Source organism: Micromonospora sp. NPDC051924, from assembly GCF_055586005.1.
This window is the reverse complement of sequence record NZ_JBVJJA010000003.1, coordinates 114,231-156,208: the sequence shown is the minus strand read 5'-3', so window position 1 is coordinate 156,208 and position 41,978 is coordinate 114,231. Positions and strand designations below refer to the sequence as shown.

At 73.1% G+C, this 41,978-nt stretch carries 32 protein-coding genes and 1 riboswitch (1 of these 33 only partly in view); of the genes, 15 read left to right on the top strand and 17 right to left on the bottom strand.

From position 1 onward, the window contains the following. Positions 1 to 113: 113 nt before the first annotated feature. Both ACZ6S5_RS03250 and ACZ6S5_RS03245 read right to left on the bottom strand, forming a co-directional pair. A complete protein-coding gene (locus ACZ6S5_RS03250) occupies positions 114 to 1,520 on the bottom strand; it encodes an MFS transporter (RefSeq protein ID WP_465997238.1) in 1,407 nt (468 codons plus the stop codon). After that, positions 1,517 to 1,864, bottom strand: a complete 348-nt coding sequence (locus ACZ6S5_RS03245; RefSeq protein WP_465997236.1) for a nuclear transport factor 2 family protein — start codon at positions 1,862 to 1,864, stop codon at positions 1,517 to 1,519. The genes ACZ6S5_RS03250 and ACZ6S5_RS03245 overlap by 4 nt, the downstream gene beginning before the upstream one ends. A 110-nt stretch (positions 1,865 to 1,974) precedes the next feature. Here ACZ6S5_RS03245 and ACZ6S5_RS03240 point away from each other — a divergent pair, with 110 nt between their 5' ends. Next, a complete protein-coding gene (locus ACZ6S5_RS03240; protein ID WP_465997234.1) occupies positions 1,975 to 4,665 on the top strand; it encodes an AAA family ATPase in 2,691 nt (896 codons plus the stop codon). An 89-nt stretch (positions 4,666 to 4,754) separates the two neighbouring features. Here the strand turns inward: ACZ6S5_RS03240 and ACZ6S5_RS03235 are convergent, their stop codons facing one another. The 4 genes from ACZ6S5_RS03235 to ACZ6S5_RS03220 all read right to left on the bottom strand — a co-directional run bounded on the left by ACZ6S5_RS03235 (position 4,755) and on the right by ACZ6S5_RS03220 (position 8,053). After that, entirely contained in the window at positions 4,755 to 5,114 is a 360-nt protein-coding gene (locus ACZ6S5_RS03235) for a hypothetical protein (RefSeq protein WP_465997232.1), read from the bottom strand. A gap of 91 nt (positions 5,115 to 5,205) precedes the next feature. Beyond that, a complete protein-coding gene (locus tag ACZ6S5_RS03230) occupies positions 5,206 to 5,904 on the bottom strand; it encodes an SDR family oxidoreductase (protein WP_465997230.1) in 699 nt (232 codons plus the stop codon). Between the two features lie 35 nt (positions 5,905 to 5,939). Next, positions 5,940 to 6,410 carry a winged helix-turn-helix transcriptional regulator gene (locus ACZ6S5_RS03225; RefSeq protein WP_465997228.1) on the bottom strand — a complete coding sequence of 157 codons (471 nt, stop codon included), beginning with the start codon at positions 6,408 to 6,410 and terminating at the stop codon, positions 5,940 to 5,942. Between the two features lie 74 nt (positions 6,411 to 6,484). Then, a complete protein-coding gene (locus tag ACZ6S5_RS03220) occupies positions 6,485 to 8,053 on the bottom strand; it encodes an LLM class flavin-dependent oxidoreductase (protein ID WP_465997226.1) in 1,569 nt (522 codons plus the stop codon). Positions 8,054 to 8,221: 168 nt separating this feature from the next. Here ACZ6S5_RS03220 and ACZ6S5_RS03215 point away from each other — a divergent pair, with 168 nt between their 5' ends. Further along, a complete protein-coding gene (locus tag ACZ6S5_RS03215; RefSeq protein WP_465997224.1) occupies positions 8,222 to 10,051 on the top strand; it encodes a glycoside hydrolase family 3 protein in 1,830 nt (609 codons plus the stop codon). Between the two features lie 186 nt (positions 10,052 to 10,237). Then, positions 10,238 to 10,410, top strand: a riboswitch (cyclic di-AMP (ydaO/yuaA leader). Between the two features lies 1 nt (position 10,411). Next, positions 10,412 to 11,065 carry a transglycosylase family protein gene (locus ACZ6S5_RS03210; protein ID WP_465997222.1) on the top strand — a complete coding sequence of 218 codons (654 nt, stop codon included), beginning with the start codon at positions 10,412 to 10,414 and terminating at the stop codon, positions 11,063 to 11,065. A 99-nt stretch (positions 11,066 to 11,164) separates the two neighbouring features. On the opposite strand, the gene ACZ6S5_RS03205 is transcribed toward ACZ6S5_RS03210, so the two are convergent. Beyond that, complete coding sequence (locus tag ACZ6S5_RS03205; protein ID WP_465997220.1) at positions 11,165 to 12,601, bottom strand: MFS transporter; 1,437 nt, start codon at positions 12,599 to 12,601, stop codon at positions 11,165 to 11,167. 160 nt (positions 12,602 to 12,761) lie between these two features. On the opposite strand from ACZ6S5_RS03205, the gene ACZ6S5_RS03200 reads away from it, so the two are divergent. From ACZ6S5_RS03200 to ACZ6S5_RS03190, 3 genes are all read left to right on the top strand, one after another. Beyond that, complete coding sequence (locus ACZ6S5_RS03200) at positions 12,762 to 13,652, top strand: helix-turn-helix domain-containing protein (RefSeq protein WP_465997218.1); 891 nt, start codon at positions 12,762 to 12,764, stop codon at positions 13,650 to 13,652. Further along, positions 13,649 to 14,734: a radical SAM protein gene (locus ACZ6S5_RS03195; protein ID WP_465997216.1), complete on the top strand. Its 1,086-nt coding sequence runs from the start codon at positions 13,649 to 13,651 to the stop codon at positions 14,732 to 14,734. The genes ACZ6S5_RS03200 and ACZ6S5_RS03195 overlap by 4 nt, the downstream gene beginning before the upstream one ends. Before the next feature lie 77 nt (positions 14,735 to 14,811). Next, on the top strand, positions 14,812 to 15,273 hold the full coding sequence (locus ACZ6S5_RS03190) for a YbaB/EbfC family nucleoid-associated protein (protein ID WP_465997214.1): 462 nt from the start codon (positions 14,812 to 14,814) through the stop codon (positions 15,271 to 15,273). Positions 15,274 to 15,335: 62 nt separating this feature from the next. Here the strand turns inward: ACZ6S5_RS03190 and ACZ6S5_RS03185 are convergent, their stop codons facing one another. Beyond that, complete coding sequence (locus ACZ6S5_RS03185) at positions 15,336 to 17,372, bottom strand: M4 family metallopeptidase (protein ID WP_465997212.1); 2,037 nt, start codon at positions 17,370 to 17,372, stop codon at positions 15,336 to 15,338. Between the two features lie 556 nt (positions 17,373 to 17,928). Then, positions 17,929 to 18,789: an ATP-grasp domain-containing protein gene (locus ACZ6S5_RS03180; protein WP_465997210.1), complete on the bottom strand. Its 861-nt coding sequence runs from the start codon at positions 18,787 to 18,789 to the stop codon at positions 17,929 to 17,931. A gap of 513 nt (positions 18,790 to 19,302) precedes the next feature. Between ACZ6S5_RS03180 and ACZ6S5_RS03175 the strand changes: the two genes are divergently transcribed. From ACZ6S5_RS03175 to ACZ6S5_RS03160, 4 genes are all read left to right on the top strand, one after another. Then, positions 19,303 to 22,425 (top strand): OmpL47-type beta-barrel domain-containing protein, encoded by a 3,123-nt coding sequence (locus ACZ6S5_RS03175; RefSeq protein ID WP_465997208.1) that lies wholly within the window; start codon positions 19,303 to 19,305, stop codon positions 22,423 to 22,425. Positions 22,426 to 22,445: 20 nt separating this feature from the next. Then, on the top strand, positions 22,446 to 23,411 hold the full coding sequence (locus ACZ6S5_RS03170; RefSeq protein WP_465997206.1) for a sugar phosphate isomerase/epimerase family protein: 966 nt from the start codon (positions 22,446 to 22,448) through the stop codon (positions 23,409 to 23,411). Next, complete coding sequence (locus ACZ6S5_RS03165; RefSeq protein WP_465997204.1) at positions 23,408 to 24,592, top strand: multicopper oxidase domain-containing protein; 1,185 nt, start codon at positions 23,408 to 23,410, stop codon at positions 24,590 to 24,592. Before ACZ6S5_RS03170 ends, ACZ6S5_RS03165 begins: the two co-directional genes overlap by 4 nt. 187 nt (positions 24,593 to 24,779) lie before the next feature. Next, positions 24,780 to 28,835: a ThuA domain-containing protein gene (locus tag ACZ6S5_RS03160; protein WP_465997202.1), complete on the top strand. Its 4,056-nt coding sequence runs from the start codon at positions 24,780 to 24,782 to the stop codon at positions 28,833 to 28,835. A 54-nt stretch (positions 28,836 to 28,889) separates the two neighbouring features. On the opposite strand, the gene ACZ6S5_RS03155 is transcribed toward ACZ6S5_RS03160, so the two are convergent. From ACZ6S5_RS03155 to ACZ6S5_RS03130, 6 genes are all read right to left on the bottom strand, one after another. Next, a complete protein-coding gene (locus ACZ6S5_RS03155; protein WP_465997200.1) occupies positions 28,890 to 29,639 on the bottom strand; it encodes a VIT1/CCC1 transporter family protein in 750 nt (249 codons plus the stop codon). 65 nt (positions 29,640 to 29,704) lie between these two features. After that, positions 29,705 to 30,151: a hypothetical protein gene (locus ACZ6S5_RS03150; RefSeq protein ID WP_465997199.1), complete on the bottom strand. Its 447-nt coding sequence runs from the start codon at positions 30,149 to 30,151 to the stop codon at positions 29,705 to 29,707. Positions 30,152 to 30,153: 2 nt separating this feature from the next. Next, on the bottom strand, positions 30,154 to 31,011 hold the full coding sequence (locus ACZ6S5_RS03145; RefSeq protein WP_465997198.1) for an ABC transporter permease: 858 nt from the start codon (positions 31,009 to 31,011) through the stop codon (positions 30,154 to 30,156). Then, positions 31,008 to 31,964 carry an ABC transporter ATP-binding protein gene (locus ACZ6S5_RS03140; protein ID WP_465997196.1) on the bottom strand — a complete coding sequence of 319 codons (957 nt, stop codon included), beginning with the start codon at positions 31,962 to 31,964 and terminating at the stop codon, positions 31,008 to 31,010. The genes ACZ6S5_RS03145 and ACZ6S5_RS03140 overlap by 4 nt, the downstream gene beginning before the upstream one ends. A 52-nt stretch (positions 31,965 to 32,016) precedes the next feature. Then, a complete protein-coding gene (locus tag ACZ6S5_RS03135; protein ID WP_465997194.1) occupies positions 32,017 to 32,622 on the bottom strand; it encodes a DedA family protein in 606 nt (201 codons plus the stop codon). Further along, entirely contained in the window at positions 32,619 to 33,224 is a 606-nt protein-coding gene (locus tag ACZ6S5_RS03130; protein ID WP_465997192.1) for a phosphatase PAP2 family protein, read from the bottom strand. Before ACZ6S5_RS03130 ends, ACZ6S5_RS03135 begins: the two co-directional genes overlap by 4 nt. Before the next feature lie 115 nt (positions 33,225 to 33,339). Between ACZ6S5_RS03130 and ACZ6S5_RS03125 the strand changes: the two genes are divergently transcribed. Next, on the top strand, positions 33,340 to 34,017 hold the full coding sequence (locus tag ACZ6S5_RS03125; protein WP_465997190.1) for a response regulator transcription factor: 678 nt from the start codon (positions 33,340 to 33,342) through the stop codon (positions 34,015 to 34,017). A gap of 1 nt (position 34,018) precedes the next feature. Beyond that, positions 34,019 to 35,461 carry an ATP-binding protein gene (locus ACZ6S5_RS03120; RefSeq protein ID WP_465997188.1) on the top strand — a complete coding sequence of 481 codons (1,443 nt, stop codon included), beginning with the start codon at positions 34,019 to 34,021 and terminating at the stop codon, positions 35,459 to 35,461. Here the strand turns inward: ACZ6S5_RS03120 and ACZ6S5_RS03115 are convergent, their stop codons facing one another. After that, positions 35,462 to 36,694, bottom strand: coding sequence for an acetyl-CoA hydrolase/transferase family protein (locus tag ACZ6S5_RS03115; RefSeq protein ID WP_465997186.1), 1,233 nt, complete (start codon positions 36,692 to 36,694; stop codon positions 35,462 to 35,464). It abuts the gene before it with no gap. Between the two features lie 281 nt (positions 36,695 to 36,975). Here ACZ6S5_RS03115 and ACZ6S5_RS03110 point away from each other — a divergent pair, with 281 nt between their 5' ends. Further along, on the top strand, positions 36,976 to 38,892 hold the full coding sequence (locus ACZ6S5_RS03110) for a Xaa-Pro dipeptidyl-peptidase (RefSeq protein ID WP_465997184.1): 1,917 nt from the start codon (positions 36,976 to 36,978) through the stop codon (positions 38,890 to 38,892). A 90-nt stretch (positions 38,893 to 38,982) separates the two neighbouring features. Here ACZ6S5_RS03110 and ACZ6S5_RS03105 read toward each other — a convergent pair whose 3' ends face one another. Further along, on the bottom strand, positions 38,983 to 40,215 hold the full coding sequence (locus ACZ6S5_RS03105; RefSeq protein WP_465997182.1) for a PucR family transcriptional regulator: 1,233 nt from the start codon (positions 40,213 to 40,215) through the stop codon (positions 38,983 to 38,985). Between the two features lie 243 nt (positions 40,216 to 40,458). Between ACZ6S5_RS03105 and ACZ6S5_RS03100 the strand changes: the two genes are divergently transcribed. Both ACZ6S5_RS03100 and ACZ6S5_RS03095 read left to right on the top strand, forming a co-directional pair. Next, a complete protein-coding gene (locus ACZ6S5_RS03100) occupies positions 40,459 to 41,349 on the top strand; it encodes a dihydrodipicolinate synthase family protein (RefSeq protein WP_465997180.1) in 891 nt (296 codons plus the stop codon). 237 nt (positions 41,350 to 41,586) lie between these two features. After that, positions 41,587 to 41,978 carry the start of a M6 family metalloprotease domain-containing protein gene (locus ACZ6S5_RS03095; RefSeq protein WP_465997178.1) on the top strand. Its footprint extends 1,666 nt past the window's final position, so only the first 392 of its 2,058 coding nucleotides appear in the window; it begins with the start codon at positions 41,587 to 41,589; the stop codon falls past the right edge of the window.

Below are 41,978 nucleotides of genomic sequence, written 5' to 3'. Positions count from 1 at the left end.
ACCTGCGTGGGCCCCTAGGCCTCCTCCAACCCCCCCCCCCCCCCCCCCCCCCGCGCCCCCCCCCCCCCCCCCCCCCCCCCCCCCCCCCCCCCCCCCCCCCCCCAGGTGGTACGTCAGGCGGTGCGGTCGGGCAGCAACCGGACGAGGACCGCCACCGCAACGCTCAACACCACCAGGACGTCGAGGCTGAGCGCGAACGCGTGCGGGAAGGCGCCGGTGTCGAGCGCGCGGTAGAACACGCTGCCGATCAGGGCCACGCCGACCGCGTTGCCCGCCTGCTGCGCCGTGGAGAGCACCCCGGAGGCGGCCGCCGCGTGCCGTGCTGCCACGCCGGCCATCACGATCGAGGGCAGCGGCGCCACGACGAAGCCCATGCCCGCGCCGGCCACCGCGAGGCCCGGCACCAGCCAGCCGATCGGCTCGTGCGCGGTGAGCGCCAGCAGGCCGTACCCGGCGGCGACCACCAGTGTGCCGACGGTGAGCGTCCGGCGGCCCAGCCGGGCGGCGATCCGGCCGGACAGCATCGACGTGATGAGATACCCGACGCCGAGCGGCACGAAGAGCAGCCCGGACGCGAGCGCCGACAGACCGCGCCCGTCCTGCAGGTACACCGCCAGCACCAGGAAGAACGACGCCATCGTGAGCTGGAAGGCGAGGCTGACCAGCACCCCCACGGTGTACGCGCGGTCGCTGAACAGGCGCGGGTCCACCAGCGGTGCGCCGCCCCGCGCCGCCAGCCGGCGTTGCTGCAGCGCGAACGCGGCGAGCGGCGGCAGGGCCGCCAGGCACCAGCCGGCCGGCTCGGCGGCCACCAGGGGGTACACGATGGCGATCAGGCCGAGCGTGACCAGTACGGTGCCGACCAGATCCAGGCGGGCACCGGTCGCGGAGCGCGACTCGGGCACCAGGCGCCGGCTGGCCGCCACCGCCGCCACGCCGATCGGCACGTTGATCAGGAAGATGCTGCGCCAGCCGAGACCCGCGACGTCCGCGCGGATCAGCAGCCCGCCGATGAGCTGCCCGAACACGGCGCCCAGCCCCACCGCCACGCCGTAGGCGCTGAACGCGCGAGCCCGCCGGCCGCCGGTGTAGACGGTGTTGATGATGGCCAGGACCTGCGGCATCAGCAGCGCGGCGGCGGCACCCTGCACGACCCGGCCGCCGACCAGCACGCCGGCGCTCGGCGCCAACCCGCATGCCGCCGAGGCGAGCGTGAACAGGCCGAGGCCGTACGCGTACAGCCGGCGCCGGCCGTACAGGTCGCCCAGCCGGCCACCGGTGATGAGTCCCGCGGCCAGCGCCAGCCCGAATCCGGCGACCATCCACTGCACGGCCGAGGGCCCGGCCCGTAGGTCCGTCTGGATCGACGGGATCGCCACGTTGACGATGAAGAAGTCCAGCAGCGTGACGAACGTGCCGGTCAGCAGCACCAGCAGTGCGCCCCAGCCGGTCTCGGCCCGCAGCGGCATGCCTGCCGGTGCGGCGATGGTGCTCATGGCTCGCCCTTCCAGGGTTGTCATGCGGGGACCTTGTCGAGAAAGCCGTGAACCGCGGCGATCCTGCCGTCCTCGCTGAGCACGGCGACGTCGAAGCCGACGACGAGAGGCTCGCTGTCGTCCGTGCCGAGCGTCCAGGTGAACCGGGCGATGTCGTGGTGCGCGTCCACCGGGCCGGCGCTGAACCGCAGCCCCGGGAACTGTCCCTGCACGGCGGCGATCGTCGCGTCGATCGCGTCCCGGCCCTCGGCGACCGCCAGCGGGTCGGTGTACCGGCCGTGCTCGGCCCACACCTCGTCGATCAGCGCCCGCCGCCGCGCCGGATCCGTCTCGTTCCAGCTCTCCATGTACCGGTCGATGACCTTCATGACGTTTCTCCATCTCGTGTGAGGTGCCTTGAACGCTATGGAGCCGCGCCGGTCGCGGAATCTGTCACGCATCAGTACATCTGTCGGTGGGCGTCGGTAACGTCTCGGCCATGCTGTACGGGCGGGACGCGGAGCTGGCGGTGGTCGGCGAGCTGCTGGACACCGTGCGGTCCGGCGGCAGCGGCGCGCTGGTGCTGCGCGGTGAGCCGGGCATCGGCAAGACGGCGCTGCTCGCGCACGCCGACACCGCCGGGCTGCGGGTGTTGCGCGGCGTCGGCGTGGAGTCGGAGGCCGAGCTGCCGTTCGCGGGCCTGCACCTGCTGCTGCGCCCGGTGTTGGATCGGCTCGACGCGTTGCCGACGGTGCAGGCCGAGGCGTTGCGCGGTGCGCTGGGCCTGGCCGCGGCCGGCGCGCCCGACCGGTTCCTGGTCGGCCTCGCGGTGCTGTCGCTGCTGTCCGAGGTGGCCGACGACGGCCCGCTGCTGGCGGTCGTGGACGACGCTCAGTGGCTGGACCGGGCGTCTGCCGACGCGCTGCTGTTCGCGGCGCGCCGCCTCGGCGCCGAGCCGGTCGGCCTGCTCCTCGCCGCCCGCACCGACGGCTTTCCGGCGCCCGGTGTGCCGGACCTTCCGCTGCGCGGCCTGGACCCGTCCGCCGCGGCGGCGCTGCTGGCCGAGCGCGCCGCCGACCTGGACGCGGGCACGCGCTACCGGGTGCTCGCCGAGGCGGTCGGCAACCCGCTGGCGCTGATCGAGCTGCCGGCGGCGGGGTCCGCCGGTGGAGCGCTGCCCGATCGGCTGCGCGAGGCGTTCCAGGCCCGGGTGCGGACGCTGCCGGACGGCGTGCGCACCCTGCTGGAGGTGGTCGCCGCCGACGACACCGGCGACCTCGGTGTGCTGCTGCGCGCCGCCGGCAAGCTGGGCGCCGGCAGCGCCGAGCTGGACGCCGCGGTCCGGGCCGGGTTGGTGACCGCGCACGAGACGGTGTCGTTCCGGCATCCACTGGTCCGGGCCGCGGTGTGGCACGGCACACCGCCCGGCCGGCGCATCGCCGTACATGACGCGCTGGCCGCCGCGCTGGACCGCCCCGGCGACGCCGACCGTCGTGCCTGGCACCTGGCGTCGGCGACCACCGGCACCGACGAGGGGGTCGCCGCCGAGCTGGAACGCACCGCGGCGTGGGCCGGTGAGCGCAGCGGGCATGCCGCGGCGGCCGCCGCGTACGAGCGGGCCGCGCAGCTCACCGCCGAGCCCGCCGCCCACCTGCGCCGGCTCACGCTCGCCGCCGAGGCCGCGGCCGAGGCGGGCGACCTGGACCGCTCCGACGCGCTCGCCGCCCTGGCCGAGCGCTCCGGCACGGAGGATCCGCTGCTGGCGGCCCGGCTGACCGCGGTGCGCGCCGCGGCGGACTTCTGGCGCGGCGCGCTGCCGTCGGCGCACGAACGCCTGCTGCACGGTGCCACCCGGGCCGCCACCACCGACCGGCATCTGGCGCTGAGCCTGCTCGTGGAGGCGCTGCACGTCGGGTGGTACGCGGGGGAGCGGGAGCTGTCGGAGTCGGTGGCGCGGTTGCGCTCGGCGCTGCTGCCCGACGACCCGCTGACCCCGCTGGCCCGGCTGTTGATGCACACCGTCACCCCGATCGTCGGCGGGACGGGTGATGGTGACGGGGTCGACTGGGCGGCGTCCGGAGCGATGATCGCGACGGCCCGTGGCGCGGCGAACGAGCCGGGTGCGGCGATCCTCGTCGCGGGGCTCGGGCTGGTCCTCGGGCAGGAGGCGGTCACCGTCGAGTTGGCCGAGGAACAGGTGGAGCTGGCGCGCCGGCAGGGCCGGGTGGGCTGGCTACCGCAGGCGCTCTTCTACCTGGCGTGCGGCTGGCAGTTCGCGGGCTGGCAGGCCGAGGCGGCCGCGGCGGCGCAGGAGGCCCTGGCGATCGCCCGCGACACCGACCAGCGGCAGTGGATTGATCGGCTCGGCGAGCCGCTGGCGTACCTGACCGCGGTGGCCGGGGACGAGGACGGGTGCCGGCGGATCACCGATGAGGCGCTCGCCCGGGTCGCGGGCGCCGACCCGGCGTGGCAGGTGCCGTGGGTGTATGCCGCGCTCGGCCTGCTGGAGCTCGGTCACGGCCGCGCCGAGTCGGCGCTGACGTGGCTGGCGCCGCTGGCCGAGGGCCGGGCCCGGTTCCACGTCTCAGCCACCCGCAGCACACCGGACCTGGTCGAAGCCGCGGTGCGGGCCGGCCGGCCGGACGTGGCGGCCGAGGCGTTCGCCCAGTACCGACGCTGGGCCGCGCACGCCCGGCAGCCGTGGATCGACGCGGTCGTACTGCGCTGCCAGGCGTTGCTCGGCCCGGACAAGGAGGCGGGGGAGCCGTACGTCGCGGCGCTGTCCGCCTACCGCCGGCTCAACCGGCCGTTCGACGAGGCCCGCACGGCGCTGCTGTACGGGGAGTGGTTGCGCCGGGCCCGGCGTCGGGCGGAGGCACGCACCTACCTGTCCGCCGCGCTGGACGGCTTCGAGAAGCTCGGCGCGGCGCCGTGGGCGGCGCGGGCCCGCACCGAGCTGGGTGCCGCCGGTACCCCGGCGCCCCGGCGGTCGACCGGTCCCGCCGCCCGGCTCACCCCCCAGGAGCTGCAGATCGTCACGCTCGCCGCCGCCGGCCTGTCCAACAAGGACATCGCGACGCGGTTGTTCCTGTCCGCTCGCACGGTCGGCTACCACCTGTACAAGGCGTACCCGAAGCTCGGCGTGGTGTCCCGCGCCGAGCTGGCCGATCTGGATCTGAAGAGTCCCTGACCACGAGCCGCGCGACTCTCCCGGTCCTCGCCGACCGGCTCGCCCGTGGCCCTGCCGCGTCGCCGGGTCGGTGCCGCGGCCGGGGCTGCCTAGCCACGGACCAGACGTTGGAGGTGCTCGGCCTCGTGAGCCGACGGCTCGGCCGGCCGGCTGTCGAGCAGCCGCCAGCGGGTCGTCCTGCCGTCCGGGCCGGCCAGTTCGCCGCGCGCCAACGCCCGGTCGATGTCCCGCCGGACGCTCTGCTCCAGGTGCGGCTCGGTGGCGAAGAGGATGCGCAGCCGCACCTCGTCGCCCACCCGTTCGGCGCCGGTGTGGTGCGCCGCTACCGGGCAGGGCGGGTCGTGCTCCCAGTGGCCGCACAGGGCGACGGTAACGGCCGCCCCGGGTGCGCGGTCGTCGGCGTCCGGCGTCGTGCCCAGCACGGCCTGGTGGGCGTACCCCTGTCGCATGCCGACACTGTGCCACCGGGACCCGCCCCGCCGCGCCAGGAAGGGCCCCTCTTGTCGCCAGGCGTTGGGAGAGGGCCCTTCCGGGCGAGTGTCACGGGAGGTTCGGGTAGAGGGCGGCGACCCCCCCGGAAAGGCCGGCCAGGACGTTGCGAGAGGTGTCGTCGGCGACGATCTCGTACCGGTCGGCCTCGATGCCGTCGACCGCGATCCGGGCGATCTCCGCCGGGTCGGACTTCGGCCCGGTCACCCCGGCGGTCATGTCGGTGTCCATGTACCCGACGTGCAGGCCGGCGACCCGGACGCCCCGGTCGGCGAGCTGGGCGCGCAGCGCGTTGGTCATCGACCACTCGGCGGCCTTGGCCGCGCCGTACGCGCCGACCTGGGGGAATGTGATCCAGGACAGGGCGGAGAGGATGTTCAGGACGGTCCCGCCGCCGTTGGCCGCGATCCGGGGCGCGAAGGCCCGCACCACCGACAGGGTGCCGAGGTAGTGGGTCTCCAGCTCCAGCCGGATCTTGGCGAGGTCACCGTCGAGCAGGTCCGCCCCGGTGCTCACCCCGGCGTTGTTGATCAACAGGGTGACGTCACCGGCCAGCTCGGCGGCGGCGCGGACGGATTCCGGGTCGGTGATGTCCAGCCGGACCGGGGTGACCCCGGGCAGGTCGACTGTGTCCGTGTTGCGGGCGCCCGCGTAGACGGTGGCGCCCCGGGCCGACAGCTCGGCGGCCAGGTGCCGGCCGAAGCCGCGGTTGGCCCCGGTGACCAGGGCCGTACGTCCGGCGATCTTCATGTCTCGCTCCTGAGGGTGTGGCAGGGAAGGGTGGATCAGGTGGGAAGCAGGCCCGGGCCGGGCAGCACGTCCACCTCGCCGGGCGGCACGTCGTGCCCGGCTTCGCAGCGCAGCGCCACCTGCACGGGCGCCCCGCAGTCGTGGTGCGCCACCCGGACCGACGGCTCGTCGACGGCGTACGCGTCGCCCCACTGGCGCAGGGCGGCGAGCACCGGCAGCAGGTCCCGGCCCTTCGGGGTGAGCAGGTACTCGTCCCGGGTGCGCTGGCCGGGCTCCCGGTAGGGCCGCCGCTCCAGCAGTCCGTCGGCGACGAGCTGTTTGAGCCGGGCGGCGGCGACCGGCTCGCTGACCCCGGCCCGGCGGGCGAAGTCGTCGAACCGGCGGGTGCCGAACGAGGCCTCGCGCAGCAGGAGCAGCGTGGTCCGGTTGCCGACCACGTCGAGCGCCCGGGCGATCGAGCAGTTGGCGGTCGACCAGGTGTCGCGCTGGGCGAGGAAGTCCGTCATGCCGGTGACGCTACCCGAGCTGACTTAGGGCGAGCAAAGCCAGCTTTCTCACGTCCCGGCCGGGAATAAGCCGCTCAGAGCTGGCCGGTGTAGAAGCCGAACCGGGCCAGGGGCTCGACGATCACCCGCTCCTCCCAGGACAGGTGCGACAGCAGGGTGTCGGTGAGCAGGTCCACCGCCTCCTGGAGCTCGGTGAAGTCGCCCGGCTGCCGGATCAGGTTCACCAGGGCCCGGTCCACGCCCTCGACCACCTCGTGGATCACCACGTGCTCCTCGGCCAGCCGGTCCAGCACCGGCCCCAGCCCGGCGTCCGAGCGGCGCAGGTGCGGGAAGATCGAGTTGTCCTCCAGGCCGTGGTGCTGCGTCACCACCGTGCAGTACGCGGCGCAGTACGCGCCCAGCGTCCAGTTGTTCTGCCGCATGGTCATCTCGTGCAGCGCCGCCCGGGCCGCCCCGGCGGAGACCGCCCCGCGTCTGACCTGTTCGAGCAGGTCACGCAGCTGATGCAGCTCCTGACGCAGGTGGTCGTGCACGTCCACCAGGTGCTGCCCGGCGGCCTGCCCGTGCGGGGTGTAGACGTGCCCGGCCGGCGCGGGCGGGGACGCGGGCCGGGTGGACTCGTCCCAGAGCCGGCGCGCGCTCAGCCGTACCCCCGGATCGGGGGTGGGGGTGACCGCGAGGCCGGTGGACCCGCCGGCCTGGACCGCCGCCCGCTCCTCCTGTACGGCGCGGGCCCGGCTGCCGGGCGTGGTGCGTTCGGCGGCGACCAGCTCGCGCACCGCGGGCGCGATCTCCTGGCCGAACAGCTGGATGGCCCGGGGCTCGTCGCTGCCGAGGATGAAGGTGGAGATCCCGTGGTCCAGGGCCAGCCCGGCCAGCTCCTCCACCCACTGCTCGGGCGGCCCTTTCAGGAAGCCGGTCGCGGAGCGGGTGAACGTGCCGTTGACGTTGAGCAGCCGCCGCACCGCCGCCGGGTCCCGGCCGGCGGCCGCCGCGCCCTCGTCGACCAGCGCGTTGAGGGCCGGCAGCTCCGCCGGTCCCTTCGGCAGGTACGCCAGCGACGGCAGCCAGCCGTCCGCCGCCCGCCCGACCAGCCGCAGCATCCGCGGCTTGTACGCGCCGACCCAGATCCCGACCGGGTGCGCCGGCGCGGGTCCGCGCTTCGCCCCGACCACCCGGTAGTGCTCGCCCTCGACCCGGACCATGCCGCGCCGGCCGGTGTCCCACACCTCGCGGATCACCCGGATCGCCTCGTCCAGGGCGTCCACCGCCTGCCCGGGGCTGAGCCGCCGCCCGCCGACCGCCTCGATCGCCTCCCAGAACGCGCCGGCGCCCAGCCCCAGCTCCACCCGGCCGCCGGTGAGCAGGTCGAGGCTGGCCACGCTGCGGGCGAGGACCACCGGCTGGCGCAGCGGCAGGTTCAGCACGTTGCCGGCCAGTCGGACCCGGCTGGTCGCCGCGGCCACGAACGACATCAGCGTCCAGGTGTCCAGGAACCCCGGCTGGTACGGGTGGTCCTGGAAGGTGACCAGGTCGAGGCCGGCCTGCTCGCAGAGCTTGGCCAGCGCCACCACCTGCTCCGGTCGCCCGGCGGTGGGGGTGAGGAAGCCGCCGAAGAGCAGCTCGTGTCCGTGGTCGGTCATGTCCGTCTTCGCCACCTCGTCCGATCTTGCGCGAACCTCCGCCACGGTAGTCCGCTCCGGCGCCGGCCCGCCCGGCGGTTCCGGAACCTGCAAGGATTGTTCACAGTCGATGCGTGCGGGCGTAGGGTCCGGTCAACGGCCTCAGCGTTCCTCCGGAAGGAGCGACCCGTGATCCGTCACCGCCACCGTCCCCTCCCGCTCGTCCTGCTCCTCGTCGCGTTCACCGCCCTGACCGCGCCCGCCCGGGCCTCCGCCGCCGGCCTGCCCTACCAGGACCCGACGCTGCCCGTCGCCACCCGCGTCGCCGACCTGCTCGCCCGGATGACCCTGGACGAGAAGATCGGCCAGATGACCCAGGCCGAGCGCGGTTCGGTCACCACGAGCGACCTGACCACCTACCGGCTCGGCTCGATCCTCTCCGGCGGCGGTTCGGCGCCCTCGCCGAACACCGCCACCTCCTGGGCCGACATGTACGACGGCTTCCAGCGCGCCGCCGTCGCCACCCCGCTCGGCATCCCGATGATCTACGGGGTGGACGCCGTGCACGGCCACAACAACGTGTACGGGGCGACGATCTTCCCGCACAACATCGGGCTCGGTGCCACCCGCGACGCGGCCCTGGTGCAGCAGATCGGCCAGGCCGTCGCCGAGGAGATCACCGGCACCGGCGTGGACTGGGACTTCGCCCCCTGCCTCTGCGTCGCCCGCAACGACCGGTGGGGGCGCACCTACGAGTCCTTCGGCGAGACCCCCGACCTGCCGTCCAACCTGTCGACCCTCATCACCGGCCTGCAGGGCAGCACCCTCGGCGGCCCCACCTCGGTGCTCGCCACCGCCAAGCACTACGTCGGCGACGGCGGCACCACCGGCGGCGACGACCAGGGGAACACCCAGCTCAGTGAGGCCGACCTGCGGGCCATCCACCTGCCCCCGTTCCAGGCCGCGGTCCAGCGCGGGGTCGGCGCGGTGATGATCTCCTACAGCAGCTGGAACGGCGTGAAACTGCACGGCCACCAGTACCTGATCACCACCGTCCTCAAGGGAGAGCTCGGCTTCTCCGGCTTCGTCGTCTCCGACTGGAACGGCATCGACCAGATCGACGGCAGCGCCGGCTTCACCGCCGCCGAGGTGAGCACCGCGATCAACGCCGGCATCGACATGGTGATGGTGCCCACCGCCTGGAAGAGCTTCATCAGCACCCTGCGCGCCGAGGTGCAGAACGGGCACGTGCCGATGAGCCGGATCGACGATGCCAACCGCCGCATCCTCACGAAGAAGTTCGAACTGGGGCTCTTCGAGCGCCCGTACACCGACCGGAGCTGGACCCCGACGGTGGGCAACGCGGCCCACCGGGGCCTTGCCCGGCAGGCCGTGCGCCAGTCCCAGGTGCTGCTGAAGAACAGCGGCGGCGTCCTGCCGCTGGCCCGGGACAACAACAAGATCTTCGTGGCCGGCAAGAACGCCGACAACATCGGCAACCAGAGCGGCGGTTGGACCATCTCCTGGCAGGGCTCGTCGGGCAACATCACCCCCGGCACCACCATCCTCCAGGGCATCCGCGCCGCCGTCGGGCCGACCACCACGGTCACCTACAACCAGCGCGGCACCGGCATCGACGGGACCTACCGGGCCGCGATCGCGGTGGTCGGCGAGACACCGTACGCCGAGGGGCAGGGCGACCGGACCGGCAGCATGAGCCTGGACCGTGAGGACCTGCGCACTATTTCGACGCTGCGCAACGCCGGCGTGCCGGTGATCGTGGTGCTGGTCTCCGGCCGGCCGATGGACATCTCGGCCGAACTGCCCAGGTGGGACGCGCTGCTGGCCTCCTGGCTGCCCGGCACCGAGGGCGCCGGCGTCGCCGACGTCCTCTTCGGCGGGTACGCACCCACCGGCAAACTGCCGATGACCTGGATGAACTCGGTCAGCCAGCAGCCCATCAACGCCGGCGACGGGCAGGTGCCGCTCTTCCCGCAGGGCTACGGCCTGACGTACTGAAGGGACGCGTACGGGACCGGCGTGGACGGTCACTGTGGGTGATGAGCCCGCGTGTACGCCACGCCGGTTCCGCGCGCAACCCGAGCCGTGACGTCGTCGCTCGGCCGGGTGAAGAACTTCACAAGAAGTGGGCATTCGTCCGAAAGGGTTCCTAACGTCGTATCCGTTCGCGATCGCGGACACCACGGGCCGGTAACGCCTAATCCCGCCACCGGCCCGGCGGTACCTGGACCTCACGGCGGGAGCGGGGGACCCACACGTTCCTCGGTGCTCGACACCTCGGGGTGAAGCCGCCATCGGCGGCCGGGCTCCTCGGCCCGAACCCGACAGCTCACCTCGTCGGCGTGGAGGAAACCCAACATGGCAAGTGAACACGTCGCTCGTCACCGACGGACCACGCAGCGTCGCCTCGCCGTCGGGGCGCTCGTCGTCGGCGCCGCCACCGGCGCCGCCGCCATCCTCGGCCCGGCCGCACCGGCCAGCGCCTCCAGCGTCAACTGGGACGCCATCGCCCAGTGCGAGTCCGGCGGCAACTGGCACATCAACACCGGCAACGGCTACTACGGCGGCCTCCAGTTCTCCAAGAGCACCTGGAACGGCTACGGCGGTCAGACGTACGCCGCCCGCGCCGACCTGGCCAGCCGCAGCGAGCAGATCGCCATCGCCGAGAAGGTCCTCGACGGGCAGGGCATCGGCGCCTGGCCGGTGTGCGGCAAGAAGGGCGGCTCGTCCAAGCACTACTCGTCCAAGTCGGACGGTGGGTCGAAGAAGTCGACCAGGAAGGCCACCAAGGACCGGTCCTTCCGGGGTGACCGGCCGGCCACCCGCAAGCACCGCTCCACCACCCCGAGCACCGGCGGCACCTACGTCGTCAAGCCCGGTGACACCCTGTCCGAGATCGCCGACGCGCACCACCTCGTCGGCGGCTGGCAGGCGCTGTACGAGCGCAACAAGCGCGTGGTCGGTGCCGACCCGGGGCTGATCTTCCCGGGCCAGAAGCTGCGCCTGCGCTGAGGCACCACGGAATCCGGCCTCCCGGCGGATCCGCGCGGAACGCCCGACCGGGCAACCGGTCGGGCGTTCCGCGTCTCGCGCACTGACCCGGTGCCTCGCTCAGCCCGTCTCCGCCAGGCCCGACGCGGGCCCGGGCAGCAGGAACGCGGCGAGCCCGGCGCCGAGCAGACACCCGCCGGCGTTCGCGGCGATGGCGGCGGTGACGCCGTGGAGCACCGCCCCGCCGTCGGTGCCCAGGCCGTGCACCACCGCGGCCAGCACCGCGGACATCACCGGGATACCGACGGTGATGCCCACCTGCTGGCTGAGCGTGGCGATGCCGGTCGCCAGCCCCTGCTCGCCGTCGGGCAGGCCGGATGTCGCCGTCACCATGAAGCCGACGATCACCACCAGGTTGGCGACCCCACCGACGAACGTGGCGACGAGCAGCAGCAGCATCCACCCCCGGTCCGCACCGAGCAGGAGCAGCGGCGCGGTCGCGGCGGCCTGAGCCAGGAAACCGGCCACGATCGTTCGCCGGCCCCCCCAGGCGGCCACCAGCCGTGGCCCCAGCACGCCGCCGAGCACGGTGCCGATGCCGAGGACGGCGAAGGAACCGCCGGCGACCAGCGGCGGAAGCCCGAGCACTCGCTGCAGATAGAGGGTGAGCAGGAACACCAGGGACGTCTCGGTGGCGAAGGCGAGCAGCCCGAGGAGGTTGCCCCAGCGTACGGTCGGGCGGCGCAGCACCGCGGCGGGTACCAGCGGCGCGGCGGCCCGCCGCTCCACCGCCCCGAACGCGACCAGCAGCACGGCCCCCACGGCGAGCGCCGCCAAGGCTCGTCGGTCGGTCCACCCGTGTTCACCGGCGGCCGTCAGCCCGTACACGAACGCCAGCAACCCACCGGTGACGGTGAACGAGCCGGGCAGGTCGAGCCGGGGCCGCCGGGGTGGCCGGCTCTCGGCCACCACCAGCGGGGCCACGGCCAGCACCGCGGCCGCCACCACCGCGTTGACGAAGAACGCCCACCGCCAGCTCAGCAGGTCGGTCAGCAGGCCGCCGAGGATCGCCCCGGTGGTGAAGCCGGCGGCCATCAGCGCCCCGTTGAGGCCGAGCGCCCGGTCCCGGGCCGGACCTTCCGGGAACGTGGTGGTCAGCAGTGACAACGCGGCCGGGGTGACCGCTGCGGTGGCCAGGCCCTGGGCGACCCGCGCCGCGATCAGCACGCCGGGACCGGTGGCAAGACCGCCGACCAGCGACGAGAGGCCGAGCACCGCGATCCCGGCGAGGAACAGCCGGCGCCGGCCGAACAGGTCCGCGACCCGCCCGAACAGCAGCGTGAAACCGGCCGCGCAGAGCGCGAACGACGTGCCGATCCACTGCAGCGTGTCCAGCCCGAACCCGACCTCCCGGCCGATCACCGGAAGCGCGACGGTCAGGATGGAGAAGTCCACGGCGAGGGTGAAGCTCGCGGTGAGCAGCACGGCCAGCGCGAGCCCGGCACGCCGGGTCGGCGCCGGGCGCGGCGTGACGGCGGGGGAATCCAGACGGGTCATCGAGGTCCTTTCTTGCGGTCGACGGGACGTCCACGGGACGACCCGGGACCACCGTCGGTCCGGCCGGCGTGGCCGGCCAGCACCCTGCCCTGCCTGGTCTGCGGCTGCCTGTCACCGGCAGGGACAGGCAACGGGGTGCCGGACCGGGCAGGATGGGGCGATGACCGCACCGCACCGCCCGGGCGCCGGGGACCTCGGCGAATTCCTGCGCAGCCGGCGCGCCCGGCTCACCCCTGAAGACGTCGGCGTCGTCTCGTACGGCGCCCGACGGGTCCCCGGGTTGCGGCGGGAGGAGCTGGCCCAACTGGCCGGCGTCAGCGTCACCTACTACACGCGGCTGGAGCAGGGGCAGAGTGCCAACGCGTCGGACGCGGTCATCGAGGCGCTGGCCCGGGCCCTGCGGCTCACCGACGACGAGCTCGCCCACCTGCACGACCTGGCCCGGCCCCGGCCCGGCCGGCGGCGCCGGTCGGCGCGTCCCGACACCGCCGGCCGGGGCGTGCGGCAGTTGATCGCGGCGATGACCGAGGTGCCGGCGCTGGTGCTCGGCCGGCGTACCGAAGTGCTGGCCTGGAACCCTCTGGCGCATCGGCTCCTCGCCGGTCACCTCGACCTCGACGCCCCGGACCGGCCCGTGGACCGGCCCAACCTGACCCGGATGCTCTTTCTCGACTCGCACACCCGCGACCTGCACGTGCGGTGGGACGACGAGGCCGTCCGGGCGGTCGCCGGGCTGCGGCTGGTGGCCGGCCGGCACGCCGACGACCGGGAACTCGCCGAGCTGATCGGCGAGCTGTCGATGAAGAGCGCCGCCTTCGCCGCCCTGTGGTCCCGCCATCCGGTGCACACCTGCGTCTCCGGCGCCAAGCGGCTCCGGCACCCCGTGGTGGGAGAGTTCGACCTCGACTTCGAGATGCTGCACCTGCCCGGGGACGCCGGGCACCGGCTGATGACCTACCCGGCGGCGGCCGGTTCCCCGGCCGAGGCCGCACTCCGCCTGCTCCAGGCGGATCTCCGCGCCGAGCCGTTCCGCGTACGCCAGCGGGCGTGACCCGGGGTCGGACCCGGTTCCGGTTCGACCCCGTCGGCGGCAGCAGCCAGGTTTGGGCCCTCGGTACCGGGGCAACCCCGGGCATGCCGGTCGCCGTCGACGATCCGCCACTGCCGACGCGCCTCCAACTGGAGGTGACCGCCGCGTGCAACCTGCGCTGCCTGATGTGCCTGGTCCGCTACCGGCCGCCGGTCAACAAGCTGGCCGGCGCGATGCGCCCGGAGCTGTTCCACCGGGTGGTGGACGACACGCCCGGGCTGCGCGACCTCACCCTCCAGGGGCTCGGCGAGCCGCTGCTGTCGCCGTACCTCATGGAGATGATCGCGGCCGCGGTGGCGCGGGACATCGTGGTCGGGTTCAACACCAACGCCACCCTGCTGACCCGGCGGCGGGCCGAGGAGCTGGTGGCCAGCGGGGTGGGCTGGATGCACGTCTCGCTGGACGGCGCCCGGGCCGAGGCGTACGAGCGGGTGCGCGACGGCGCCGACTTCGACACGGTGCTGGCGAACCTGGCCGGCCTGGTGGCGGCGAAGCGGGCGGTGGGCAGCGACACCCCGTGGATCCGGGTCGTCTTCGTCGCCATGCGGGACACCGTCGACGAGCTGCCCGAGCTGGTCCGGCTGCTCGGCCGGGTCGGCGTCGACGAGCTGCACGTGCAGAACTTGTCGCACAGCTTCTCCGACGCCGACCCGGCCGGCCGGTACGCGGAGATCCGCGAGTTCACCGCCGACCAGGCGCTCTGGACCGGCGTGGACACGGAACGGGCCACCGAGGCCTTCACGCGGGCCGCGGCCGAGGCCGGCCGGCTCGGCGTACGCCTGCGCCTGCCCCGCACCGCCACGCCGCCCGACGGGCCCGGTTGCTCCTGGCCCTGGGACGCGGCCTACATCACCAGCACCGGCGTGGTGCAGCCCTGCTGCATGGTGATGGGCGACGACCGGGTGCGGCTCGGCACGGTGGGGGAGCGGTCCTTCCCGGAGATCTGGTACGGCGAGGAGTACCGGGCGTTCCGGCGGCGACTGGCCGGCGACACGCCGCCGGAGGTGTGTCAGGGCTGCTCCCTGTACCGGCGGACGTTCTGACGCGTGCGCGCACCGGTGCCGTCGGAGGCGGTTGCTATCGTCACGGTGCTCCGGAAAGACGTGAAGAAAGCGCGGCTATGACCAACGACCCGTTCTCCGCGGCCGCGAGCCTCGACGAGCTGCTCACCCAGACCCAGCAGGCGCTGACGTCCATGCGGGCCCGCGCCGCCGAGGACACCGACGCCGATCCCGGGCGGCTGCTGCGCGCCGAGGGGGCGGCGGCCGGCGGCCGGGTGCGGGCGGTGGCGGTCCAGGGTGGCCGCATTGAGTCCCTGACCGTCGACCCGGCCCTGGCCATGGCGGGGTGGGACAGCGTCCGCGGATCGGTCGTCGAGGCGGTCAACGCCGCCCTCGCCGAGCTCGACACGCAGGTCAGCTCCTCGGCCCGCGCCGACGTCGACGCCCTCGCCGCGCGCCTCGGCGGCCTTCAGGAGCAGTCGGTGCGCCAGATGGAGATGTTCAGCCAGGCGATGGAGGGCGTGGTCGCCCGGCTCAACCGGGCCGGGGACGGCGCTGCTCGGGTCGACCGCTCCGCATGAGGCGCTGACACGACGAAGCGGCCGGCCGTCGGGAGGACGACGACCGGCCGCTCCGGTGTTGATCAGCTCAGGTTGACCGCGGTGTCGTCGATGACGAACGAGGTCTGCAGGGAGCTGTCCTCAACCCCGCTGAACGAGATGGAGGCGGTGGTGCCGGCCAGCGACGAGACGTCGAAGGACTTCTGGACGTAGCCGGAGGCCGCGTTCACGTTGGAGTAGGTGGCCAGGGTGGTGCTGCCCGCCTTGACGGTCAGCTTGTCGTAGGCCGTGGAGCCCGACTCCGCGGTGTCGATGTGCAGCCAGAAGGTGAGGGTCGCCCGGCAACCCGACGGGATCGTCACCGACTGGGACAGGGTGTCGGTGTGCGACGAGCCGTAGCCGTCCATCCAGGCGTTCCAGGTGCCGCTGTGGGTGGGCTGACCCTGGGAGCCGTACTGGCCGATGACGCCGGAGGAGGCGGACCAGCTCACGTTGCCGGACTCGAAGCCGGGGTTGGCCAGCTTCTGGCCGGAGCAGGAGCCGGTGGGCGGCGGGGTGGTGGTGCCGGAGCAGGTCGGGTCACCCGACTGGGCCGGCACGCTGACCGCGTCCCAGGCGGCCTTGACGGTGTTGAACTCGGTGCAGCCGGTGCTGCCGTAGAGGTTCTTCGCCGCCTGCAGGGTCCAGGTGCGGTACTTCAGGTACGACGACGACGTGGTCTTCAGCAGCATCGCGTTGTACATGATCTTGATGGCCTTCTGGATGCCCAGGCCGGTCACGGTGCTGCCGTTGCAGGTCGGGCTGGTCGGCTGGCCGTTGGTCGGGTTGGTGCCCATGGCCAGCAGGTAGAACCAGTGGTTGCCCGGGCCGGCCGCGGCGTGCACCTCGGTGCTCGGGATGCTGCTGGAGTAGCAGTTCGGGTCGCCCAGCGCCGACGGGTTGTACATGTTGCGGATCGGGCCGCTGCCCACCAGGTTGACCTTCTCGCCGACCAGGAAGTCGGGAGCGTCGTAGGTGGACGGCTCGTTGGCGTACCACTCGGTGGCCGCGCCGAAGGTGTCGGCGACGAACTCCTGGGTGCCGCTGCCGGAGATGCCGCCCGGGGTGTGGTCGTCGATGCCGTGGCCGATCTCGTGCGCGACCACGTCCATCGAGCCGATCCAGCCGCCGGCGGTGTTCTTGCCGATCTGGACCTGGGTGCCGTCGTAGTAGGCGTTCTGGTCGTTCAGGCCGACCCGGATCGGCCAGTAGCCGCCGTTGCCGTCGGCGCCGTTGCGGCCGAGCCACGCCGAGAGCATCTTGTCCTCGGTCTGCGCGCCGAAGAACGCGTCGACGCAGCCGGTCTCCTTGTTGGTGGCGGTGCCGTTGCCCCAGACGTCGTCCGAGCCGCTGAACGTGGTGTTGGTGGCCGCGTCCTGGCAGACCAGGGTGGTCTTGCTCGGGTCCTTCATGGAGTACGTGCTGCCCGACAGCGTGGTGGTCAGGGTGACCGGGCCGTTCCAGGCGCCGGTGCCGCTGCCGCGCACGACGTGCTCCTGCGTCCGCAGGACCTTGCCGGTGAGGGCGTCGACGTCGACGGTGAGGCGGCTCGGGCCGTCGGCCTTGGTGCCGCGCACGGTGGTCTCCCAGGCCAGCGCCGGCCTGGCGCCGAGCGTGTAGACGACCAGGGTGCTGCCCTCGACGGTGGTGACCGTCTTGAGCTGGGCCCGGGCGGTCTGTTCGGCGGCGGCCGAGGTCAGCTTCGGCGTGGTGGCGAGGCTGCCGATGGCCTGCTCCTGCGCGACCGAGGCGTACTTCAGGTTGCCGGCGGCGTCGGTCGCCAGCACGAAGTCACCACCGGTGACCGGAAGGCCCTTGTAGGTGCGCTCGTAGGAGACGTACTGGGTGCCCTCGGAGGAGAAGACCTGCTTCTGCACGAACGCCTCGTCAGCGCTCGCGTGCAGGTACGAGGGACGGGAGGCGACCAGCGCGCTGGCCGCGTTGGCGGCGATCGCACGGGCCTGGGCGGCGTCGGGGGCGGGACTGGGTGGGGCGGCCTGCACGGCCGCGGCGGTGCCAGCGGCGATCAGGCCGGCCGCAGCCGCACCTGAGAGCGCGGCAAGGCGGGGTGAGAGCTTCAAGGGGGTGTGCTCCTGTTCCTAGGCGCGCCGCACGGAGCCCGGTGGGGGCGCATGGCGCGGTACAGCTGTGAGGCGGGCGACGGCCGTTCTCCGAGGCTTTGCCGGCGTGGCCCCGGTTCGACAGATCGACCGCCAGAGCCGCCGGGGGTCGGCGACTCGTTGGTGCACAATCACACGGCCCCGGGGCCGGAGCAATGGGTGACCCAGGCAACCGTCGCCTTTCGGTCGCGGCACAGAATGGCAACAATTGACGAAGCTATGATCTTCTATAGCCCCTGATCAGGGCTAACGGGCTCCGGAATGGATGGCGGCACGCCTAATTTGCGCCTATTGCCGCGCCTGGCTGATGGCGCGCATTCCCCCTCGGTCAAGGTGTGGATCAGCCCGGGGCCTTCCGGCTCGGCGGCGCGTGCCGAACGGGCCCGCGATGATCATCCGTACGGCCGATGTCACGGCGGAGTGCCGACTCGATTACCGATCAGTAACGAATAATCGATAAACGCGGATGGGTTGTCACATCGGCCCTTTCCCGCGACCGAACGGGACGGCGGGCCGATCAGGCCGGCGGCATGGCGTTGAGCAGCGCGCCGATCAGGCCTGCCGGGTCCAGGGTGGCGGGCCGGTCACTGACCTGGCCGTCACCCAGTTCAACCACCCGCCACCGGCCGTCGGCGTGGCGGGCCAGGTCGACCGTCACGAACGGCAGGTCGAGCGCGGCGACCGCCGGGATCAGGACGGAGACATCCGGCCGGTCCGGCCCGGGCGACTCCTCGGCAGAGTCCGGGTGCGCGCCGACCAGCGCGCAGCGGCCGTCGATCCACCAGGTCCGCACCTCGGCGCCGGTGAGCGCCTCGAAGCGGCGGAGCACGAAGCCGCCGGTGAAGTCGTCCTGCCGTAGCTCCCGCAACCGGGTGGCGACCCGCCAGGCGGCCTCGCCGTCGGCGAGGTCCGGGACGAAGGCCGCCTCGTGCCAGTGGTGCTTGGCCGACTTCACGTGGTCGCGCAGCACGGCCGGTCCCGGGCCGAGGGCGTGCCGGGCGTCGTCGAACGCCGCCCGGTCCGATCCCACCGTCCAGGTGGACGCGGGGGTGACGGCGGCCAGGGCGGCGTACCAGCCGGGCAGCTCGTGGGCGCGGCGGTACCGCGCCGGGGTGGTCCACAGGTGCACGTCCCGGCCGGCCAGGGCCGCGGCGAGGGTCGCGTACCGGTCGCTCGACAGCATCCAGCCCCGGTAGACGGCCGGCCCCGGGGTCCGTACCGCGGCCACCGCCCGGGCCGGGTCCCTGCCAGCAGCGAGCAGGTCGTGGTCGACCAGGGCGACCGCCGCTCCGGCGGCGCGGGCGGCGTCGGCCTCGGGCGCGAAGTGCGGGTCGGGTCGGCGCGGCCGGAGCGGGTCGGCGGGAAACAGCAGCAGCATGCGCCCATCGTGCCGGTGGAAGGAATCTGCCGACTACTTTCGTTTGCTGCGTAGAAAAGTAGTCACGGAACCAACGAAAGCTATGGACACGCTGAAGGTAAGTCAGTAGTGTCGGGCACCATCAATATGTTTCGTCGAGATGAACTACCCGGCACGGTAGGTCTCGACTGTGGCCCATCGGCGGCGCAACCCGTCGGATGACCACGACCGGCCAGCGATGGCCGTACCCCGGGTCAACGCACCACGGCGGCCCCGCCTCACGGGCCGACCGACCGTCCGTACCCGACCGACTCCGTCAGCTCCGACGCACCGCCGTGCGCGGCGAACAGCCGCCGACGTGGTGACAGCTCTGCATGCACATCGGACGACCGTGGCCGCCGGCCACGGCCGGGGATCCGTGCGGCCTGGGAGGGGTCGCGCGGGCTGCTGAACCCGCATCCACAGCTCCGCCGGACCGACGACACCCGACGCACGTTCCGCCCGCTGTCTCCCGGACCGCGAAAGAGGCTTCCCATGACTCCACATCCACCGCCGCGCCGGCACTCCCTGAGCCGACTCCGGAGATCGGTGGCCGCCCTCGCCGCCCTGGCGCTGCTGACCACCGGCCTCTCCTCGTCCCCGGCGAACGCGCGGCCGACCGACCCGGAACGGTCCGCGTCGGCCGCCGCCCCAGCGCCCTTGCAGGCCCAGGTGCTCACCTGGACGGCGGGCGACAACTTCCTGGCCTACCGGTCGGCGCCCACCACCGCCGTCGCCGGCCCGGCCACCCTCGTCTTCGAGAACAGCGCCGCCACCGGCAACACCACCGGGATGCAGCACACCCTGACCTTCGAGACCGGCGACTCGCGCTACAACAGCGACGTCGACGTCAACATCCTGGCCGATCCGACGGACGCCAACGGGGGTCGCTGGACGGTCGACGTGGTGCTCTCCCCGGGCACCTACCGGTACTTCTGCTCGATCCCCGGCCACGGCGGCATGACCGGCCTGCTGGTGGTCAGCGACGGCGGCTCGGACACCACGGCCCCCACCGTGACCGCCGCGGTGACGGGAACGAAGGACGCCAACGGTAACTACGTCAGCGCCGCCACGGTCACCCTGTCCGCGTCGGACAGCGGCTCGGGCGTGGACCGGGTCGAGTACTCGCTCGACGGTGGCACGTACGGCACCTACTCGGCGCCGGTCACCGTGAACCAGCCGGGCCAGCACACGGTGAGCTACCGGGCGACCGACAAGGCGGGCAACACGTCGCCGGTGCAGCAGGTGTCGTTCACGGTGGTCGAGCCGGCCCCGACGGACACCACCCCGCCGACGGTCACCGCCGCGGTGACCGGGCAGAAGGACGCCAACGGCAACTACGTCGGCAGCGCCACCGTCACCCTGTCCGCGACCGACACCGAGTCCGGGGTGGACCGGGTCGAGTACTCCCTGGACGGTGCCGCCTACGCGGCCTACTCCGCGCCGGTCACGGTCAACCAGGCCGGCCAGCACACGGTCAGCTACCGGGCCACCGACAAGGCCGGCAACACCTCCTCGTCCCAGCAGGTGTCGTTCACGGTGGTGGAGCCGCCGCCGACGGACACCACCCCGCCGACCGTCACCGCCGCGGTGACGGGAACGAAGGACGCCAACGGCAACTACGTCAGCGCCGCCACGGTCACCCTGACCGCCAGCGACAGCGGCTCCGGCGTTGACCGGGTCGAGTACTCGCTCGACGGGCAGCCCTACGCCGCCTACTCCGCGCCGGTCGTGGTCAACCAGCCGGGCCAGCACACGGTGAGTTACCGGGCGACCGACAAGGCGGGGAACACCTCGTCGGCGCAGCAGGTGTCGTTCACGGTGGTCGAGCCGGCCCCGACGGACACCACCCCGCCGACCGTCACCGCCGCCGTGACCGGGCAGAAGGACACCAACGGCAACTATGTCGGCAGCGCCACGGTCACCCTCTCCGCCACCGACACCGGGTCCGGAGTGGACAAGGTCGAGTACGCCCTCGACGGCGGCGCCTATGTCGCGTACACCGCTCCGGTCACCGTGAACCAGGCGGGCCAGCACACGGTGAGTTACCGGGCGACCGACAAGGCGGGGAACACCTCGTCGGCGCAGCAGGTGTCGGTCACGGTGGTCGAGCCGGCCCCCACGGACACCACTCCGCCGACCGTCACCGCCACGGTGACGGGCACGAAGGACACCAACGGCAACTACGTCGGCGGCGCCACGGTCACCGTGACCGCGAGCGACAGCGGCTCGGGGGTGGACCGGGTCGAGTACTCGCTCGACGGGCAGCCCTACGCCGGGTACACCGCCCCGGTGACGGTCAACCAGGTCGGCCAGCACACGGTGAGCTACCGGGCCACCGACAAGGCCGGCAACACCTCGTCGCCGCAGACCGCGTCGTTCACCGTCGTCGACCCGCCCGCGCCGGACACCACCCCGCCGACCGTCAGCGCCGCGCTCACCGGCCAGCTCGACGACGACGGCGCGTACGTGGGCAGTGCCACGGTGACCCTGACCGCCGCCGACAGCGGCTCGGGGGTGGACCGGATCGAGTACTCCCTCGACGGGGAGCTCTACGCCCGGTACTCCGCCCCGGTCACCGTCGACCGGCCCGGCCAGCACACGCTGAGCTACCGGGCCACCGACAAGGCCGGCAACACCTCGGGCGCCGCCTCGGTCACCTTCACCGTGGTGGCCAGTGGGCCGCAGCCCGACTGCGTGAAGGACACCCGGCCGACCGTCTGGGTCGGCACCGTCGACAGCGGCGTACCGAACCGGGTGGTCGACGGCGACTGCACGATCAACAACGTCATCGAGGACGAGAAGAGCTGGGCCAACCACGGCGCGTTCGTCTCGTACGTCACCGCGGTCGCCGAGCACCTGCACCACCTGGGTGTCATCACCGACCAGGAGCACGGCAAGCTGGTCAGCGCCGCCGGCCGCTCCGGCGTCGGCAAGCCGCTGGGCAAGGACGGCTACCAGCCGATCCTCGACTCCACTGCGGCGTCCTTCGGTCGCTGGCAGCACGTCGGCGCGGGCGGCTTCAGCCGCAACGCCGACGGGTCGGTCACCAGCACGGCGGTGCCCGGGCTCGGCATGCTCTGGTACCCGGTGTCCGCGTACAGCGACTTCTCCCTGAAGCTGCAGTGGCGCGACGACGCCCCCGGTGCCGGCCGGGCCAACAGCGGCGTCTTCGTCCGCTTCCCCGACGTGCGGAACCACCCGACCGAGTCCCGCCCCGAGTGGGTCGCCATCAAGTACGGCCACGAGCTGCAGATCCTCGACCGGCCCGACGGCGACCAGTACAAGAGCGGCTCGGTGTACGGCTTCGACCGGGTCGACCTGGCCGGCGCCGGGGTCACCCCGAAGGGCACCTGGAACGACTACGAGATCCGCGTGGTCGGCCAGCACTACTCCGTCTTCCGCAACGGCGTGCTGATCAACGAGTACGTGAACAACCCGGGCGCGGTCTTCGACCCGGCGCGGGCGGACGACCCGGGCACCACCGGGCGGCAGAGCGCCAGCGGATACGTCGGCCTGCAGAACCACGGCACCGGCGACGTCGTCAGCTTCCGGAACGTGCGGATCGCCCCGCTGACCGCCTGCTGCGCGGGCGGCACCGCGGACACCTGCTGCTGAGCGAGCGAAAGGGACACATCATGGCAAGGAACAGGATCGACCGCCGTACCCTGCTACGCGGTCTCGCCGGCTCCACGGTCGCGGTGACCGCGGCCAGCCTGGCCGGCGCGCTGCCGGCCGGGGCCGACCAGGGCGGCGAGGGCAAGCTCATCCCACAGGGGCACGTGGGCATCCAGCTTTACAGCGTCCGGGACAAGATCAGCCAGGTCGGCTTCGCCGCCGTCTTCGAGGAGCTGTCCCGGATCGGCTACCGGGAGGTGGAGTTCGCCGGCTACACCCAGGGTGCGGTCGGCGCCATCACCCCGGAGCAGATCCGCCGGCTGCTCGACGACAACGGGCTGAAGGCGGCGGGCAGCCACCGGGGGCTGAACGACTTCCGCACCAACCTGGAGTGGGAGCTGGACGTCGCCGAGATCCTCGGCATGCCGGCCCTCGGCACCGCCCAGGCCCCCACCAACGACCGGACCGTCGCCGGCTACCAGGCGGCCGCCGCCGAGTTCAACGCCTGGGGCGCGGCCGCCGCCGCCCGGGGGCTGAAGCTCTACCAGCACAACCACACGATCGAGTTCGCCTTCGCCACGGACCGTCCGGACATCCGGCTGTACGACCTCTTCCTGGAGCTCACCGACCCCCGGTACGTGTTCCTGGAGATGGACATCCTGTGGGCGTACGGCGGGGCGCGGAAGTACCCCGGCTTCCGGCCGGTCGACTACGTCAACGCCCACCCGGAGCGCTACCCGCTGTTCCACGTCAAGGACGGCGTGCCGCTGCCCGACCCGCAGCAGGGCAACTCCTACGCCGACGTGGAGTTCGGCGCGGGCGTCATCCCGTTCGCCGAGTTCTTCGGTGAGCTCACGGGTCGGGGCCGCTTCGAGTTCCTCTGGGAGCAGGACTCGGCACCGGGCGCCCAACCCAACCCGCCCGGCTCGCTGGGCGCGGCCGAGCGCAGCTACCAGCGCATGATCGAGCTGCGGGGTGCCCGATGAGCGCCTGGCGGCTGGTCGAGGACCCGGCTCCCGAGCCGGCGGCCGGGCCTGTCGAGCCGGCGGAGACCCGGCCGGAGCGGCCGCGTACCGGGGCCCGGCGGATCCTGGTGGTCGCGGCGGTCGTGCTGCTCACCCTGGTCGGCGCCGGCGGGTTCGCCGCCGCGCGGACCGGGATGTTCGCCGAGCGTCCGGACGGCTGCGCCAAACCCGACCGCAGCATCCAGCTGTACGCGGTGGAGCTGCCCAAGGACGGCACGCAGATCCGGCTCGGCTACGGTCTCACCCCGGAGACGGCGTCCTACCCGGGCCCGCTGATGGAGATGATGGAGGGGGAGTGCCTCGCCATCACCCTGCACAACCTGGTGCCCGAGGCGACCCTGGCGGCGCTGCGGACCAGCCCGGACCACCCGTTGGGGGTCTCCCTGCACGTGCACGGGGTCAAGTACACCCAGGACTCCGACGGCACCGTGCAGAGCGGGTCATACGTCCCGCCGGGCGGCTCGCGCACCTACACCTGGTACGCCCAGCCGCGGAACACCAGGACCGGGGCGCAGGGCACCGCCGGCTACTGGTGGTACCACGACCACGTGGTGGGCGGCCCGCACGGCACCCAGGGGCTCTCCTCCGGCCTCTTCGGCGGCCTGGTGGTCCGCCGGCCCGGCGACCCGAAGCCGGACCGGACCTACACGGTGGCCTTCGGTGACCGGCAGAGCATCAACCTGCGCCGCGGCACCGCCACCGACACCTGCACCGAGGTGAACCCGCAGCCGGGCCCGACCTGCCTGATCGCCCGCAAGGGCGAGCGGGTGGAGTTCGTGGTGGTCGGCATCGGCAACGACATGCACACCTTCCACCTGCACGGACACTCCTGGGCGGACACCCGCACCGGGACGGTGCCCAACGGGCAGCCGTTCGCCGACACCGTACCGATCATCGACAACAAGACGCTCGGCCCGGGCGACTCCTTCGGGCTCAGCGTGGTCGCCGGCGACTCCGTCGGGCCGGGGCACTGGATGCTGCACTGCCACATGCAGTTCCACTCCGACGCCGGGATGTCGACGATGCTGCACGTCCTGGACGAGAACGGGAACATGCCGCCCGGCATGGACCACGAGCACGGCGCCGCCGCCCCGGCGGCCGCCGCACCCGCCGCCGACGGCGACGCCCACCAGCACAACTGACGGCTCCGGGGCTGCCGGCCTCAGCGTCGAGGACCGGCAGCCACCGGGTCACCACCACCGCCCGCACCACGCACCGGCCGCCCGCTGACGGGCGGCGCCGGTGGACCCGTACGCCCTCGCCCGGTGAGCGCCTCACACTCACCGGCCGATCGACGAACCCGGAAACCTTCAACCAGGAGGAGTCGAGATGGCCCACGGACGCCATTTCCGGTTCTCCCGCTGGGTCGGCCGCCTCGGCGCCGACCCCACGGGACCGATCACACCCACACCGTCCCCGTCGACCCGTCGCCCCGGCAACCGCCGTCGGGTCGGGGCCCTGGCCTCCAGCGCCGCCCTGGCGCTCGGCCTGCTGGCCCTGCCGGGCCAGACCTTCGCGCCGACCCCCGCGGCCGCCGCCGAAGCCGCCGCGGCGGTCAAGGTGCTGGTCTTCCACGGCCCGGTCGACAAGCAGGACGACCCGGTCGCCAAGGCCACCGCGAGCATCCGCGACCTGGGAGAGCGGAACGGTTTCACCGTCGACGACTCCGCCGACCCGGGGGTGTTCACCTTCGGCAACCTGGCCCGCTACCGGGCCGTGGTGTTCCTCTCCGCCAACGGTGTCACCCTCAACGACGCGCAGGAGGCGGCCTTCCAGGCGTACGTCAAGGGCGGCGGCGGGTTCGTCGGCGTGCACGACGCGGCGCGCGCCCAGCCGGAGTCGTCCTGGTTCACCGGCCTGATCGGCACCCGGCCGGCCGCCGGCCTGCCCAACGCCGAGAAGGCGGTCTCGGCCACCGCCAGCGGGGAGAACCCGCCGAACGAGACCGCCGCGAAGGCCATCGACGGGTCGACCGGCACCAAGTGGCTGACCTTCTCGCCGACCGGCTGGCTTGCGGCGAAGCTGGCCAAGCCGGTCGCGGTCAGCCGGTACGCGCTCACCTCGGCCAACGACTTCCCCGGCCGGGACCCGAAGAACTGGACCCTGCAGGGCTCCCAGGACGGCACCACCTGGACCGACCTGGACACCCGCAGCAACGAGACGTTCCCGCAGCGGTTCCAGACCAAGCAGTACAGCTTCACCAACACCACGGCCTACCAGCACTACCGGCTCAACGTCACGGCCAACAGCGGGGAGCCGCTGATCCAGCTGGCCGAGCTGTGGCTGATCGGCCCGGACGCCGGCCCGGCGCCGGAGAGCACCGTGCAGCAGGCCACCGTCGACGTCACCGACCGGCAGCACCCGGCGAACAAGGGCCTGCCGCTGACCTGGACCCGGTCCGACCAGTGGATCAACTGGGACCCGAGCCCGATCGGCAAGGTGCACACGATCGCCCAGGTCGAGGAGGGCACCTACAACGCCGGCCTGAGCGGCAACGGGGCGTTCCACCCGATCTCCTGGTGCCAGGACTACGACGGCGGGCGCTCCTTCTACACCGGGATGGGGCGGACCGAGGCGAGCTGGACCAGCGACGAGCGGTTCCAGAACCACCTGGCCGGCGCGATCAGGTGGACCGCCGGTCTGGTGCGCGGTGACTGCCAGGCCACCATCGCCTCGAACTACCGCATCGACCGGCTCACCACCACCAACCAGCCCGGGCAGCTCGACCAGATCGGCGAGCCGCACGGCCTGACCATCGCCCCCGACGGCAAGATCTTCTACATCGGCAAGGCGGCCTGCCCGACCGGGCCGATCGTGAGCTGGGACGACCCCAAGGTCGGCCTCGGCTGCGGCACGATCCACCAGTGGGACCCGAAGACCAAGCAGGTCAAGCTGCTCACCACGCTCGCCGTGATGGGCAACCGGGGCAGCGGCAGCGAGCTGGTGAAGAACGAGGAGGGTCTGGTCGGCATCACCCTGGACCCGAAGTTCGCGCAGAACGGCTGGATCTACGTCTACTGGATGCCGCACGAGTCGATCGACCGGGACCGGCGGATCGGCCAGCGGACCGTCTCCCGGTTCACCTACGACGCGGCGAAGCAGGCGATCGACCAGAGCACCCGCAAGGACCTGCTGCACTGGGACACCCAGATCCACAGCTGCTGCCACGCCGGTGGCGGGATGACGTTCGACGAGAGCGGCAACCTCTACATCGGCTCCGGGGACAGCAACTCCTCCGGCGGCTCCAACGGATACTCGGGCAACAACTGGACCCAGGACTACAAGGGGACCTCGTTCCAGGACGCGCGGCGTACCGCCGGCAACACCAACGACCTCAACGGCAAGATCCTGCGGATCCACCCGGAGGCCGACGGCACGTACACCGTCCCGGCCGGGAACCTGTTCACCGGCAACGAGGAGGGCGGCGGCAAGACCCGTCCGGAGATCTACGTGATGGGCGTGCGGAACATCGCCCGGATCGCCTGGGACCCGGTCAACCACTGGCTGACCGCCGCCTGGGTCGGCCCGGACGCGGGCGCGCCGGACCCGGAGCTGGGCCCGGCGAAGTACGAGACCGCCACGATCATCACCTCCGCGGGCAATCAGGGCTGGCCGTACTGCATGGGCAACAAGCAGCCCTACCGGGACCGCAGCAACACCGACGCCACCGTGCTGACCGGCTGGTACGACTGCGACAACCTGAAGAACACCTCGCCGCGCAACACCGGCCTGGTGAACATCCCGGCGGCCCGGAACAACATGATCTGGTACTCGCCGCAGGGCGGCGGCCCGGTCTACCCGAAGCGGACCGACGGCAGCGGGCTGCCCTCGTACGTCCTGGGCCAGGAGACCTTCACCCAGCAGTACCTCAAGGGCGGCGGTCAGGCCATCATGGACGGCCCGACCTACCACCGGGACAAGGTCGACACCGGCAGCGGCGTGGCCTGGCCGGCGTACTGGGACGACAAGTGGTTCATCGGTGACGAGTCCAACGCCAACAACCGGATCGCCGTCACCGTCGACCCGGGCAAGGTCGCCACGGCCGGCGCCCCGGCGTTCGCCGAGGACCTGCGCCAGATCATCCGGTCCGGCAGCGGCGGCAACCAGCTCCAGTCCTGGATGGACGCGAAGTTCGGTCCCGACGGGGCGCTGTACATGCTCGACTACGCGGGCGGCTTCTTCAGCCTGCACGGCAACCAGAAGCTGATCCGGGTCGCGTACACCGGCGGCGAGGCGACGCCGCGGCCGAGCGACGCCGGGTGGCGGCCGGTCACGGCCAGCCAGCCGCGGACCATCGCCTTCACCGGCGCCCGCGCCGGCGGCGTGGCCTGGGAGTGGGACTTCGGCGACGGCAGCGCGAAGTCGCACGAGGCCAACCCGACCCACACCTACGCCGACTACGGCACCTACCAGGTGACGCTGACGGTGACCTACGCCGACGGCGAGAAGGCCACCACGAAGCTCACCGTCACCGCCGGCTGCGTCGCGCCGGACACCCAGAAGACGGTACGCCTGCTGGACACCGACACCGGGGTGACCAACCACCCGGCCGGCGGCGGCTGCACGGTCAACGATCTGATCGACGACGAGCGGAACTGGTCGAACCACGGCGAGTTCGTCAGCCACGTCGCCGACGTGGTCAACGACCTGCGCGGCGACGGCGTGCTGGACAACAAGGAGGCGGCCAAGCTGAACAGCGCCGCCGCCGGGTCCCCGATCGGCAAGGTCGCCGGGTACCGGCCGCTGTTCGACGGCACCGCCGCGTCACTCGCCGACTGGCGGCAGGCGCCCAGCGGGCAGTTCAACCTGCGGCCGGAGGGTTCCATCCGCAGCTCCGGCGGGCTCGGCATGCTCTGGTACGCCAAGGACGAGTTCGCCGACTTCTCGCTGCGGCTGAAGTTCCGGGACGTCTCGCCGGACGGCACGTACGCCAACAGCGGCGTGTTCACCCGGTTCCCGGACCCGCGTACGCCGGTGGACCAGCGGCCGGCCGGCAGTTGCGGGACGGTCGGTTCGGCCCGCAGCTCGCAGGCGTGGGTGGCGATCTACTGCGGCCAGGAGAACCAGATCTACGACGGTCCCACGGGTGAGCCGCAGAAGACCGGCTCGATCTACAACTTCGACCCGGTCGGCCTCGACCAGGCCGGGGTGACCCCGAAGGGCCAGTGGAACGACTACGAGGTCCGGGTGGTCGGACAGCACTATACGATCATCCGCAACGGCGTGGTGATCAACGAGTTCGACAACACGCCGGGCAAGGCGTCGTCCCGGGCCGGTGACCCGCCGACCGACCTGCGTCAGTTCCTCAGCGGGTTCGTCGGGTTGCAGAACCACGGCACGAACGACCTGATCGAGTTCCGCGACGTACGGGTCCGCGACCTGTAGGTCATCGGGCGGTGCCGGGCACGGGCGGAGGTTCCCGTGCCCGGCACCGTCGCGTCAGCTCACCGCGGTGCCGAACAGGTGACCGATGCCCCAGGTCAGCGCCAGGCCGGCCGCGCCGCCGAGCACCACCCGGGTGACCGCGAGCCGCGGGCTGCTGCCGCCGATGCGCGCGCTCACCGCCCCGGCGACGCCCAGGGCGAGCAGCACCGCGGCGACGGTCACCGGCAGCCGCAGCGCCGGCGGCGGCAGCAGGATCGCCAGCAGCGGAAGCAGCGCGCCGGTCACGAACGCCACCGCCGAGGCGAACGCGGCGTGGCCGGGGCTGGCCAGGTTCTCCGGGTCCACCTTCAGCTCGGCCTCGGCGTGCGCGGCGAGCGCGTCGTGCTCGGTCAGCTCGATCGCCACCTGGCGGGCGGTCTCCGGGCGCAGCCCCTTCGCCTCGTAGATCGCGGCCAGCTCGGCCAGCTCGACCTGCGGCATGTCGCGCAGCTCGGCGCGCTCCTTGTCCAGCAGGGCTCGCTCGCTGTCGCGCTGGCTGCTCACCGAGACGTACTCGCCGAGGGCCATCGACACCGCGCCGGCCACCAGGCCGGCCAGGCCGGCGGTGAAGATCGGGCCCCGGGCCGGGGTGGCGCCGGCCACCCCGACCACGATCCCGGCCACCGACACGATCCCGTCGTTGGCGCCCAACACCCCGGCGCGCAGCCAGTTCAACCGGCTGGCGAGGCCGCCGGCGTGGTGCGGCTCGCCGCCGTGCGCCGCCGGCTCGACGACGCCGTCCGTGTTCCGTACCTCTGTGCTCACCGGCCCATCCTGCCCAGCGGCGACCGGGCCCGCCAGCGAGGCAAGGCTTGGCTGGGCCGTTCCGGTCAGTGGTCGGGGTCGAAGGCGCCGTCCCACTCGAACACCGGGTTGGGCACGTCGTGGCCGTGGCGGTCGGTGAGCACCGCCTGGCCGATGAGCTTCGACGGCCCGCCGGCGACGTAGGTGGCGTCCGCCTTGGCCTGGACCTCGAACTTGCCGTCCTGGACCTGGCCCTGGTCGTCCCGGAAGTGGATCATGCAGATCCAGTCCGGGCCGGGGCCGACGTCCGGGACCTTCGGGCCGCCACGGTCGCAGGTCGCGGTGGCGCCGATGCCGGCGACGGTGATCCCCGACTCGCCGAGCAGGGCGGCGCGCTGCACGTACAGGTTGGCGAAGGCGGGGGCGATGGCCTGTTCGAGCCGGGCCTTGGTGACGTCCTCGTGGCCGCAGCCGGCCAGCGCGACGGTGAGCGCGGCGGCGAGGGAGATGCCGCGCAGGCGGTGTCGGTTCATGGTCAGCCTCCGGTGATGTCGCGGCGACGCAGGTAGAGGTAGGCGAGGGTGAGGCAGACGACCAGCCAGCCGGCGCTGACCAGCGCGCCGGTGGTGACCGGCGCGCGGAAGGGGTGCGCGGTGAGCAGGCCGTGCCAGGCCTCGAACGGGGTGGTGAGCAGCAGCCGACGGGCCTGGTTGAGGCCACCGAGGCTGCTGACCAGCTGCATGATCATGCCGAGGACGACCGGGGCGGCGACGCCGATCGTGGGGTTGCGGGTGGTCACCGACAGCAGGATCGCCAGGGCGGTGAAGCCGAGCACTGGCGCGATCGCGGTGGCCCAGCTCGCGATGACGACGGGCAGCGCGTCGCCCGGCGCGATGAGCTGACCGCTCAGCCCGGGCAGCGGCTGCCGGCCGACGACGAGCAGGCTGGTGGTGATGGTGCTGGCCGCGAGCAGGATCAGGACGAGGAGGTTGAAGCCGATGGCGGTGAGGGTCTTGGCCCAGAAGACCTGGGTACGGCTGACCGAGCGGGTGAGGATCGTCTTCCAGGTGCCATGCTGGTCCTCGTTGGCGAAGATGTCCCCGGCCACCAGGGCGGCGAGCAGGGGCAGCACCCACTGGTGGGCGAAGGCCAGCACGAACAGCGGGACCGAGTAGCCGCTGGTGTGGATGTGCCGCCCGTAGATGGTGTCCTTCGGCGGCAGTTGGGTGTTGAAGATCAGCACGACCGCGATCGGGACGACGACTGCCCCCACCAGCAGGGCGCGGCTGCGCACCTGGGTGGCGAGTTTGGCCGCCTCCCAACGCAGCACGGTGGCGGTGCCGGGCCGGCGGCGTGCGGCTGGCCCGACGGCGGGTACGGCGGTGGCGGTCATCGGTGGGCTCCGGTGGCGGCGTCGAGGCCGGCGGGTGGGCCGGCGGGGGCGGATTCGGTGAGCATGAAGAAGAGCGCTTCCAGCGGTGTCTCGTCGTGGGTGAGGCCGCGCAGCGCGATGCCTGCGTCGACGATGTCGGTGATCAGCGCGTCGACGTCCTTCTGCGGGCCGCGTACGGCTAGTCCGGTATCGGCCGCGGTGACCTCCAGCCCGCGGGCGCGGGCCAGGTCGGCGGCGCGGTCGTCATCGGTGGTGGTGATCCGGTGCGCCTGCTCCGGGGCCTGCTCGCGCAGTGCGGCGATCGAGCCGTGGTGCGCCACCGAACCGGCCTTCATGATCGTGACGTTGTCGCAGATCTGCTCCACCTCGGCCATGTCGTGGCTGGACAGGAGCACGGTCAGCCCGGTGTCGGCGAGGCGCCGGACCAGGTCGCGCATGTCGCGCATGCCGGCGGGGTCCAGGCCGTTGGCCGGCTCGTCCAGCACCAGCAGCCGCGGGCGGCGCAGCAGCGCGGAGGCGACGCCGAGGCGTTGCCGCATGCCGAAGGAGTAGCCGCGGACCTTGTCGTGCTGGCGGTCGGCCAGGCCGACCAGGTCGAGCACCTCGTCGATCCGGCCGGCGGCGTCGCCGCCGTCCAGGCCGGCGAGCAGGCGCAGGTTCCGCCGGCCCGACAGGGTCGGATAGAACTTCGGGCTCTCGATGAACCCGGCGACCCCGGTCAGCGCGCCCACGCCGTGGTTCTGCCAGGACCGGCCGAACACCTCCAGGGTGCCGCGGTCGGGCCGGATCAGTCCGAACAGCATCCGCAGGAAGGTCGTCTTGCCCGCCCCGTTGGGGCCCAGGACGCCGTACACCTCGCCCTGGGCGACCTGCACGGTGATGTCGTCGACCGCGGTCAGTGGACCATAGGTCTTGGTGAGGTTGACGGCGTTGACCGCCAGCACATCGCTCATGCTCGGGACGCTAGAGATCACACATGAAGCGGGGATGAAGGCGCGCGGCGGGTCAGCGCCGCGCCGCGGCCTTCCGGCGACGCACCCGCCAGGCCACCCAGGCGAGGGCCGCGAGGATGCCCGCGGCCAGGGCGTACGCCTGGTAGCGGTGCAGCTCGGCCTCGATGGCGCGCAGGTGGTCCCCGGCCAGGTAGCCGGCGGTCACCCAGACCCCGACCCAGGCGGCGGCACCCAGCGCGTTGTACGCGACGAAGCGCCGCCAGGGCATGCCGGTGGCACCGGCGATGATCCCGTTGAACTGCCGCAGCCCCTCGACGAACCGGGCCACCGCGACCACCTTCGGCCCGTTCCGGCTCATGAACGCCTCCAGCCGGGCGAACCGCTCCGGAGTGAGTCGGACGTACCGGCCGTAGCGCAGGATCAGCTGCCGCCCGCCGGTGCGGCCGATCAGGTAGCCCACGCTGTCCCCGACCACCGCGGCCAGGAACGCCGTGACCGCGACCCCGGCGACGTTCAGTTCGCCGTGGGCGGCGTAGCCGGCGCCGGCAATGATCGCCGTCTCGCCGGGCGCCGGCATGCCGAAGCCCTCCACCCCGACGAGCAGGGCGATCCCCAGGTAGCCGTAGTGGGCGACCAGGCCGGTGAGGTAACCGGTCACCGGCGTGCCGGCACGGCCTGGTCGACGGCCGCGCCACCGGGCCGTAGCAGGGGCCGCAGCCGGGTACGGTCCAGCGCGTCCAGGGCGGCGCCGATCGGGCGGCGCGCGAGCAGGTAGCCGAGCAGGGTCACCGCGGCGCCGACCGCGAAGCCGGCCAGCACGTCGAGGGGGTAGTGCGCCCCGATGTAGATCCGGGCGAAGCCCATCACCGCGGCGGCGGCCGTGGCCAGCAGGCCGAGCCGCCAGCTCACCAGGAGCAGGCCGGCCGCGACGGCCCCGGCCATCGTGGCGTGGTCCGACGGGAACGACGGGTCGGTGCTCCGGTCGGCCAGCACCAGGATGCCCGGCAGTGTCGTGTACGGCCGGGGCTCGTGCACGAGCGACACGATCGGCTGGTTGACCGCCACCGCGAGCAGCATCCCGACCGGCGCCCACACCGCCGCCGGCAGCCCGGCACCGCGCAGGCGGGCGAGCCACCAGCCCGCCAGCAGCAGTACGGCGAAGAGAACCACGCCATACTTCGCATAGCCGACCATCGGGGCGTGCAGCCAGGGTGTCGTCCGGGCCAGGTCGTTGATCTCCAAGAAGAGCCTGTTGTTCATGCGGTCCCTCCCACGTCCGGCTGCCGACGGTAGGCACCCGGACATGAAGGCCAGATGAAGATCGCCAGCGGTGTGCTGCACTGGTGGCGGGCGGGACGGTGGAAGGGAGGCGCGGGTGCGGGTCCTGGTGGTGGAGGACGAGCGGCGGCTGGCCGAGCTGCTCGCCCAGGGGCTGCGCGAAGCCGGACACACGGTCGACATCCGGTACACCGGCTCCGACGGGCTGCTCGCCGCGGCCACCGGGCCGTACGACGTGGTGGTGCTCGACGTCATGCTGCCTGGCCTCGACGGCACGGCGGTCTGCCGGGCTCTGCGGGAGCAGGGCAACCGGGTGCCGGTGCTGATGCTCACCGCCCGCGGCGAGGTCCCCGACCGGGTCGCCGGTCTCGACTCCGGCGCCGACGACTACCTGACCAAGCCGTTCTCGTTCGACGAGCTCCTCGCCCGGCTGCGCGCCCTGCACCGCCGGTCCGCCGGTCCGCCGCCCGCCGAGGTCCGCGCCGGTGACCTGCTGCTCGACCCGGCCCGGCGGCGGGTGTTCCGCGGCGACCGGGAGATCGACCTGTCCGCGCGGGAGTTCGACATCCTGACGCTGCTGATGACCCGGGCGGGGCAGTGCCTGACCCGCTACCAGATCCTCGACGAGGTGTGGGACGGCGAGACCGACATCCGTTCCAACGTCATCGACGTGCATGTCGCCACCCTGCGGGCCAAGGTCGACAAGCCGTTCGGCCGGCACGCCATCGAGACCCTGCGCGGTGTCGGCTACCGGCTCCGCCCGGACGGCGGCTGACATGCCGCGACCGCGTCGTCGGTGGGCCCGGTGGGGCAGTCTGCCGCTGCGGGTACGGCTGGTCGCCGGGTTCGCCGCCGCGATGCTGGTGGTGCTCACCGGCGCCGGCGCGTTCGTCTACCTGCGCGTGCGCTATGCCCTGGACTTGCGCCTCGACGAGGACCTGGTCGCCCAGTCGGCGCAGCTGACCGCCGCCGCCCGTGCCGGGACGCCGCCGGCCGCCGCGGCCCGCACCGGCCCGGGGGAGTACTGGCAGCTCCTCGACACGACCAACCACGTCCTCGCCGCCAGCCCGGGCCTGCCACCTGGTTCCCTGCTCAGCTCCGACCAGCTCGACCGGGCCCTGGGCCGGCCGGTACGGGCGGACCGGGGCACCCTGCTGCCGATCAGCGCCCGCCCGCTGCGCCTGTACGCCGTCCCGGTCCAGCCCGGCGCTCGGCCGGCGGCGGGACAGCCCGCCGTCACCGTCGCGGCGGTCCGCCGCGACCAGCGCGACGAGGCGCTGCGGGAGCTCATCGGCCAACTCGCCCTGGCCAACCTCGTCGCCCTCGCCGTCGCCTCCCTGGTCGGCTACCGGCTCGCCCGGGCCGCGCTCGCCCCCGTGGAGCGCTACCGCGCCGAAGCGGCCCGGATCGCCGCCGGCGAGACCGGGGTCCGCCTCGCCGTGCCCACCACCGACGACGAGGTGGCCCGGCTCGGCCGCACCCTCAACGACATGCTCAACGCCCTCGAGTCGGCGTTGGAGCGGGAACGGCGGTTCATCAACGACGCCAGCCACGAACTGCGTACCCCGCTGACCCTGCTCTCCACCGAACTCGAACTGGCGCTGCGCCGGCCGCGCACCACCGCCGAACTCGAGCAGACCCTGCGGGCCGCCAGGACCGACACGGCCGACCTGATCGCGCTCGCCGACACGCTCCTCGCCGTCGGCGTGCAACCGGTCCAGGACGGTGCCGCGGCCGAGGTCGACGTCAGCGCGCTGGCAGCGGATCTCATCGCCCGCTACCGGGTCGGCGCGGCACCCGGCACGTTGCGCGACCGGATCACGCCCGGTCTCACCGTCCGGGGTGATGCCAGCCGACTCGGCCGGGTGGTCACCAACCTCCTGGACAACGCTCTGCGCCACGGCGCCCCGCCGGTCACCGTCGCCGTCGACCGGGCGGACGGGCTGGTCCGGCTCGTCGTGCACGACAACGGCCCCGGCATGGACCGGGAGTTCCTGCCGCACGCCGCCGAGCGGTTCCGCCGCGCCGACACCGCCCGCACCTCGCCCGGTACCGGCCTGGGGCTCTCCCTCGTCGAGGCGGTCGTCCGCGCCCACCACGGCGAGCTGCGGATCTGCTCGGCCGGGGCGCACCACCGCATCGGTGCCGTCTTCGCCGGTGACTGCCGGCATCCGGCGGCCGGCACGACCGTCACCGTGCTGCTGCCCGCCGCGAGCTGATCAGCGCAGCGGCAGGCCCAGCCGGCGGCCGGCCGCCCGCAGGCCGTCCCGGGCGGAGGGGTGGGCGGCGTGGTCGACGAGCTGCTGCGCCTGCTCGACCGAGTCCCGGCCCCACACGGCCGCGCAGCCCTGCTCGGTGACGATCGCGCTGTGCTGGAACGAGGTGACCGGCCCGGACAGCAGCGGCACCACCGTGGACACGTCGGCCTTCGGGTGCCAGGAGCGCAGCGCGATGACCGCCTGGCCGCCGGGGGAGTGCAGGGCGCCCACGATGAAGTCGGTCTGGCCGCCGAACCCGGAGTGCACCCGGGTGCCGATCCGGCTGGCGTTGGCCTGCGCGAACAGGTCCACCTCGAGAGAGCTGTTGACCGACACCAGGCCCGGGCGACGGGCGATCAGCGCCGGGTCGTTGGTCCGCTCGGTGCGCAGCATCCGGACCCGTTCGTTGCCGTCGACCCAGTCGTACAGTTCCGCCGATCCGAAGCAGAACGAGGCGGTGACCGGCGTGTCCGGGTCGAGGCAGCCCGCCTTCTCCAGCGCGAGCACCCCGTCGCTGAACATCTCCGACCAGATCCGCAGGTCACGCCGGTCGGCCAGGGCGGCGAGCGTGGCGTCGGGGATGCCGCCGATGCCGGCCTGCAGGGTGGCCCCGTCGGGCACCAGCGCGGCGACCCGGGCGCCGATCGCCGCGGCCACCGCATCCGGTTCGACGACCGGGGCGGCCGGCAGCGGCTCGTCGACCTCCAGCACCAGGTCGACCGCGTCGACGGGCAGCTCGGCGTCGCCGTACGTCCAGGGCATCTGCGGGTTGGCCTGGACGACGACCAGGCCGCCCCGGGCCCGGACCGCCTCGACCGCCGCCGGCAGGATGTTCACCTCGACGCCGAGGCTGATCGTGTCACTACGCGGCGCGGTGGTGTGCAGGACCACCACGTCGGGAGCGAGCCGGTCGCGCAGCAGTGCCGGCACCAGGGAGAGCCGGCTCGGCACGTACGACAGGCGGGGGTGGCCGCGCATGCCGGCGCCGACGAACGACGTCTCGTAGTGCACCCCCGGCCGGTCCGGGATGCCGTGCGGGGCGTTCAGCATGTACAGCCGGTACGCGGGCAGCGCGGCGTCGAGCACCGCCAGCGCCTGCCCGGGCGGCACGTGGTTGCCGCTGGCCACCACCCTCGGCACGCCCGGCAACCGCCCGAGCACCGCCGCCAACCCGGATTCCGACACCACGCGCATGGCACTCCGACCCTCGTCGACGGATGGCCCTCACCCGTCGATGAGGAGCATTCCGCCGCGAAGGTCCCGCCGGACAGGGCCGGAGGTCCGTGACGATGATCTCCCGGGCCGTGCGACAGGCGTAGGAGACGACCGCGGCCATTCGCCACAGCTGTCCGATGACCCGGACGTCCGTCGATTCGTAGGTTCGGTGCGACCGTCGCGGCGGCGTCGCCTCCCCACGCGGATCGGGGGTCGTACCCGCTGGTCGACGGCCGGCGCGGGGAGGGAGGAGCACGCGGATGCGAAGAGGAAGACTTGCCTGGCGGGCCTCGGTGGTGGCGCTGGCGGTGGTGGTCACCGGCCTGCCGGCAACCGGCGCGTCGGCCCGGCCGGGCGCCGACGAGCGAGCGGGACTGGTGATCGAGAGCGGGGTCACCCAGCCCGTTTTCGGGTACGCCGACGCGGTCCGGGAACGGATCTTCGTCACCTCCGACGTGGACACCGACGGTGACGGTGCCCGTGACGTCGTGGCCATGGACATCATCCGGCCGAGGGCCAGCGAGAACGGGCTCAAGGTGCCGGTGGTGATGGACGCCAGCCCGTACTACTCGACGGTGTGCCGGGGCAACGAGGGCGAATGCAAGGCGGACGTCGACGGGGACGGGCTGAACGACCAGTGGCCCCTGTTCTACGACAACTACTTCGTCCCGCGCGGCTACGCGGTGATCCTGCTCGACATGATCGGCACCGACAACTCGACCGGCTGCCCGGTCACCGGCGGCCGGGCCGACAACATCAGCGCGCCGACCGCGATCGACTGGCTCAACGGGCGCCGGTCCGGGTACGACGCCGCCGGCCGGGAGGTCGTCGCGGACTGGCACAACGGCCGGACCGGCATGATCGGCAAGTCCTACGACGGCACGCTGGCCAACGCCGCTGCGGCCAACGGAGTCGCGGGCCTGACCACGATCGTCCCCATCTCCGCCATCTCCAGCTGGTACGACTACTCCCGCAGCAACGGCCTGGTCACCCGCGGGAACAACTACTCGGGCAGCCTCGCCAACACGGTCACCAACCCGGCCCGCCGGGCGTACTGCGCGCCGGTGCGGGCGGCCCTCGGGCAGGGCGGCGACGACGCCACCGGCGACTACAACGACTTCTGGGCCGAGCGGGACTACGTGCGACACGCCGACCGGGTCACCGCGAGCGTCTTCATGGTGCACGGGATCAACGACGACAACGTCCGGCCGGACCACTTCAGCAAGTGGTGGGCCGCGCTGGGCGAGCAGGGGGTGCCGCGCAAGCTCTGGCTCACCGGCACCGGCCACGTCGACCCGTTCGACTTCCGCCGGGCCGCCTGGGTGGACACCCTGCACCAGTGGTTCGACTACTGGCTGCAGGGCATCGACAACGGGATCATGCGCGAGCCGGCCGTGGACATCGAGCGGGCGCCGGACGTCTGGGAGACGGCGCCCACCTGGCCGCTGCCGGACACCCAGCCGACCCAGGTGTTCCTGCAGGCCCCGGCCGCCGGGAACGCGGGCGGGCTGTCCATCCGACCGGGCCCGGGCAACGCGTCGACGACCTTCCAGGACACCCCCACCATGACCCAGGCCAACGCCATCCGCCACCCGTCGGACCCGCTCGCCAACACCGAGAACCGGCTGGTGTTCCTCTCCGCGCCGCTGACGGCGCCGCTGCACATCTCGGGCGCCCCGGTCGTGCGGATCAACGCCACCGTCGACGGCGAGGACACCAGCTTCGCCGGGCTGCTGGTCGACTACGGCACCCGGCAACGGTTCAGCACGGTCGGGGACGGTGTCCGGACGCTGACGGAGGAGGACTGCTGGGGCGAGCCGGCCGACTGGGGCGGCTTCGCCGAGAACGCCTGCTACCGGAAGGTCGAGAAGAACGTGGCGACCAACCCGCAGGAACTGGTCACCAAGGGCGTCATCGACGGTCTCAACCTCGACTCGCTGTCCGTCTCGACCCCGCTGGTGCCCGGGCTGAAGACCGCCGTCGACCTCAACCTGCTGCCCGAGGACTACGTCTTCGACGCCGGCCACCAGCTCGGCGTGGTGCTGCTCGGCTCATACTCCGGGTACAGCAGCCGGGCCAAGCAGACCCGGGCACACCTCACCGTCCACTTCGGCCGGAGCCGGATCACCCTCCCGGTGGTCGGCGGGCGGGTGGCGGCCGTGGCGGCCGGCCTGTAGGGATCCCGGGGGGGGGGGGGCGGGGCCCCCCCCCCCCCCCCCCCCCCCCCCCCCCCCCCCCCCCCCCCGCCCCGTCCGGCCCGACACCGGTCAGCGTCCGGGCTGGTACTGGCCGGTCAACCGGCCCAGCTTCAGGGCCAGGTGCAGGCAGAGCCGCTCGTTGCCGTCCTTGAGGTCGGTGCCGGCGAGCAGTTCCACCCGTTGCAGCCGGTAGTACAGCGTCGTCCGGTGCAGCCGCAGGCGCTCCGCGGTGGCGTGCGCGTTGCCGGCCAGGTCGAGGTAGGCCTCCAGGGTCTCCAGCAGCACCTGGTGCGCCTCGTCACCCAGCAGCCCGCCCAGTCCCGGGTGTACCCGCGCGGCGTCCAGGTGTCGGGCGTCCACCCCGGACAGCAGCCGGTAGATGCCCAGGTCGGACCAGGAGACGACCGGGCCCAGCGCGGGTAGCTGGACCGCTACCCGGGCCGCCTGGAAGGCCTCCTGATAGGACAGCACGCTGTCGTAGAGGCGGCGCCGGCGCTCGCCGACGCCGAGGACCGTCCGCACCACCGACGCCAGCCCCCGGGTTGCTCCGCGCAGGGCCGCGCCGAGGTGCGCGGCGGCGTCCTCCGCCGCCATTCGGCCGGCGCTCCGCCCGCCGCAGAGCAGCAGCACCCCGTGGTCGTGCCGGACCAGGTGCAGCGTCTCGCGGGACCCCACCCACTGCCGGGTGGCGACGAGGGCGTGCTCCAGGGCGATCCGGGCGGCGTCGTCGAGCGCCTCGCCCGGGGCCACGACCAGGTGGGCGACCAGGGCGGTGACCTCACCGTCGCGGGCCACCACGCCGTCGGTCAGCAGCGACCGGACGGCCTCGCACCGGGCCTCCGGGGACTCGACCAGGAGGGTACGGGTGGCTTCCGCCTCCCGCTGCGAGGTCAGCTCGCCGAGCAGGTTCTCCCGGTACAGGGCCAGCGACAGGTCCGGCATCGCCTCGGTCACCGTGGAGATGTCCTCGTCGGTCATCTCCTCGGTCTCGTCGATGAACCACACGAAGCCCAGCAGCAGGTCCTGATGCCGGATCGGCACACAGACGCGGGGGAGCAGGTCCAGCTCCGGGCTGGCCGGGGTACGCACCGGCTGGCGGGCCGCCATGATGCCGTTCTCCCGCGCCCAGGCGATCACCTCCGGCGTGGTGTGCCGGCGCAGGATCGAGCTGCGGCGTACCCCGTCGATCACCCCGGTGTGTTCGCTGTAGACGACGACCCGTTGGCGCCGGTCCTCGATCAGCGCCGGTCGCTTCACCCGCGCCGCGATCCGGTCGACGATGCGTTGCAGTTCCATGCGCATGCGCTGCTCCCGGACCAGCCCGGGCCCGCACGGGGTTCCCGCTCGGCTCGGCCTGGATGTGTGCTGGTAGGGCCGTTGGCCTACCTTCCGATGATGTTGGCGCAGGGCGCAATCCCCCGGGCCGGCATCGCGACACCCGTACCCGGTCCGGCCGCGACGGTTCCGGCATCTGTCGGAAGACCGCGGCCCGCGACCCTCCTAACGTGTGCGGATGCACCGAGGGTCCGAGAAGGGAACACCGTCGTGGCCGCAACCAGGCCCTGGCAGGGCGTCGTCGTCGCCCTCCCCACACCGTTCCGGGCGGACCTCTCGGTCGACCACGACGGGCTGCAGGAGCACGTCCGGTGGCTCGCCGAGGAGGGGTGCCACGGGGTGGCACCCTGCGGCCCGCTGGGGGAGCACCGCACCCTGTCCGACGGCGAACGCGCCGACGTCCTCCGCGCCGTCGTCGAGGCGGCGCCGGCCGGCTGCGCGGTCGTCCCGGACGTCGGCGGGTACGGCAGCCGCCAGGCCCGGCGCTGGGCCGAGCAGGCGGCGGCGCTGGGGGCGCGGGCGGTCCTCGCGCCGCCGCCGGTCGGGTACCCGGCCGGCGCCGCCGAGGTCGTCGCGCACTACCGCGAGGTGGCCGCGGTCGGGCTGCCGGTGGTGGTGTACGACGACCCGGTCGAGTCCAGGGTGGACCTGTCCCCGGAGCTGCTGGCCCGGATCGCCGAGACCGACGGCGTCGTGGCGGTACGCGAGCGCGACGTCCGCCGGCTGCACCGGGTCCGCGACCTGTGTCCCCACCTCGACGTGCTGGTCGGCGCGGACGACCTGCTGCTGGAGCTGACCGTGTGCGGCGCGGCCGGGTGGATCGGCCACAGCGCCAACGCCCTGCCCCGGCTCTGCCTGCGCCTGCACCGGCTGTGCGCGGCCCGCGACCTGGCCGCCGCGCTGCCGCTGTACGCGCAGCTGCACCCGCTGCTCAGTTGGGACTCCCGGCCGGAGGTGGTGCAGGTCGTGAAGCTGGCGATGGGGCTGGCCGGCCGGTACGGCGGGCCGTGTCGGCCGCCGCGGGGCGCGTTGCCGCCGGAGACCGAGGAGCGGGTGTGTCGGGACGTGCGGCGGGCGGTGCGGGCCGGCGTCGACGGCTGAGGTCCCCGGCTCCGTCGGCGTCCTGCACGTGTCGGAAGTCGCCGGTCCACCTGCCGACATCTGCACGGTGACCGCCGCGCCGGCCGGCTCCTAGATTCGGAATCGGGTGTGATCATGCGGGCCGGCGAGCGCGCCCGCAGGGCGACGACACCGGTTCGGCGCGGCCGACGCCGCGTCGCGATCCGGAACCGTCGTCCGATCGCCCCGCCCCTGGCCCCCGACCTGAGAGGTGACTCGATGCACCTTCTGCCCAGCAGGCGCGCGGTGTGGCGCTCGGTGCTGGCCGCCGCGGTCACGACCGTCCTGGTCGCGACCGGTTCCGCCGGACCGGCCGCCGCCGCACCGGGTGACGCGCCGGACGGGACCGCCCCGTTCCAGGTGCTCGACCCGCAGCACTGGCAGAACCCGGACACGATGACCTGGGACGACTACCAGTCGGTTCCGCACAGGAACTGGGCCGACCCGAACGTGCGCGGATCGGTCCGCAACTTCAAGATCGCGTTGGTCACGCTCGACTACTCGGACCAGCCGTTCGTCATCACCAAGCCGGCCGGCTCGTCAGTGTTCGGCAACCCGCAGGCGAGCGCGGCGAACGTGCCCCGGGACCGGGTCGCGAATTTCTACACCGA

What these genes read in the sequence shown, in the direction of transcription:
- ACZ6S5_RS03250 (WP_465997238.1), bottom strand. Translation starts at nt 1,520, where the DNA reads ATGACAACCCTGGAAGGGCGAGCCATGAGCACCATCGCCGCACCGGCA.
- ACZ6S5_RS03245 (WP_465997236.1), bottom strand. Translation starts at nt 1,864, where the DNA reads ATGAAGGTCATCGACCGGTACATGGAGAGCTGGAACGAGACGGATCCG.
- ACZ6S5_RS03240 (WP_465997234.1), top strand. Translation starts at nt 1,975, where the DNA reads ATGCTGTACGGGCGGGACGCGGAGCTGGCGGTGGTCGGCGAGCTGCTG.
- ACZ6S5_RS03235 (WP_465997232.1), bottom strand. Translation starts at nt 5,114, where the DNA reads ATGCGACAGGGGTACGCCCACCAGGCCGTGCTGGGCACGACGCCGGAC.
- ACZ6S5_RS03230 (WP_465997230.1), bottom strand. Translation starts at nt 5,904, where the DNA reads ATGAAGATCGCCGGACGTACGGCCCTGGTCACCGGGGCCAACCGCGGC.
- ACZ6S5_RS03225 (WP_465997228.1), bottom strand. Translation starts at nt 6,410, where the DNA reads ATGACGGACTTCCTCGCCCAGCGCGACACCTGGTCGACCGCCAACTGC.
- ACZ6S5_RS03220 (WP_465997226.1), bottom strand. Translation starts at nt 8,053, where the DNA reads ATGACCGACCACGGACACGAGCTGCTCTTCGGCGGCTTCCTCACCCCC.
- ACZ6S5_RS03210 (WP_465997222.1), top strand. Translation starts at nt 10,412, where the DNA reads ATGGCAAGTGAACACGTCGCTCGTCACCGACGGACCACGCAGCGTCGC.
- ACZ6S5_RS03205 (WP_465997220.1), bottom strand. Translation starts at nt 12,601, where the DNA reads ATGACCCGTCTGGATTCCCCCGCCGTCACGCCGCGCCCGGCGCCGACC.
- ACZ6S5_RS03200 (WP_465997218.1), top strand. Translation starts at nt 12,762, where the DNA reads ATGACCGCACCGCACCGCCCGGGCGCCGGGGACCTCGGCGAATTCCTG.
- ACZ6S5_RS03190 (WP_465997214.1), top strand. Translation starts at nt 14,812, where the DNA reads ATGACCAACGACCCGTTCTCCGCGGCCGCGAGCCTCGACGAGCTGCTC.
- ACZ6S5_RS03180 (WP_465997210.1), bottom strand. Translation starts at nt 18,789, where the DNA reads ATGCTGCTGCTGTTTCCCGCCGACCCGCTCCGGCCGCGCCGACCCGAC.
- ACZ6S5_RS03175 (WP_465997208.1), top strand. Translation starts at nt 19,303, where the DNA reads ATGACTCCACATCCACCGCCGCGCCGGCACTCCCTGAGCCGACTCCGG.
- ACZ6S5_RS03170 (WP_465997206.1), top strand. Translation starts at nt 22,446, where the DNA reads ATGGCAAGGAACAGGATCGACCGCCGTACCCTGCTACGCGGTCTCGCC.
- ACZ6S5_RS03165 (WP_465997204.1), top strand. Translation starts at nt 23,408, where the DNA reads ATGAGCGCCTGGCGGCTGGTCGAGGACCCGGCTCCCGAGCCGGCGGCC.
- ACZ6S5_RS03160 (WP_465997202.1), top strand. Translation starts at nt 24,780, where the DNA reads ATGGCCCACGGACGCCATTTCCGGTTCTCCCGCTGGGTCGGCCGCCTC.
- ACZ6S5_RS03150 (WP_465997199.1), bottom strand. Translation starts at nt 30,151, where the DNA reads ATGAACCGACACCGCCTGCGCGGCATCTCCCTCGCCGCCGCGCTCACC.
- ACZ6S5_RS03145 (WP_465997198.1), bottom strand. Translation starts at nt 31,011, where the DNA reads ATGACCGCCACCGCCGTACCCGCCGTCGGGCCAGCCGCACGCCGCCGG.
- ACZ6S5_RS03140 (WP_465997196.1), bottom strand. Translation starts at nt 31,964, where the DNA reads ATGAGCGATGTGCTGGCGGTCAACGCCGTCAACCTCACCAAGACCTAT.
- ACZ6S5_RS03130 (WP_465997192.1), bottom strand. Translation starts at nt 33,224, where the DNA reads ATGAACAACAGGCTCTTCTTGGAGATCAACGACCTGGCCCGGACGACA.
- ACZ6S5_RS03120 (WP_465997188.1), top strand. Translation starts at nt 34,019, where the DNA reads ATGCCGCGACCGCGTCGTCGGTGGGCCCGGTGGGGCAGTCTGCCGCTG.
- ACZ6S5_RS03115 (WP_465997186.1), bottom strand. Translation starts at nt 36,694, where the DNA reads ATGCGCGTGGTGTCGGAATCCGGGTTGGCGGCGGTGCTCGGGCGGTTG.
- ACZ6S5_RS03110 (WP_465997184.1), top strand. Translation starts at nt 36,976, where the DNA reads ATGCGAAGAGGAAGACTTGCCTGGCGGGCCTCGGTGGTGGCGCTGGCG.
- ACZ6S5_RS03105 (WP_465997182.1), bottom strand. Translation starts at nt 40,215, where the DNA reads ATGCGCATGGAACTGCAACGCATCGTCGACCGGATCGCGGCGCGGGTG.